Below are 57,671 nucleotides of genomic sequence, written 5' to 3' on the forward strand. Positions count from 1 at the left end.
TTAGGTATCCTTGGATTGGGTAATGAAGCTTTTAGCTTTTTCTCAAATTTCTTTTCAAATATTGTAACAGCTTTTACAGCTAATGGTAATGTGTGGGAAGTAGTAAAAATGATACCTGATTTTGCGTTTATGCTTGTAAGCTTTGTTCCTGCAGTAAAAGTCGTATCTCAAGCTTATAATCTTGTAATGTTAGCATAGAACTTGTATTGAGACAAAATAAATATTTTTAAGGGGGAAATTGTATATGTTAGTAGAATATGTAAATGGGTCAATATCATGGTATGGTGCCATTAATAGAGGATTAGGTATCCTTGGATTGGGTAATGAAGCTTTTAGCTTTTTCTCAAATTTCTTTTCAAATATTGTAACAGCTTTTACAGCTAATGGTAATGTGTGGGAAGTAGTAAAAATGATACCTGATTTTGCGTTTATGCTTGTAAGCTTTGTTCCTGCAGTAAAAGTTGTATCTCAAGCTTATAATCTTGTAATGTTAGCATAGAACTGTAATGTTAGGATAGAATTAAATTGTTTCAATCTCCTATTTTAAATAAAAACAAATGGAGGGTTTATAATTTTGCAGACATTGAAAAAACTGTTAAGGATAGTATTGATTGTATTTTTTGGAATTATAGCTATTATAAATTCTTTTATGACCAAGGTATATTTTTCGGTTATTGTTGGAAATTATGATTTTATAAAAAAGATGAATATACAGGATAGTACAAAAGATAATCTTATTGCCTCTTGGAAACCTATATGTGGTTTTATTGGATTGCTAATTATTTTAACTGGGATAACCATAGTAATTCAATTGATTAGAAAAAAAAGAAATTCATTTTTATTGATTTCTTTATATGGAGTATTAGACTTACTATTAATTTTCCTAAGAAAATTAGAATTTTCTAAGGGAAATATAATTCCTGATATTATTTTAATAGTCATTGGAATAGTTTTTTATTTAGTATATAAGGAGTGGAAAGACGATGAAAAACAAGAATAAAGCTATTATGATAATATTATCGCTTTTAATGCCAGGTTTAGGAAATCTTTATATTGGAGATAAAAAGAAGGGGTCAATCTTACTGGCTGTATCTTTGATAACTACAGCGGTTTCAGATAAATATAAAATTATAACAGGTTTGTTTATTATTTACTATATATATGCAATATTAACTTGCTTATCAACTTACAATAATCAATTAGAATCGTAAGATTTAAAATTTCGATTTGACTTGTGATGTAAAGGTGTTTATAAAATGAATGGGACTGTTTCGCTAAGTGAAAATTAGTACGCAGTCCCTTTTTTATGTAAAAAAACAAATTCTAATTCTAAGATCTAAAGAGAATGGATTTTGTGGTAAGATATATTTATACAAGAAAATAATATTTTGCAGAAAGATTATACTTTAAATCGAAAATTTTTCAATTAGAGGGATAATGATATACATGTAAAAACAAGTAGTTTTCATATCTTCAAATGTAAATAAAACTCCATCTTTAGGTAGCTGATCAATAGAATTTTTTACATCCATTACATTATGAAGTATAACAGCATTAGATAAACGCTCATTATATTTTATAATTTTATTTTGTTCTTAAGAATCATGCTTGCAAACAAATCCCTCACTACTATATAAAAGCCATTACTTTTGTATAAAATTGTTTTAGAATAAAAATTTTGATATTATTAAGTGTAAAATGAGGTGAATTTATGAAGATAGAAGAATTATTAAAATTATTAACAACTGAAGAAGGCAGAAAAAAATATGACGAGATAATTGCAGTTGAAAGTGAAAAAGAATTAAAAAGAACTAAAGAATTAATAGAAAAGGAAAGGGAAAGAAAAAATGATGAATGCAAAAAATGATTTCCCTACATATACAATTTTAGCTGGCTCTAATGGTGCGGGTAAAAGTACATATAGAGCCTTTATGCATATAACAGATACGACTATAGATCCAGATTTAATAGCAAGAGTTAATAAAATAAATGAATTTGAAGCTGGGAGATTAGCTGTAAATGAAATAAGAAATTGCTTTAAGAATAAAGAAAGCTTTGTGCAAGAAACTACATTGTCTAGTAGTATGAATTCAAATATTGATTTGGCTAAATTGCAAGGATATAAAATAAATCTTATATATGTAGCAATAGATAATCCTGAAAGGGCAATATCTAATATAAAAATTAGAGTAAAAAAAGGTCTCCATGATATACCAGAAGAAACAGTAAAGAGAAGATTTCCTAAAACGTATAAAAATCTTATATCTGTATCAGAGAGAGTGGATAATGTAATTGTAGTAGATAATTCCAATAACTTATATAATAATATTTTACATATTAAAGATAGACAAGTTATATATAGAAATGAAAATACTCCAAGATGGCTTAATACTACAATTGATAAGGTTATAGAAAATGCAACTAAGCCTAAAGGAAAAGAAATTCTTAAAGTTAATAAAAAAGAATTAGGAATGTTAGAAGCTTTAAAAGCAGAAAATTCTAAAATTAAATTTAAGACAAATCCATATGAAGCTGATAAAGCGACAACATCTATAATTGCACAAAATAGTACTATTAAGTTATTTAATAATTTTTTGAATAAATACAGGGGTATGGAGCGCTAGTTTTAATTTTTAATTATATAGGAGGCAAGTAAATGGCATTAGAATGTGAAATAACAAAATCTTTTCAAAACGAAATTAAAAAATTAATTAAAGTATATGAAGAAACTGGAATTGTTACTAGAAATGATGTAAAAACAATGGAAAGTTATTCTAGTTCAAAAAGATTACATAAGGCCTTATTGGAATGTGATTACAATGAATCAATCTTAATAGAAGTATTTTCATCAAAGCACTTAGATTACTCAAATATAATATTTAATTCACAAAAGTATTCAGTTGAAGAAGCAAAAGAATACATGTTTAAATATATATTTAAGTAAATATATATTTATAAATAGATATACGGTATTTTTCTATATCATAATATAAATATCGGGTACAGCCGACATACGTGTAAAAACCGGCCTTATTATGGATGTTTGTTCCAATACATGGCCGGTTTGTTATTTAATCGTTATTAAAATACTAGTGTCTATTGCATAGTCCCAAAATCTTTTTATATGCCTTGTGATATATAAACTAAGAGCTTCTACATCTTTTCTTGAAAATTCAATTCCACTATAAGAAAACTCTCTAAGTATATATGGCATGTCTACTACATTTTATAGAATTAAAACATTAGCTATTAAATCAGCTTATAATTCTTTTGAACATTCAACATATGTGTCAAAATGATTCATAGCGTTTGTAAAATGTTCTTTTATTTTATCACCGTGTATATCTTTTATATTATCATTATCAATTCTAGCATTAAGCTCCTTAGCAGCACCACCTAATTCCTCAATTGATTTTCTTAAATAATCTAATGTTTCATATGCAGCTGAATCTTTTTCACAATCTTTCAGACATTTTTTTAAATCTTTGTTTGCTTCAGTACTTACATTAATTGCAGTTTCAAAATTTTCTACCACTTCTTCTTTATTATTGCTCTCCAGTCCTGCTTTAATTTGACGTGCAAGAAACTCCTGTTTTAAATGATATATTTCCATTACATCTCGTACCGTGAATGTTTCATCATCTAATGTTAATTCATCTGTCCCCATAGTTACTTTTTCTTTATTGCAACCTATACAAACAAACATTGTAAGTATTAATAATACAATAATCTTTATAAATTTTTTCATACCCATTTAAACCCCTTACATTATTTTGTCAATATTATTATAATATATTTTGAACCTTATAACAATATTGACCATTAATGTATGAAATTTCTTATATTTAATGTAGTACTACTATTAAATAACTACCTTTTAATTCCTATTGAATCTTTTTTATCTATATGTGCAATAGGAGTTATGTTATCACTCTAATACATAGCAACCACCATTCGTAAACCACGTATATAATAAGTATATATAAAGCTGTAAAAACTATTTTCAATGATTTCACAAACCATTGAAAATACTATAAAGCAGCCTGGAAAAGTATAGTTTTGAGGTTGTAAAATTGTATAATCTAAGCAATTGCCCCCAATTATGTAATTGATTTTCATACGTATGTAGACTATACCTGAATTAGGCAAACATATTCAATAAGGTTCTAGAACGTGTAGCATTAATTAATTAAAAAGTTACTAAAGTTAACAATAAAGTAAGTTTACATAATTTAAATTATGTGCATTATGGATTATGTAAACTTAAGCTAAACACTCTAAAATACCAAATAAAACTATGTTATAATATCATTATACTTATGAAATTTTATTTATATAAATGTTATATTAAAGTATAAATATTTATTATATGGAGGGATACTAGTGGATATAAATTCTTTAGATATTAACGACTTAGTTAAATTTATAAATTTAGAGTTAAATAAAAATAAAAACTTAAGCTTAAATAAACTAGCTGATAAATGTGGTATAAAGAGGTCAACTTTGAAAAGTAGATTGCATAGAGAAAATTATATGTATAACGCTGCAGATAGATCATATAAGAAAACAATAAAAAAGCAATTAAATGATAAAAAAACTAAAACTTCAGAACCTAAAAATACTAAAGTTAATATTATCCCTAAAGAAAAAAATATATCTTCAAATAGTACTCTTGATATAAGCCCTTTTACAGCAGAAGATTTAAAAGAATTGTTAAAAATGAAAAAGGATTTAAAGAATATTATAGAAAACTATAATATTAGTATAAATGATAATAAGAGTAATAACTTAGAAATAGATATTTCTAAATTTAGTAAGGAAGTTAGCAGTAGACTTGTAAAAGTTTATTCTAATGTAAATTCTCAGTGGATTGAATTTTGCAAAAAACATAATCAATATAAAATGCAAGACTTATATAGTTTGGCCTTAATAGAGTTTATAGAAAAGTATAACTAAATTTATACTTTTCTACTTATACAAAAATAAAACAAGCTAACCAATTAGCTTGTTTTATTTTTAAAAGTTTTTATCTTTCTAAGCACTTATTATAAAGAAAATCGCATATATTATCTGCATTTAATGTATTGTAAAATTCTATCATTAACTTATTAAACTCTAATTTATCTTTAGCCTTGATATTTAATACACCTTGACCATATGATAATAAAATTCCGTTAGCCATTAATCTTCCTGTCCTTTTATTTCCATCATAAAAAAACTGATTTAATGCTACAAATAAAAATACTTCAAATGCAAGTTCTGTTTTACTTTCACATCTCTCAATTATTTGTGGAAGTTCATTGTTATATATATCTTCTAGATTTTCAGCTTTAGGTGGCATATACTCAGTTCCATTTATTCTAACTTGAGAATCCCTAAATTGACCACTTACTAATGCTTCATTTATAGCTACTTTATAATTTATATTATTAAGAACTTCTTTGTTTATTTCAAATTCATTCTTTTGAACTAACTCAAATAAGTATAGCCAACTATTTCTTAAATCAAATATCTGTTGCTCATCTGAAACTCTATGTCCACCAACAGTTATACCATCTAATAATGTTTGCACTTCTGGGAATGTATAAGGGTTATTTTCTAAATTTCCCATGTTAAATACTACATCTGGTAGTAATTTTTTCACTAAAAATATAAGCTTTTTTATCTCTAGTGGAGGTATTCTATCTTTATATTTGTTATCTCTCACGAATAACATTTATTTTTCACCACCTATCTTTATATATTAATCTGGCATATCATTATAACAACTATCTATTCCAATTTCTAAGTTGTCATTTATCATTACTTCTTCTTTGTTTTCTTTAATGTTATTATTATTATTTAATAAGCTTTTTATTATATCTTCTATATTTTCATTTTTATTTTTCATAGAAAGTATCATTCTCTCTAATGCAGCTGATTTACTACTTAACTTATTTTGTTTTTGATAATTTTCTATAGCTTCTATTATATCTTCTTCTAAGCTGAAGCTAACCGTTTTTTTCATAGTATTTTCACCTACTATTTAAATTTTTTAGTTCCCACTAAGTACAAGCCTTTAGCTGTTGCCATTTGGGGTTCTTCTACAATCTTAAAATTTTTATCAAAATTCATATTTAAAGCAGTACCACCTGCTATATATACGTCCATTTCATCGAGGTTTATCCAATTGTCTTCTACATCTTGTGCAACTCTTTCAGATAATACTCTATATGCATTTTGTTTTAAATCTTCATAATCTGTAGAAGTATCTATTTCATTTAAATCTTTTATTATATTTTCATTTTCAAGTACATTTTGAACATATTCTAAAGCACTTCTATTGCCTTGTTCTATTGTTTTTGATCTCTTATCATTAAATTTAAGGTTTTTATCAAAGTAACTTAATTCAGTTGTTCTAAATCCTACACTAACCATACCTATAGGATTATTATTATTAGGATTATTTCTAGCCTCCCATAACAGAGCTGCATCCCCTTCCCTAAAAATAGATATATCAGCTATTGTTATGTTTTTGTATCCACCTTTTATCTTGTCTTTTATTTTTACTTCTTTATCTTTATATTTTGAAATAACTTCTTCTAATGTAGTTTTCTTAAATAGCTTATAAGGTACACCTAACATAATTTTAACATTATCTGCTACTGCTATTTCATTTAATGCTGCATACATTAATTTTTCAACTGTTGCAGTTGTTTTACTATCTCTACTATTTCTTGTAGGCGTATAGCCTTCTTTCTCAGCTAGCATACCTGCAAAGTACTCTTCATTGTCTACTTCAACATATATTGGATTTTCATAATTACTAAAGTCTAAAGCTCTTCCTAATCCAATAACGCTTTTAAATAAGCATTCTTTCTTCATACTATTAAATTCAGAATATGCTTTGACATATCCCCTACCTAAATCCATTCCTATTATTTGTATATCATCTTTCATCTTCTCCACCTCACACCTATTGAATTTATAATAGCATTCTATTGACTTATTATATTGTACACTTTCGCCAATATATTTTCAATAGTTTTCTAATATATTTCTAATATATAGCTTTATTTTTAAATTTATTCAATATTAAACCAATGTATTTCTAATATGTTTCTATTGGTTGAAATTATATTTTTAAATTCAATAGATTCTCAATACTTTTCTATTATTATAATCATAAATAGTTAAGTAATATATGTTTACAGATTTTAATCCCTATAATATGCCATTATTTAAAGTTTACATTAATTGTCAATTTCCGTAAACTTGAATTTACTGGGAAATAATTCAAGTTATTTTTCTTCTTTCGTTTCTTCTTTTAAAAACTTATATCTATCATTTAATAAACTTTGAAGTTCTTCTAAATCTTCTAGTGTAGATTTTTTTCTTATGAAACTACGTGCTCTACTTCTATCCTTCAAATAATTAGAATACTCTTTGTTCTTTTCTTGCCATTTTTTATTGGCTTCTGTTTGTGCATTTACCATTTCTACTTCCTCCTTTTTTTATCTAAGAAATATATTATTACTAGTATTAGTGTTGTAATTACTTTTAAATAAATATTTTTACTTATAACAAGAAAAAATAAAGTAAATACTGCAAATGCAAGAATGAAATCAAACTTATTACTTTTCGTTTTTTTCAAAAGATGTTAGAATACCTTTAAGAGTGTAGAGAGAAAGACTAGGTCTAAGCCCTAATCCTCATCAAAATATCTTGCAACTGTAATTGTTGTGGTGACAATTACAATTGTAAGGTATTTCAATTATTATTTTTATTATTTCCAACATCCTTCTCTCACCGTTACAGAAAACTTATAAAAAGTTATAAAAATAAACTTTTAAGTTTCATTCCTTATTCAACATGTTCGCTTTCAAATAAAATTCTACTAACGTGGTCTTAACACTTCCAAGGCTTAAATTCCCGATTAACGTATCGGTACATATTAGCAATATCATACTATTGATTAATTGCTAATTGACCATATTTCATAAGATTAATACTAGCATTTTTATCTCTATCAATTACAAGCCCACATTCAGGACAAATATAAGTCCTATCTGAAAGTTTTAAATCTTTCTTAATTGCACTACAGCGACTACAAGTTTTACTTGAAGGATAAAACCTATCTGCGATTATGAATTTTATATTATTCCATAAGCATTTATATTCTATTTGTCTATAAAATTCATAGAAACTCTGCTCTTGAATTGATTTTGCTAGATGCTTATTTTTAATCATGCCTTTTACATTCAAATTCTCCAAAACAATAAACATTGGTTTTCTGTTTACTATTTCAGATGTTGTTTGATGTAAGTAATTATGACGTATACCATTAAGCCTCAAGTTTATTTTTCTTAATTTATTTTCTAACTTTTTCATGTTGCAACTTTTCTTGTAACTGCTCCCTTCTCTATTCATTTCATATTTTTTTGAAATTCTACGTTGCAACCTGCATAATCTCTTTTTTATTTTTTTAACTTTTTTATTTTTATTAATATTTTTATAAGGTTTATCTATATCAGAACATATTGCTAAGTCTTTTACTCCTAAATCCACACCTATGCCTTCATTACTTGGAAATTCATCATTTTCACTACATTCAACACCTACAGAAATCCACCAGTTAACACCATCAAAGCTAATTCTAGGATTAACATATTTAATATCTTCACCATAAGGTATTCTTATATGCTCTGCTAACCTAATCCAATTAAATTTTTGTCTATTTTTTTTTCTGCTCACAGTAAGTTTTTCTAATTTTACATGTGTATCAGTAAATTGTATTTTATCAGTATCTTGATAAAACTTAGGTGATGATTTTTTTCTGCTTTTAAATCGTGGAAATTGACTATATCCTTTGAAAAATTTATTATAAGCATCACATGCATCTTTAATAGCTTGTTTAGTGATGTTATTAGAATATTGATTTAACCACTTAAATTCTTCAATTTTTTTTAATTGTGTAAATTCCTTCCTCAAATTTTTATCTTTAATAAATTTACCTCCATTTTTATAATTATATTTTTGTTTTTCAAGTGTCCAATTATAAGCAAACCTTGACACCCCTGCACATTGAAACAAATTACTTCTTTGCTTGTTATTTGGGATAAGCATAACTTTAATACCTTTAATCATCTTCTTCAATTAACTCCTTCACCATTTTTCTAGCTTTATTTGCTCTTTCACCCTGCACTCCACAACCAAATACAGTTATTATTTGAACTAAATCTTCAATAAGTTCTTGTTGCTGTGTTTTTTCAGTAGAATCAATTATTTCTATTTCACAATTATTAAGGTATGCAATATATTCAACCAATTCAAAACCAAATCTTAATAATCGGTCTTTATATAAAACAACTACCTTTTTAACTTCATTATTTATTATTTTTTGTATTAATTTTTTCAATCCTTTTTTCTTATAATTAATCCCACTACCTATATCAGTTATTATTTCAAATGGTTCTCCTTGTGCTAAAAGATAAGTTTGCATATTTTCTACTTGTTGTTTTAAATCATCTTTTTGCTTATTTGAAGATACCCTACAATAACCTACAACTTTTCTATTTTTATCATCATTTAAATTTAAAACTTGTTTTAATTGTTCATTTGAATAATATCTGTATCCATTTGAGCCAGTATGATGAGGCTTTAATTTTCCACTCTTATCCCAATTTCTTAATGTTTGAGTTGTTCTTCCAATTAATTTAGCAAATTCATGTATAGTATAATATTTCAAATGCATCACCTCTAACAATATTATACCATATAACATTATAAAAATAAGCCAAATTTTATAACTTTTTATAATTTTTTATAACTTATTTCTGATTTTTGTTAACCTACCTATACTTGAAATATTTAGAAAATACTTTTGTATATTATCCATTTAATGTAAACAAGTTATATTTGTGATAACCTATGAATTATAATATGTTTACATTAATTGTTAATTTCCGTAAACATAAAATGGAGGCTATTATGACTAGAAGGTTTATTATTTATATATTATGATATTTACAATATATTTACTTTAATAAAACGTGACTTTAGTCGTGGGAGGTTCAGGTTAATTAAAGATATTAATAAAGAAAATCTTTAAATCTTATAATACATTCTTTCTAGTTTATAGCCTTTTATTGTAAACTAATTATAATTATGGTAATATATGGATTATAAAGTGTTTACATTAATTGTTAATTTCCGTAAACATAAAATGGAGGATGTTATGGCTAGGGGGAGAAAAAGAGAAAAAGATTCTAAAAGAGAAGTAATTTCAATTCGAATTACTGAAGAACAAAAAGAAGTTCTAAATAGGAATATCTGGATTAAAAAAGATATAGATAAGTTAGTACGTGATTATATTAATGTTTTTTTACAATAAAAACGACAAAGAATAAGAAGTGTTACTTCAACACTTCTTATTCTTTGTCGTTTAATATAAACATCATAGAGTTATAATGGTATTAAAATTTACAAATTTCATGATATCATCAATTATATTTTTTGTAAACATTTACTAAATCGAGGTTTTTTTTAAATCTCTATCCCCTTTGATTTTAAGTATTCTACAGCATCTGATTTATATATTATCCATCTACTGCTATCTTTATTTCCTTTAAGCCTTCCAGCTTTAATTTCTTGAATTATATATTGTTTGCTATATCCATCTGGTTTTTCTTTAGTTTTAGTTAAATCTATGAATTCGGTCACAGTATAATATTCATTCTGAGAATAACTCATACTATTTAATATTATTTTACCTATCTCAGTCTTATAGAAGCTTATAGGGATAGTTATTTGTTCATTTTCAATAAGACCATAAGGGTTAAATAATTTTCCTAAAATATCATCTAATATACTATAACAAGAATCATTTGATTGTTCTTGTGTCTGATTATATAACATTATTAATTTTTCTTTTACAGAATCATTATCTATATTTTTAAGTTCTTCATTAAATTTTTCAAAATTTATCATTATAATAATCACCTCATTTTTAATTTAGTTATATTCTATCATTTTATTTAAAAAAGTAAACAAATCTATTTCATTATTTTAGTTATACAAAAGTATAATATTTCTATAATATTGTACTTAGCTTGAAATTAAGCCATTCTAAGAATAAATTAATTATATTTTAATAAAAATTATTTAAGAAACTATTTAAAAATTTAAATAAAACTATTGACATTTTTAAATAAATATGGTATTATATAACTATAGGGAGGTGATATTTATGAAAAAAAATAAGAAAAAAAATAAGGGTAAAAAAACAAACATTCAACTAATTGAATTAATAACAGGTCTGACCAATCTGCTAATAGCTTTAGTAAATCTAATAATGTTATTATTAAAAATAAAATAATAATTAGATTTATAGTGGAAGGGGTGCAACCCTTCCTTACCCTTAAAATTTTTCTTATTTAGTAGTATTATATCATAAAGGGGTGATAAAAGTGAAAAAAAATATCATAACTTTCTTAAATATTGCAACTTTAACTATAAATTTAACTATAACTATAATTTTACTTAGCCTATAATGCCCTTATTGCTAATAAATGGTTCTGATATAGTTCTAGGTGCTCTAAGCGAGAAATGCTGTCTGAGGTGATTTAATGAACTTTTAGAAAGATGCATTATACAATCGTAAAATTTGTATATAACGAGTAATGTAAAATGAGAGTTTGAGATAATATTTTCAACAGTGGAATGGAAAAAAGACTATGTAGCATTAGTGTATCTAATACAACTCACCAACTGGAGCAATGGAAGTGGTCAATGAAATGTAATGGAATTGACAAGGTGTCCATTGTGGAAGGCGGTAGCAACTATCTAAAGATAAGTTAGGCAACTTTTGTCTTTCTTATCTTTTTTGTTGTCTATGTGTTTACAAAAAACTCTTTTAGAGGTAAAATTAAAACAAGTTTTAACAATTTTTTAGGAAAATATTAGTAAGACTATTGTATATAAATGTAAAATTGCATAGCAAAAAAGAGCTGACTTTTTAGTTTGGCGACTAACAGCTCTTTTAACCTTAAATACTTCATAAGAAGAATTTTTATATCTTTTTTTAAGTATATTCATATTTTAATACAAATATACTTGATTGTAAAGAGTTTAAATAAAAAATCCTCCTTATGATTGTATTTGCTATAAGTTTATTTTGCAATGCAATTGAATTAAGGAGGATTTTTTGTCATGGAGAATACTATAGAAAATAAAACAACATTAGAAAAATTTGCTTATCTTATGGATAAAGATAATTACATTATAGAAAACAAGATATTTATAGATATGATGTGGAATATCGCCAAAACCACTTCGAGTAAAGCTAAGAGCAGTACAATTAGAAATGCATCAATAATGATTCAACAAATATTCTATTGGCATTTTAATGCTGTTAAAAAAGGTTTAACTACAACTTATCAGTATAAAGGTAAAAATACTATAAAAATGGATTTTGAGGATTGGTGGAATAGTTGTAGGCTAACAGACAGAGAAGTTACTACTGCAAATAAATTCCTAAAAGAAAGCAATTTAGTAGAAATAGTTAAAATGAGAATTAAACAAAAAGATACAGATGTATTCAAGCCTAGTAATTGTTATATATTAAATGTATCTAAAATTGAAGAATACTTAAATAAGATAGTTGAAATAAATAAAGAATTATACTTTGAAAAAGTAACTGAAATTAGAAAAAAGAATAATGATAGTTCTAAAAAAAGCAGGGGGAAAGTCAAATTATCAACAGAAAATGACGTTACAACGCAAAGCGAGGTAACCAGTAATTTAAACACCGTAGATAATGTTTATAATGAGTTATCAACATTATCCACAGAAACCACATGTGGAAAACCTGTGGATAATATTCCCGTTACAACGCAAAGCGAGGTAACTGTAGTTACAACGCAAAGCGGGGTAACTAATAAAGTTACAACGCAAAGCGAGGTAACTAATAAATCTAATACTTCTTCTAATACTTCATATACAGATAGAAGTAGAGCTGTCCGTTCCAACTCTATTACTAAACTGGAGTTATTGAATGTAATAGAACGTAGAATTACTAATGTCGCATATAATACTTGGTTTATATCTGGTATTGATAAAATAGAAATAACTAAAGATATAATGACTTTAGTTGCTACAAGTGAATTTGTTAAACAAATATTAGAAACAAAGTTTTTAGAAATCATAAAAGATTGTGTTAAGGATATAAGTTCTAAAAAATATAAGGTGGTGATACGATGATGATGGAAATATAATTAACATAAGAGAATTTTCAGATGATGTTTTATTTGACTTTATTAATCAACAAACCAATAGTAATAAAGCTTTAAATAGATATGATAACTAACTCAGAGGTTGAAAAAGTGGTTGTTCTATATAAAGATAGGTTAATAAGATTTGGCTATGAACTTATAGAAAATCTATGTGAGAAATATGGAACAGTTATTGAGATTATAGATAATACTAAAAAAACAGAAGAACAAGAGTTAGTAGAAGATTTAATTCAAATTGTTACAGTTTTTAGTTGCAAACTTCAAGGTAAAAGAGCAAATAAAGCTAAGAAAATGATTAAGGAGTTGGTTGAAGATGATACTGGCGAAGAAGATTAGAATTAAGCCAACAAAAGAACAAGAGCAACAACTTTGGAAATCTGTTGGTACTGCAAGGTTTATTTATAATTGGACTTTAAATAGACAAGAAGAAAACTATAAAAATGGTGGTAAATTTATTTCTAATAATGATTTAAGAAAAGAAATCACACAACTTAAAAAGTGTGAACTACCTTGGCTTAAAGAAATATCTAATAATGTAGCAAAACAGGCTGTTAAAGATGGCTGTGATGCCTACAGGAGATTTTTCAAAAGTTTATCAGATAAGCCAAGATTTAAAAGTCGCAAAAAGGCTAGACCTTCATTTTATAATGATACATCAAAGCTAAAAGTTAAATCTAAAATGGTTCTTATTGAAAAAGTAGGTTGGATTAAAACATCAGAACAAGTGCCTATAAATGTTAAATATACTAATCCAAGAGTAAGTTTTGATGGGAAGTATTGGTACTTATCTGTAGGTATTGAAAAAGAAAATCCAATAGTAGAGTTGACAAATGAAAGCATAGGTATAGATGTAGGTGTTAAAGACCTTGCTATATGTTCCAATGGAATGATATTTAAAAATATTAATAAAACAAGATTAGTTAAAAAATTAGAAAAAAGATTACGTAGGTTACAACGTAAAATATCAAGAAAATATGAATTAAATAGAGAAGGGAGGAAGTTCGTCAAAACAAGTAACATTATAAAACTTGAAAAGCATATTAGGTTAATTCATAGAAGATTATCTAATATTAGGAACAATCATTTACACCAAGCAACTACTAAGATAGTGAAAACCAAGCCATTTAGAGTAGTTATGGAAACACTTAATATTAAAGGAATGATGAAAAATCGCCATTTATCAAAATCTATAGCACAGCAAGGATTATATGAGTTTAAAAGACAACTTCAATATAAATGTGAATTTTATGGAATTGAATTTGTTGAAGCTGATAAATGGTATCCATCATCAAAAATATGCAGTGAGTGTGGACATAAAAAGACAAAATTATCATTATCAGAAAGAACTTATATCTGTGAAGAATGTGGAGCAGTAATTGATAGGGATTTTAATGCTTCAATCAATTTAAGCAGATATTCAGCATAACTACCTAAACAGTTATGTTTGAGGTGTAGGATTCGTTGTATCCTAAGTTAAGCCCTTGGAGTACTATACAAACCAAAATAGCTTAGGCAAAATGGAGTACATTGAACAGGGAATTAAACAAGCTTTATAGAGTTTTATAAGGTTTTGGCAACGGTTAGATGCTATGCAATTCATTATGACTGCATTAAATGATAAAAGAGCGGATAATATAACAGATCTAATAAACTTGTATGAAGAACATTTAGATTCTAAGAAAAAAGAAAATTTATTGAGAGAAATACGTGATGAAAATCAAAAGATGAATCGTCAATTAAGTGGAATAAACAGAGAAGCAAGAAGAATTAGAAGAAAAATTTAAAAGTTAATAAATTTAGATATAAATGTTTTAGAAAAAAGAACGATAATTCGCGTTCTTTTTTATTTTGAAAAATGTGTTGACATAAAAAGGTTTTTTATGTTAATATTGCTATGAATATAAAGGTTATTTCGAAAAAGGAGATTTGTCCCCGTTTTCAAAAAAATTTGCATAATTATATTCAAATTTAATAGTTGTTATATAAACATCTAAGTAATTACTTAGGTGTTTTTTTAATATAAAGTAATATGGGAGGTATCTATGGTAAATAAGTTGAGAGATTTAAGATTAAGCATGAATTTATCACAGATTGATGCAGCTGCTAAAATAGGTTCTAACGATATATTCATTTCAAAGGCTGAAATGGGTAAAACGGAGATTAAACTCAAGGAAGCGGTGAGGTTAGCGTATATATATGGTGTTACACTAGATGATATATATATTGCAACTAAATCTCAAAGTGAATTGTGTAGATAAAAAGAACATCTAAAACTTTAGATGTTCTTTTTATCTATTTTTTTAATTTAATTTGACTAATTATATTATCTAATTCTTCTATTTTATCTGGAATTGAGTTTTGGATTGAGTTTAATTCTTCTTTTTTAGTTTCAAGAAAACGAATTATATTCTCACTAAAATCATCTAACTCTTTTGATTCCGAACATTTATATAATTTAGTTATATTGGTAGTAGTATTATTAAATACAAGAAAATCAATAGAGCAGTTAAAAAATTTAGCTATTTTAGTAATGGTGAATATATCAGGATCACGAGTGCCTTTTTCGTAGTTAGATAGTGCTTGACGAGATATACCCAGTGAATGTGCCAATTCACTTTGTGTTAAGTTGTTTTTATTTCTTAAAGCTTTTAAATTTTGAGATATGTTGTTAAACATAAAAAAGTTCCTCCTATTTCTTTAAATACATCTATTAGAATAAATAACTATACGAATATAAAATACAAAAATAAACATATTGATACATAAATATGTTTCAAATGTAAACGAATATTGACATAATAATTACTTTTATGTTAAAATGTGTTTAAATTTGTAAGATATATGATAAATTATAAATTATGTAATATATTTTACAGGTAAAAAATAAGAATACCTAAATATTCAGGTATTCTTTCAAAGTAATTATTACTTTTCCTTGTATTAGTATTGAATTTTTTTTCAAATCATATTCTTTAATTTTGTAAGATGGATCATTACTTTGAGGAATAAGTAGTATAGAATTGTTTTTATATTTGATTTTTTTTACTGTTGCTTCAGAGTTATTAATGAGTACGACGGCAATATCACAATCATCTACAACAGAAGTATGTTCGACTATCAAGGTTTCGCTATCATTGAATAGATTATTCATACTATTTCCTTTAACTTTTAAAGCGTAATAGTCCTTTGAATGGCATAAAGGTTTTTTAAATTCAATAGGTATGTAATCTTCAATGTTGCTTTGAGCAAGTATAGGAGTTCCAGCTGCGATAGTACCTATCAATGGAATAGAATAAATTTTGTTTTCTAAAGTACATGCGTGAGGTAGGTTATCATCCGGCAAGGCACTTTCTAAAAGCTTTATTAAATTATCAATTTCATTAATTTTTTTAGGAATTTCTACTTCTAACTTTTTAAATGAATTAATGTAATATTGTTTAGTATTTTTTAATTTATTAATAAATTCTTTTGTAAATTTGTCATGAGAAAATTTATCTATATTAAATTCATCAAGAAATGAAATTTTATTTGCAGTAATGGTTTTATCTTTATCTAGAATGACATCAGAGAATACTAAAGAATCTATGGAGCAATCAAAAAAATTACTTATTTTCATTAGAATATATAAATCGGGTTCGTTTACTCCGTTCTCGTAATATGAAATAGTGGAGCGAGCAATGCCTAACTCTTTTGCTAAATCACTTTGACTTAAATTATTAATTTTTCGTAGGGACTTTAAATTATTACTAAAATTATTTTTCATTTAGTTCACCTCACTTTTAATTATTATAAAAATAATTAGTTATATTAACTAGTATAACTATGTTGTTTACAAATATAAATTATAGAGTAAGAAAAAAAGAAATACACATTATGTGATTACTTACTACAATGTTTTAATTAATGAATAATGTAAATTTAGGTCAAATATTTGACATAAATATAAAAGTTGTGATATTATATGATTAATGAAAAGTCGCCAAACATCAATTATATGTGGGATTGTTGTCCCTAAATTAAAAGAATTAATAAAGTATAATTAAAAATAAAAACGCTTAATTTAAAATTAAGTATTTTTATATATAAATTTTGAAATAATTAAAATTATATTAAATAAAAGTTCTATGGGATATGAAAATGTCCCCAAATTAAAAAAAATTTGTATAACTATACCCATTTTTAAAAATAGTTTTCAATATAAAAGCGAAAGCTTTTTTTTTTCTGTAAATTTAAATATATAGTTAAGGGAGAGAATTTTGTGTTAGATAAAAAAAGGGTTAAAGAATTCTACGGTTTAGGTTATAATGCATCTGAAATTGCTAATTTTCTTGCTGTTAAAAGGGAAACAGTAAAGAAATGCATTCAAAGAAATTTTAGAAATGACATAAGTTTATTTGAACAACACATAAAAAATAGGGAAGAAATAAAATTAAAAAGAGAAGTGTGGAAAGTTAGGGAGTGTAAGAGAGCTATAGATTCTACCAATAACAAATACATAGGGAATGCTCAGTTAATCAATTGGAATAGACAGAGCTATAAGACTAACAAAAGTGGACGACTTGTATTTGATACGAGCCGGGGTGCAATACCTGGAGATTTGCCCAAAAGTTATAGGCAAGTCTGTTATTAAGAATTTATAAGTATAAGTTTTGGAAGTAACTAAAATATAGTTAGTTCTTTTTTTTATCTGTAAAAAGAAAGGAGGGGTAATTTTTGAAGGATTTTTCTAAAAAAACTTAAAATTTTATAAAGGAGGAACAGTTTATGTTTAAAAACAAAGAAGAGTATTTAACAAAGCAACAGCAAATGAAGCGAAGTTTCCTAAAGGGAATAGCTATAGGAACTATTGCTGTTATTTGTGTTGCAGGAACATATCAATTTATTGTTATACCTAAAGCAGTATCGTCTAAAACACAAATAGCTACAACTGCTAAAAAAGAAAACCAAGTTCAAGCATGGGTATTATCAAAAGATGTAAAACAAGGTGATGGCATAACAAAGGATATGCTAAAGAAGGTTACTGTAGATAAGGCTATTTCACCATCTGATGCAATATTAGATGATAAAATAGAAAATAAAGTTTTTAAGATGAATCTAAAATCAAATAGCATATTAACGGATTCAATGCTATTACTAAGTGAGGATAAGTTAACTACAGATTTAAGAAAGCAAGATTATTCTCATATAACTCTAAATGTTAATTTAGAGCCAAATATGTATGTTGATATACGTTTTAAGAAAAAAGATGGAACAGATTTTATCGTTGCTTCTAAAAAGAAAGTAATTGATAGAAGAGATGAGATTTTAATTATCAATATAACAGAAAAAGAAAGACAATACATTAATAATGCTACTGTTTTAGCAGCGTTAACGGAAGCCACAATGTATACAACCATTTATGTTGATGGTGAGAATCAACCTGCTGCTAAAGTTACTTATGAAATAAATGAAGAAGTAAAAAGCATGATAGATAATGATCCAAACATAGTTAAAGCTTCAGAGATTCAGATTAAAGATAGAAATGAATCTTTAAAGGCAAATAGTCATTCAGAAGAAAATAAAGATAAAAAAGTAGAAGAAAAAAAAGATGATTCTAAAAAAGAAAAAGATGGTGATAAAAAACCTGTATTTGTAGAGTAGGGGTGATTTTTATGACTAAAAGGATTTTATTTTTAGGTGCAGATGGTGTAGGTAAAACACATTTAATGCTTTCAATTGGAAAAATATTAAGTGGGCTTAATAATGAAGTTCTACTATTAGATAGTAGTAAAAGAATTTATAATTATTTTACTTATAATTCAGATGTTGAAAATGAGATTGCAGCAACTAAAGATGGGACCGTTAGAGAAGATATGTATATTGCTTCAGATATTAATTTAATTGAAGAAAATAAATATGATTATATCTTAATAGAAGATAATGTAGGAAAAAATTTAAATTTACAAGAATTTTTCAAAGTGTTTGTTGTTCAAAATTTTGATAAGGATGCATTAATGGAAAATAAGAAAATTATACAAAAGTATAACAATGGCGTAAATGATTTTAATAATGTTCATTTCATATTTAATCAGATGCTAGATACTACATCAGGTAAAGATTTTCTTCTTCAAGAATTATTAAGTGTTTTAAAAAATAAAACACAAATTATGAATAATGAAGATATAGAGATTGAATTCAATGAATCTGATCTTGTAACAGCTTCAATTAATAAATGGAATGGTAATGTAAGATTTAAGAAATATTCGCCTGAATTTAAACAAGCACTTTATCAGATAACTAACATTATTAATGAGTTTGACAACAAACAATTTAAAAAGATAATTGAAAGGAGATTTTAAAATGCAAGTAGCGTTTTGGTCTAATTATCATGGACAACCAGGAACTACAAGTAGTGCTATAGCAACAGCATTATCACTAACTACAAATTTTAATTTAAAAGTTTTGTTATGTAGTATGCAATATAATAAAAATAATATGGATAGTGCATTTTTAAATGGTCAAGAGTTAAGTGAATTAGAAAGTGGTGTTGATGCTATAGAGCGTGTGGCTAGGGCTAAGGATTTAAATGAAGAAAACTTTAAATTCTATACTACTACACTAATAAAAGATAGGTTAGATTTTCTAACTAGTAGTTCAAAAGTTAGCTATGATTTGTTTAGTAAGATTAATGAATCAGTTAAGGATATATTCTATACAGCAAATAAATTATATGATTTTGTAATTGTAGATGTAAATGCAGGTATGGAAAACGAAGTAACTCAAAAAGTATTAAAGGAAAGCGATATCGTTATAGTGAACCTGTCACAAAATGAAAAAGTGATAGGTGATTTTTTTTATAAAGATAAAAAGCAATTAGAAAAAAGTATAAGTGAAAATAGGATGTTAATAAACATAGGTAATTACGATAGTAAAATAAAATGTTCTAGAAAATATATAAATAAGTTTTATAAAAATAAAATTGATATATTCTATACTCCGTATAATAGTAGTTTTAAAGATTCTATAAATAATCATAAAGTGATTGATTATTTTAAAATCAACGTAAATAAAGAAAATGAAAATGAATTTTTCTTTGAAGAAGTTGAGAAAATGGCAAATAAATTAATGACTATAAATGATAAAAAAGCAGAAATTTTAAAAGAGCCTGTAAAGAAAGTAACTTTTGCTCAAAGGTTTAAAAGCATATTAGATATTTAAATCTTGAAAAGGTGGTGATTTAGTGTTTTCTAGAAGAAAGATATCAGAGAGAGAATTACTTGATTTAAATAACTTAAAAGAAATAGTTAAAGCTCTTATAAATGCAACATTAGAAAATGAAATAGAAGACGTAGGTATATCAGCAGAAGAACTTGAAAAAAGAGATGAAAGAAAAGCATTATTAGAAGAATATTTAAGACTTTGTGGTACTGGAAGTCCAGGGGTTAAAGAATACTTAAAGAACTATATAGAAGATTTATTATCAAGAGATTGTGAAATAGATGAAGATAGAATAAATTATATTATTCCATTTGATAATCATGATAAATTAAGTATTCAAGACAAATTCGAAATTCTTATACTAAAGTATAAAAAGAAATATAAAGATGATGCTTTTAAGATGCTTATAAAAAAGTATAAATTTGATAAGCTTCGTGATTCTGAAGAACAAAAGAAATTTTTTATATCAAAAGAAGATGTAAATAAGATTTTTGAAGAAGAATGTCCGAAGCTTGATTATGAAGATAAACTAGAAATTTTGGCACAAAGAATTTATCAAGAAAACTATGGTTTAGGTGTAATTGATGATATCAGAGATTTAAATATAAGTGGTTTAAGTTGTGGTGTTTCAGGTATTCCTGAAAGTTATTTACCAGGACTAAAACGTACTGGTATGACGCAAGAGCAAATAGATAGTATTCCTAAATCATATGATAGTGTTTGGCTTTATTTCGAGGGAAAAGAAATTCATTTATCTTTCATGACTTTTGGAAGTTATGAAGAACTGGAAAGAGTATGCAAACTTGCATATAAGTACAATGATCCAGGGCAACTTTCAGAAGCAGAACCTTATAAATTTAATACAACGGCTGACCATTATAGAGTAGTTGTTTTTAGACCTCCATTTTCAGAAACTTGGATTTTAATCTATAGAAAATTCAACGTAAATGGCGATTTGAAAAAAATGATAGTTGGTGATAATGCAAAAGAAATATTAGCATTAAATGACTTCATTCTTAAAGGTGAGCAAAATGTATTTATTTTAGGTGGACAAGGTGCAGGTAAAACAACTTATTTAAAAGGACTTCAAAATCTACTAGGTATGTTTTACACAAGTAGGGGGTCTGAGTTATTCTTTGAAATGCATAGTAGAATGTTAAATCCTAATAGAAATACTTTATTTTTACAAGATGTTAAAGATGTTCCTAGAGAAGAAGCACTTGATTCATTAAAGAAAACGAATGGTCATGTAGTAATAATAGGGGAGGCAGCCGAAGCTAAGGATTTAGGATATGTTTCTCAAGTTTCTCCAACATCTAAACTTGTTATGGGAACCCATCACGCAAAATCAATGCAAGATTTTATTAGAGCAGAGAGAAACGCATTATTAAACATTGGTCTTTTTAATGATGCAAGGTTAGCTGAAGAAGAAGCAATTTCTATGACACACTTTACTATAAGTTTACGTTCACCACTTGAAGGTGGCCAAGGGATACTTTCCATAGATGAGTGTATTCCAATTGAAGAAGAAGATTATAACATGGACTTTGAGAATATAGATAAGTTAGATGAAAAAGTTAATGCGTTCATGAAGACTACTGTTCAGTTTTTTGAAAAAATGACTAATAGAAAAAGATATAGGGTAAATACAATACTTAAATATGATATAGATATTGGGAGATTTTACTTTCCAAATAAAATTTCTGAAAAGAGAAGAAAAGCTATGGAAGAAAGTATGTTAAAAGAAGATAGAAAGTCATTTAGAAAGTTTTGTGATGAAGTTCTAGGAAGAGACAGGTGTATGCTTGATGAATAAGTTGATATTAGTAATATTAGTCTGGACTTTCATAGGATTTTTAGCCTTTGGAAGAAATACTAAAACTTCTATCAAAGTTAAAAAGAATAGTAGTTCAATTTACAAAAAATTACCTAAAGTTTACGAGAAACTAACTAAAATACCTTTAGTTGGAACTTCACTTATTAATATAAAAAGAAGATTATATATTAATCAATATGATAGTGAGAGAGTTTTAAGAGCAAAATCTGTTTTGTATTATGGTATATCATGGTGCATATCATTAGTATTATTTGCCTTTTTATTTTTCATATATAGAAAAGATTTATATATAGTTTGTGTACTAGCATTAGTATGTATATATTTACGTGTAATTGTAGTAGATATTTTAGTTGGTGATGATACAAAGCTTTTAAAGGAAATGGTTGATTTCATTAAAGATTTAAAACATCAATTTAATTTAAAAGGATCAACTGAAACAGCACTATATGAAGCAAGTAAGCTTGCAGGTGAAGTAATGCAAGTTCATGCTAAAAATATGTGTGAAGCAATTAAAAGTAAAAGAGCATTAAATACTTACTGTAGACAAGCTCCAAATAAATATATAAAACTTTTAACTGTATATATATACTTAACAGCGGAGATGGGTGACGCAAGTATTGATGGCAGATCAGCGTTCATTACTAATATGAACTATCTAATGAAGCAAATTAAAATGGAAGTGGATAAAAGAGATAAATTAAAATATTGGCTTAAAGGTATAAATATTTTAACTATATTACCACTTGCATTTACTGATTATATAAAGAATTGGTCATTACCTAAATTTCCACAAGCTACATTCTTTTACAATAGCTCATTAGATATAATGGCAAAAGTAATATTACTAATAATTTCAATGATTTGCTTTATTACCATAAGAGAAATTGAAAGAAATTCAGATCAACAAGCAAAAATTAATCTGAAGAAAAACAATTGGGAAGCCAATCTATTAAAAATTAAGCCTATCAGAAAAGTTGTAAGTTTCATAACACCTAAAAAAGATACAAAAGAGTATATAAAAATGAAAAATCTTATAATAGATTCAGGAAGTCAATTAAAGATTGATTGGATTTATTTACGAAAGTTAGTTATAGCTCTAGTTGCTTTTATTGTAGTTATTTTTTCAATAATAGGTCTTAAAAGCTTAAATGTAAAAAATGTTATGAATAATACATCACATATGTTTGTTACATCAGAAGATTATATAACTGTAGGAAAAGAACAATTAGAATTAACACAAATTGATAGACAGATTTTAGAAGAAAACTTAGATAGAAATTATACTAAAGAAGATTTAGTTCAAAGTGCTAAATCTAAAGGTATAACGGATGAAAAAGAGTTAAATAAGTTGGTAACTAGAGTAGATAATAAGTTAAGGTATATAGAAAATGAACATTTTAAAATATATGATTTACTTTTGACTATACTTTTGTCAATATTAGCAACGTATATTCCAAATGTAAAATTGTATTTTGAAAAGAAACTAAGAAAAATAGATATGGATAGTGAAGTATTTGAGTTTTATATTATAATACTTCTTTTAATGTATCATAAGAGAGCGTCTATTGAGATGATATTGGATTGGATGGAAAAATTCTCTTATACATTTAAAGATCCAATTAGAGTTTGTAGAAATAACTTAGGAAAGGGAGTTTTTAAAGCTTTAAATGGTTTAAAAGAAACTTGTAAATATAAGCCGTTCCAAAGGCTTGTAGATAACTTAATTATTTCAGAGAAAATAAGAATAAAAGATGCTTTTGAATCTCTTGAATCAGAACGTAGTTTCTTTGAAACAGAGCAAAAGGAACTGAATGAAAGAATTGTTGCTGAAAAGAGAGAATTAGGAGATTTATTAGGTGTTGTTCCAGCGTTGGCATTAATAACAATTTACTTATTAATACCACTTGGATGGGCGTCTCGACTTCAATTCAATAGCATTTATGAAAACTTGGAGTAAAAAGAAGTTAACAAATAGTTAGCTTCTTTTTATTATACAAAAATATAAAAGGAGTATAAGGAGGGATATAAAATTTATGAAATTAACAATTATAACATTTTAAGTGGGAGGATACTATATGAATTCTATAAAAAACCAGTAATACTTGTTACTGGAAGCGTAGTATTATTAACTCTTGTTTTAAAACTTCATCAAAAAACAAAAATAAAAAAATAGGTATACAAATTAGGAGGAAAAAAGATGGGAACTATAAAGAAAGTAATTTTATTCATAATCGGTTTAATTTTCACAATGGCATTTATTGCAGAAGGCTCTGGTTACTTCAATAAATCAATGGCGTTATCTAAAACTACTAAAGGCTCATATGATTCATCGGTGGATAGAATATCAAGTTCAAAATACGGAGAATTTGATGGAACTATAGTGTCAGGTGCAGATGCTATTAGTGCAATAAGATTATATGCAGATGAAAATTTCACTGTATCTGTACAAACTAATAGAAATACAACAGTATATAATAAAGCACAATATAGTGTAAGTGATATAAGTGCTAGTAACTATATTGAACCGACAGCTAAATTTAGTGCTAAATTAGAAACAAATGATAATGGTAGTGTTAATGGAATAACATTAACTCAAAAGAAATAGAAGTATATAGAATTGAAATAGAAGTATCTAGAATTACCCCCTTGTAAAATCAAGGGGGTTAAAAACTCTGTTTAGAAAGGGGTGTAATCTTGTGCCTAATATACTATCTAAACTTGCAAGTCTTATAATGGCTGTATTACTTATAGTAATAATGATGTACGATAGAACTAATTATGTTGAAAGATATGTATCAAATCAAGTTAATGTAAGTGTTAATAGGTTTCAAAAAGAAGCTAGAAGAAAAGGTTATGTTGATAAAGAGCTTTATGATAATCTTTTGAAAGAACTTAATAATACAGGAAGACTTTACGACGTAAAGATACTCCATAGAGATATTAAATATTATCCAGTGGCTAATGTAGATGAAAATGGCTATAAAGTAGAAATGTTTAGACATAATGAAAAAGAAATTTTAGATAGAATTTATAACAAAAATAAAATATATCTTATGAGATATGGTGATGACTTTCAAATCACGGTAAATGAAAAAGGCGAATCCGCAAACAATATTTTGTGGTCAGTTTTATCAGGTGATAAAGCAGACTATAGTATATTTGCTTCATTTGGGGGGGCTGTGGAAAATGAAATTAACTGATTATTTAATATTTGCAGTTATTATAATATCCTCCATAGCGTTACCTGTTAAGATAAGGCAAGACAAAATGCTAAAAGCTGAAGAATTAAAGATAATCTACAATGAAGTAGTTGATAATTCAGTAAAAGATGCAGCTAGTATGCTTTTAGAAGCAGATGATAATGATTCATTAGAAACATTATCTGAAGGTAGGAAAATTAATTTTAAACAATCAAATTTAAATTTAGATAAATCATTATGGCGATTTTATCAAACACTGTATTTAAATTTGAATATAGAAGATAATTTCGCAGGACAAGAAGCTATAAAGAGTAAGATACCAATAAAACTTGCGGTAGGTTATGACGGCTATTATATTAATTCATGGCAAGAAATTAAAGTAGGTAAAGAGATTAAGGAAGTATGGCACCCTAAAAGTTCATTCATGTATTTTGATAAGAAAAATAATTTAAACATAAACCTTACATTAGATGATACAGTTTATTTATTAGATAATCAAGGAAATAAAGAAGAATTTGAAGCTGAAGACTTAATTGGAAAATACGATAATATTTTATTTTCAAAGGATATAGATAATTTTAATAAAATAAGAAAGCAAATTATTATTGAAAAGATACAAAAGGACTTAGAACTTTATAGTAGTGTAAATAATAAAATTGCAGTTACAAATGGTTTAGAATATACATTTCAATTACCAACAATTGATGAAAGAGCAATAAATGATATAACTTTTATTGCATTTTTTCAGGGCAACATGCTAAATGGAATAGATATGTATAATACTTATGGACTAGGCGTAGCAAGGATAGTCAGACAAAAGTATATATATGGATGTACAGATGGAAATGGAAAAAAATATTATCATAATAATACATGCACAAAAAATTATAATTTTGATTTAATATTTGATAATGAACGAGATGCAGCGAGTAATGGATACTACCCTCATGAGTGTATTTTCCAAAATAAATAATAATAATTTTGTGTATGTATATTATTTACAACATACACAAAATATGTTATAATAAATATATGGAAAAAGAGTATAGAAAAGTAAATGGAAATGTAAGTTTTATAAAATATCATTTTGTTTTTTGCACTAGATATAAAAGAAAAATTTTTAATATTCAAGGTGTTAAAGAAAGGACTATTGAATTAATTAAAAATGAATGTGAATTATTACAAATTAATTTATGTTATATAAAATGTGATATAAATCATGTTTATTTAATTTTGGAGGCACTTCCAACTATATCTGCAAGTGAAATGATGCAGAAGATAAAGAATAATACAAGTGGGAAAATAAGAGAAGAGTTTGAAGAATTAAGTAAGATTCCGAGTTTATGGACTAGAAAATTCTTTGTTTCTACCGAAATTAATAATGAAGAAGAAATTCAAAAATTTATAAATGAGCAAAAAACAAGATAATAGGGGGAATTATTTATGAGAAGTAAAAAAATATTAAAAACTATAGCAATAGCTTGTGCATTTGTAATATTATCAAGTGGGTCAATGATTAAAAATGTATATGCAGATGAAAATGGAAACTGGACTAAAGATAGATTATGCGGTTCAGATAGATTTGAAACTGCTAATAAAATAGCAGATGAATTTTGTAAAACTAATGAGGAACTTGGATTAACCTTAGAATATGGAGAATATTTTTATCCTGATTGTGCAACTACATCAGTAGATACAGTAATTCTAGCTAATGGATTTAATTATCCTGATGCTTTATGTGCAACTCCGTTAAGTAGGACATTAAATGCACCAATATTATTAACTCATCAAGATAATTTAACAGATTCAACTAAGAAACAAATAGAAAAAATGAAAATTAAAAATGTAACAATAGTAGGTGGAGAAACTGCTGTAGGTGAAAGTGTTGCGAATCAGTTAAAGTCTATGGGGATAAATGTTATAAGGCTTGGCGGAATAGATAGATATGAAACTTCATATGTAATAGCGGAAAAGGTTGCAGAAGGAAAAAAACTAAAAGGCGCAACAATTGTAAGTGGAATGGATTGGCATGATGCTATGATAGCTTCACCAACAGCGGCTATAAAGGATATACCAATGCTTTTAGTTCCAATGTCAGATAATCCAGTACTTCCTAAATATAAAGATTTATTAGAAAGAAATAATTTAAATCTTGACCGTGTATACTCCTATGGTGAATATAAAAAAGAAACAACTCCAGAAATACTTAGGAAAATTATACCACAACCAATTGGAAATGATGGAGGTTATAAAAATTCAACTGGAACTTTTGAAAATAAGTATGTAAATTGCTTTGCTATACTTAATCATCAATATCAGAGAATTCTCCCATATAGTGTTGGAGAAAATGTATTTTTAACCCGTGGAGATGATTTTGCTGACAGTTTAACTGTTGCACCATTAGCAGCTAAAATGAGTTCACCAATAGTTTTTGGAACAACTGTGCATAAAGGATGGAGTAAATGGGACGAATTTAAAAATGATGCAGAATTAGAAACTATAAAAATAGATTATCCGATAACACCAGAAGATGGAAAAATATTTTGTAATAAAGTAACAACAAAAATTCTTCACACAATGAGGAGTACAACATTAATAGGTGGGCCATCTGTTATGCCTGAAAATGCTGATGATATATTTAAAGGTATATGGAAATAAAAAATAAAAATTAATATAAAAAGGAGGAGAATTTTTTCTTCTTCTTTTTTTATTGGGAGGTTTGAATTTTGTATAAATTTAAGAAGGTGATTTCTTTTTTTATATGTTTTATATTTCTTACAGTTCTTCTTCCAACAAAAATATTGGCACAAGAGGATACTGGGTGGGTAATTGTAGATTATAAAATGGAAGATGGAAGCGATTACCCTTGGGGGGATGATGTTACAGGGAGTCAAACTAAATTTATAAAGTTAGAAAATGGTCAAGGATTATATTACCCTGAACAACCAGATAACGCACGTGTTGAAATTGTCTCAGTTAAAAGTGACAATATGTCAATAGATGAGAAGACTGGAAAATTCATTGTAACTTCTGTTAATAACAATGCAGAGAATGCTGGAATAATTACAGTAAAATGTAAATGGAGAGAACAGTTAATAGCTCAGATTGTTAATAAATGCTACGATAAAGACGGAAATTTGCTATATGAGTCAGGAATCGAAACAAGAAATATAAAACAGGGGGATGTATTTACTGATGAACCTAGAATAAAATATTATGAAGAAAGGGGTTATAAATATAAGGAAAGTATTGTATATCAAATAGCTTATGATGGTTATACAGAAGGTGTTCAAGGGAAATTTAATGGTAATGTATCTTTTAAAGTTGAAAATACAGCAGGTGGAAAAGGATACTTAATTGAACATAAATATGTTTTAGATAAATTAAAACAAGGAAATATAAGAGTTTCTGTATCAGACCAAGCTATAATTGATGGAGAAGTTTACAGATTGCATGGAACTGATTATTTTAAAAGAACTATAGAAACCTATAAAAGTGATACAGATGGTAAGTTACATCTAACTGTAAAATCTCCTAGTGGTGGAGTTTATAAGGGAAAAGAACTAGACTTTATGAAAATAGTTCTTACTAATGGAGCAGGGGAATTTTATCCTGCATGGACAGAATCTAATGTTATAAAAAAAGTTGATAAAGATGATAATCCTAATGGATATCAATCTTTTACTATAGATGTAGATACGTCTAAGGAAACATGGTATGTTCATTGTTTCTGGGATGCTACAAAGATAAAAGATGAACTTGAAAAACCAGATCCAGATCCTGACCCACCAGTTGGCGAGGGGGATGGAGTAATTAAATTTGACCCAAATGAAACCGATTGGACTAATAAAGGAAAAATTAGTGAGGGTGTAGGTAAATACCCAGTTAAGGTTTATTATGAGGGGCAATATCCACGTGGACAAGAAGCTACTTGTAAATGGAAGCAACATTACACAGTGAAAAAATGTTCAGGTAAAGGAAAAGATAAAAGTTGTTGGCGAGAAGATAAATGGCGTAGCAAAACTTCTAAATATATAACTTATTGGCTATTAGATAAAATAAGAGTTACTGCTCATAATACTGATATAAGTCCTACTTATGTTAATGGCAATTCTGGGTACATTGATATTTTAAAAGAAAATGAAGGTATTTCATTAGACGCCGTTGGTGATTGGCAAAATACGAAAAAAAGCAGTACTCATAAAGAAGTAACTGGACAAGACATTCATGTTAGTGATAGTGAACCTCAGCCAAAAAAGCCAATTGGGAAAAGTGGTAAGTATAATATTGACTGGACTAAACCAGATATTAAAATTGATGATCCAAATTCTAAGTGGGTTAATAATCCAAAGCCTTATGTTGTGAATTTAGGAATAGATGAAAATTTATCAGGGTTTAAAATAGGAAATATTAATGTAACGGATTCATCTCATTATAAACGTAATTCTTCTGATTCAGTGCAATATGCAGCTAAAGTTTATAATAAAAAAGTAAAATTATACGATGGAATATATGCAATTAAAGCAGATGTTACTGACAGAGCAGGAAATAGTAATACTATTACTAAAAAGACATATTACGTTGATTTTGAAAAGCCTGAGTTTGATTTTAATATAAAACCAGGAATATTTTCAGAAGAAAATGGAGCTATCAGAAAGCCTAGTAAAAAAGGGATTGATGATGGCTTTTATGGAAAGCTTACAGCTTCCGATAATTTGTCAGGAGTAAATAAAATCGAATTCGGTTGGACTTTTGGCAATGAGAAAAATAAAGTTGAATACGAAACATTATATTCTAGTCCTTATACTTATAATGATAGATACAAAGAAAAAATAGAAAAAGAAATAGAAAAACCAGTTGGAGATAATCTTTACTTACACGTAAAGATAGTTGACACTGCAGGTAATAAAGATTATAAAGTGTTTGGACCCTACGAAGATCCTATTAAGCTTCGTGATTTTGAGATATCAGATGTAAGGGATCCTAAATGGAAAAATGTTTTTTGGGACAAGAATGGAGATCCAACGAATGTTAAATTTGGAGCAAATAAGTTACCACTTGATAATACAAGCAACCCAATTTTTAAAAACGCAGACATAAAAAAAGGGTATGCTTTTTACTTTAATTTAACTAGTGAATATCTTTATAGAGATGAAGATAGGATAACGCTTAGACCAACTTTCTATTATGTAAATGGAAAGGAACGATTTGAGGTGGATATGTACTATCAGCTTAATAACAATCCATTTATAAAATGTGGAAGTGATGATGATACTGTAAAGTTAAAATTGAAAGTTAAAGATAAGCTTATGAAAGTGGACGTAGGGAAATTTTCTCAACTAACTCTGACTAAAGATGTTAGAATTTGCAAAGGTAAAGAGTGGTTAGGTCTATTTGGTTGGAAGCATAAATATCCTGCTGATGTTCAGTATAAGGACGGTAAAGAACAATATTGGTATGGAAAGTATTACGTTCCACAAACAGCAATATTTGTTAAAAAAGGTGAGGAGCCACGACCTGAAAATCTACTTGAAGATGGAGAAATACTAATAAACTTTGAGATATTAGGATACAAAAATGGTGAGGAAACACTTAGTACTGACCAAATATTTGTGTATGTACCAAAACAATGGCAAAAGGAGGGAGGTCCTAAAAGCAATAAGTTCGAACCAGGAGATATAATAAAATATAATAATAAGAAAAACGTTTTAAATGATTTTAAAACGCAAATAACTTATTAGTTGTTAAAAAGCTAACTCAATAGTTAAGCTTTATTTTTTTGGGTTTCATTACTGATTCCCATTTTTTTATTGTAAAAATTTAATTTAGGAGGTGAAATTGTGTCTGATTTATATGCTTTTGAGTTAGATAAGAAATATATACCTAAAAAACGCATATGTGTGTACGCTCCAATAGAATTGAGTAAAAAAATTGATAAATGTGCAAAAATGGAAAGTGAAAAATCAAACAAGAAAGTTTCTGCAAATAAGCTTATTTTGAAAGTATTACAGGATTTTATTAGAGAGTATGACATAAATGCATAAGGGAGGAATGGTTTATGGCTAAGAAAAAAGTAAATAACGAAAGTAAAGAGCTAGCTAAAACAATACTTAATGTTAAAGGTATTGACTATGATGAGTGGCTTGAAGAAAAACATAAAGAAATAATTAACGAGAATGTTAGTCTTTTAATTGAAAGTCTACAAGTTAAAGCGAATTAAAAGGAGGAATTTGTATGAATGGAATAATAGGTTTATTAGGTGGAGGTGCAGTTGATGAATTAAATGCAGTATTAGTAGCACTTGTAAAGGGAATTCAGTCAGTAGGAGTTCCTGCAGTTGCAATTGCATTTTCAATAGGTGGTATATATCATATTTTTGGAGGACCTGAAGGCACTAGGAAAGCAAAACCTTGGTATATAGGAGCAGTAGTAGGATTATTAGTATTATTAGGTGCAGGTTCATTTTCAACATACTTAGAAGAAAAAATGGAATTTTCAGAGCCTACAACAGGAACTAAGACAAGTAGTATTATACAAATGCAAAAGAATGTTTAGAACTTAGAAATAAAAGTTATAGAGTTAAAAATATTAACTCTATAGCTTTTAAATATTAGGTGGTGATTATTTGAAGGAAGCTAATAAAGAAATTAAAGCAGTTTCAAAACTTGCAGATAAAAGAATAATGATAGGATTTTGTGTATGTATTTTTTTATTTATAACTTTTATAGTAAATTTAACATTGGAATCACTAGGATGGGCATCCAATGAATTAAACGGTATTGAATATGATAGAAGTGTAATATTAGCATTATTTAAATTTAAAATTATAAGTTTTCCTATTGTATATATAATTGCATATATAATGACTTCTATAGTATTATTTAAATTTTTATTTAATATTAAGGCGTCATTTAAAGATATTAAGGAAGGACAAAAGGGTACTAGTAGATTTACTACAATAAATGAATTAAAGGAACAATATAAAGCTGTTCCTGAAAAAGGAGAAAATTTTGAAGGCAAAGCAGGTGTTCCAATATCAAGGTATAAAGATAAGATTTTCATAGATGATAGTCCTGTAAATAATTTAATTATAGGTACAACTAGAAGTGGTAAAGGCGAAATGTTTATTTTCCCAACAATTGATATATATTCAAGAGCTGAGAAAAAAGCTTCATTAATAATAAATGACCCTAAGGGCGAACTTATTGCTGCTAGCAAAGAAACATTAGAAAGAAGGGGGTATGAGGTAGTTTTACTTAATCTTTTAAACCCACTAAATTCTATGAGTTACAATCCAATGCAACTTATTATAGATGCATATGAGAAAAAGAATTATAGTGAAGCACAAAGTTTATGTAAAACATTAAGTTATACCCTTTATTATAAGCCAGGAGCTAAGGATCCATTTTGGCAAAATTCAGCTATGGGTCTAGTGAATGCTTTAATTTTGGCAGTTATAGATGATTGTTTAAAAAGATGTGAGCCTTTGGAAGAAGAAATAGAAAAATTAAAAGAAAAGAAAAAAGAATTACTAGAAAATAGTGAAGATAATAAGCTTGAGGTTAGTAAAATTGATGAAAAGATAAATAAATTAAAATCAAAAATAGAAAAAATAAAAGCTAAAAGAACTTTATACACGGTTGCGAATATGCTTTCAGAACTTGGAAGTAGAGAAGATGCTTTTGGAAATAATGAATTAGATAATTATTTCTCAAAGCTAGAACCTCAATCAGCAGCCAAAATGCAATATGCAACATCAAACTTTGCTAAAGGACAAACTAGGGGTGGTATATTTGCAACGGCTATGTCAGAGCTTCAAATTTTTACTATGGATGAAATAGCAAAAATGACAGCTAAAAATTCAATGAATTTAAAAGATATAGCATTTAATAAAGAAAATAAAGTTAATAAGCCTGTAGCATTGTTTATGGTTACACCTGATTATGATGTTTCTAACCATGTAATAGCTAGTATTTTTATACGTCAGTTATATTATGTTTTAGCAAAAGAAGCTTCATTAAGTGCAACTGGAAAATGTGATAAAGAAGTAATATTTCTTTTAGATGAATACGGAAATATGCCACCAATTGAGGGCATGAGTAACATAATTACTGTATGTTTAGGTCGTGGAATAAGATTTAATATGGTAATTCAAGCTTATTCTCAACTTAAAAAACTATATGGTGATGACTATAAAACTATAGTTGGTAACTGTGGTAACCAAATCTATATACTTACTAACGAAAATGAAACTGCTGAAGAGTTTTCAAAATTAATAGGTGAAAAAACAATAGTTAATTATTCAAGAAGTGGTGAGATTTTTGATATAACTAAACATCAAACTGAAAGCGTTGATTCAAGAAGATTAATGAAGGCAGAAGAATTAAGAGCTTTAAAAGAAGGCGAAAGTGTTGTAGTGAGAGTTATAAAAAGACAAGATTTAAACAGAGAGAAAATAATACCGTATCCAATTTTTAATACTGAAGAAACGAGAATGAAATATAGATATGAATATTTATCAGATGATTTTAATAATAGTAAATCTTTGTTATCTGTTAATGTAGATTCAATTCATAAAGATGTTGATTTATCAGAATTATTATTTGTAAATCAAGAAGAAATGGAAGAAATAGAAGAAGATGATGATATGGAGAAAAATATCCAGGATGAAAAGGTAGAGCCTAAAGAAATTGAAAATATAAATAAAGATTTTCTTCTTTCAGAATTATTTACGATTGATGAAATTTTTAAAATAAAAGATATAATTGATAAATATTTTGATAAAAAAATGGATGGAGAAACAAAATGGTCAGCGTTTAGAGAGTTTGCAGAAGAAGAAGATAATAAGTATTTAAATGAGTATTTAGAGATTGGTTATGAAGAATTTAATAAGAGAATTGAGGTGAGTTAATACTTGGATGTTAAGGAAATTCTAATAAATTTAAACAAACAAAATATTATTAAGCTAACGGATTTTGTAGATGGTGTTATTAGATATATGCAATGGGCTTTTTTAAAATTCTTAGCAACTTTGTGTAACGGATTGGAAAACTCGGTAACAAAAATATATACTTTGAATGGATTTTTTGAGAGTGCTGAAGTAACAAAATTTATAGATGGTTATAAGCCATTAATATGGAGTATATTAGCTATATCTTTAGCTATAATAGGACTAAGGATAATTTTAAATAGAAAGCAAAATAGGGATCAATTACCTACAAATATTTTATTTTCTATTTTTGTTATAATTTTATTACCGTTTGCTATGATGACCTTAAATGATATTACTAAAATTATTGTTAAGGATTCAGCAAGTAAGTATGAAACGTCAGCAAATGAGATAATTAAGAATAATTTAAGTGATTTATATTATTTAGATAAAATAGATTTTGAAACAAATGGAGCACTAAATAACATACCTTCAAAAAACATATTAAACATACGAATAAATGACGAAATAGATATAAGTAAAATTAGTAGTAAAAATAAAGATATATTAGAAAAAAAGTTATCTGTATTAGATAATGGGGAGTTTGAAGTCGTAGATTTAGAAAAGCATTGGTTTGGATTTGATGAGAATTATAATAGGTTTAATATTAAATCATTTCCAGTCGTTATTATATCCTTATTAACCACGTGCATAACATTTGTATCAGTAGCACTTAAAGTTGCTAGACTTGAATTTGAACTTGCTTTTAATAAGCTTTTTGCAACAATATTTGCTTTTGCAGATATTAATGATGGAAAGAAAATAAGAGAAATAGTAAAACATATAGGCTCAATATTTGCGGTATTAATTACTATGTCAATATTGATCAAACTATATGTTATTTTTAATGCTTGGATTTCAACTTCACCCAGTGCCAATAGCTTAGATGAGATAACAAAATTAATAGTTCTAATAGGTGTTTCATTAGGTGTTGTTGATGGACCTAATATAGTAGAAAAAATAATTGGAATCGATGCAGGACTTAAAAATGGTTGGCATGCAATGATGGGTGCTTATGGTGCAGCTCAAACGGCAGTAGGTTTAGCTAAAGGTGCAAAAGGTGCTGCAAAAGGTCTTGCTAAGGGTTATAAAAAGGCAGAAGGTTTAGCTGACAAAGCTGCAACAGGAGTAGCAGGTGGTATAGCAGGAATAGCAGGTGCAGCTATTGGTGCAGCAAGTGGATTTAAAAATGGTAATGGTAAGGTTAGTGATGAAATGGCTAAGAAAAAAAATAATGGAGCTAATGGCGACAAGAAAACTCCATCTTTATCAGAGCAAATGAAAAATCAAAATAAAGATCAAAATACAAATTCAGATAGTAATTCAGGAGGTAGCTCAAGTAAGAGTAATACAAGTAATGATATGGGTAATAAAGTTAATACACCAAAAGAATCATTACAAGACCAAATGAGTAGTGGTAAAGATTCTAACAAAGAAAATAGTAATGGATTAATAAATTCATTAAATAATGGAGCTGAATCTCAATCTAATGGAACAGGCTCAAATGAAAATAGTAATCCTTTAGATAATAACTTTGGTGCAAATGGAGGAGATAATGGCAAAGATGAAAACTCATTATCAGATAAGATGCAAGAAGGCTTAAATTCTTCAGGACAAGCAGAAGCAGCAAGTACATTACAAGATGAGATGAATAACTCAAATAGTAATGCAAGCTCTAATGATGGAACAGCTTCTAAACCAAATATGCAAAATGAATTATCACGAGATACAGGCAGTAAAGCAGTAGATACTCCGAAAATTCAAACTAATAATATGGATAGTAACAGCAATGGTGCTAGTCAAAATGGTGGAAGTTCTCCAAATGAAGCTGATAAAGTTTCAATGGCCAATAATGGAAATATCGATAAGTCAAAAACTTTAGATGGAGATATGAAAAATATATCAGGTACCGATACAAATTTAAGTGGGGTAAGTGAAAGTGATGCAACACAAGTCCGAAACAATGGTGAGGAAGCACCATCTTTAGATAGCGAAATGAAAGATAAAGAAAATACTGGTGATAAGAATAAAGAAGTTAAGGAAACTAAAGAAAATAGAACTATAGGTGAATATTATAAAGAAAAACTTGATAATAGACTAAATAATTCAAAGTCTTTAAATACGGTTGAGAAAGCTTATAACTTAGGAAAAAACACAGGGAATAGATGGGCTGTTAAGCATAAAGAAAAAAAGAAAGGAGATAAGAACTAATGAGGTACAATATTCCAAAGGAAATTTCATCAGAAATGAAATTTACAAAATCATTATATCTTTTCGATATAATATGCGTATTAAGTGCTATGGTATTTGCGTATATAACAAGCCCTTTAGTTTATGCAAAATTAGTGTTTCTTTATTATATATTTATTGCTTTATCAGCTATTTTTTTAGTTAGTAAGAGTTTATCAAATCCAGGAAAAAGAAATTTTCAAAGTATTTATTACGCTATAAAAAGAAATAAATGTACTTATTATAGGGAGTAACTAATAAATGACCACATAGTAAAAACTATGTGGTTATTTAAATACCAAAATAATTAACAACTTGAACAATGGAAGTGGTCAATGAAGTGTAACGGAATTGACAAGGTGTCCATTGAGAAAGGCGTTAGGAGGGAGGAAATTTATGAAAAAATTCAAGCATGTTGATATAAATTTAGATAAACCTAAAGTTACAAAAGAAGATAAAATTAAATTAAAAGAAGAAAAGAAGAGATTAAAACAAGAAAAAAAAGATTTAAAAAAAGAAAATAAAAAAGTTTTAAAAACTACAAAGGATTTCCTACCATTTTTAGATATAGATGATGACGATGTATTTATAACTAAGTATGGATATATGGAAATATATCAGATTGAAACAAAAGATATATATTCTTTAAATGATTATGAAATGGAATTGCACAAGTTTAGTCTTATTACATTTTTAAGAAATTGTGTTTCGGATTTTAAAATAGTTTCAATGAACTTTCCTGTTAATACTAGGACACAACAAGAATATATAAATAATAAACTAGAAAAAGCTAATAATCCAATTGCTATAAAATTTTTAGAAGAAAAGAAAAGTCAATTTGAATTTCTTGAAAGTAATAGAACAAATCAAGAATACTTTTTATTAGTTTTTTCAAAAGATAAAAAAGAAGTTACTAGAAATATAATGCAACATCAAAATAGAGCTATGACATTTAATCAAATAGATATTGAAAAAAAGTTAAAGATTCTTTTTAAATTAAATAATCTTAATACTAAATTAATGTAATAAATGAGGGTAATTGTATGGAATGGTTAGTAAGTCATCAAAAAAATGTAGCTAAATATAGTTATAACTTAGGAAAAAAAGTAAAATTAACAGAAGATGAGTTGCTTAATTTAAAGATAGCAGCATTACTACATGATATCGGAAAAAGTAAAATAAGTAATGAGGTATTATGTAAAAGTGGTAGATTAACTTTAGAAGATATATATACACTAAGAAAGCATCCTCAGTTAGGTGCAAAAATACTTGAAGATGGAAGATATAATAAAAATATAGTAGAAGCTGTTTTATGCCATCATGAGAGAATAGATGGAAGTGGATATTATGGATTAAAAGGTAATGAAATATGCTTGTTCTCAAGAATAATAGCAATAGCAGATTCATTCGATGCAATGATAAGTGAAAGACCATATAGAAAACCTAAAACTAAATATGAAGCTTTAAAAGAAATAAAAAGTAACTTAGGTACTCAATTTGATAAGAAATTGGGTACTATTTTTATTGATTTAATTAATGAAGATTATCGTAAAGTTTTAGATATATCAATAAGTTAGCGAGGTGATTTAGTGGATTTTAATAATATATTTGGATTATTACTACCTAGTATTTTAATCTGTACATTCTTTTTCTTAAAATATCAGATTATAAAGTACAAATATAATAAATCAGCATATAAAAAAGAAACTAAAATTAAATTTAAAAAGATATTTAAAGATAAAGGGATGTTTGGTGAATATCTGTCCTTCGAAAAATTGGCATCTTTACCAGGATATAAAAAAATAGTAGCTAATAGCTATATTCCTAAAAGAAATGGACAAACAACGGAAATAGACTTAATTTTAATACACGAAACGGGAATTTATGTTATAGAATCTAAAAATTTTAGTGGATGGATATTCGGAAATAGTAAAAATAGATATTGGACACAAACATTAGGTAAAGGTAGAAAAAATAAATTTTATAGTCCCATTTTTCAGAATCAAAACCATATAAAACATCTAAGAGAATATTTAAAAGATTATAATGGTGTTTATTATTCCATCATTGCATTTAGTGAAAGATGTGAACTGAAAAAAATAGATAATTCAAGTAATTCAAAGGTAATAAAGAGAAATGAAATGGAAAATACATTAGAATCTATGATTAAAAAGAATGATAATTGCTTAAGCAAGGAAGAAATAGATAAAATTTATGAATATCTAAAAAAAAGTACGGATATATCGGAGCAAAAGAAACAAGAACATATAGAAAATATAAAAGAGTGGAGTGTGTAATAATATGAAAAAATTAATTATAGCTGAAAAGCCTAGTTTAGCCATGAATATAGTAAAGGCAATAAATGAAAAGTTTGAAAAGAATGATGGCTACTTTGAAAGTGATAACTATATAGTTAGTTTTGCTTTTGGACATCTATTTGAACTATATAATATTGAAGATTACACAGGTAGTGAAGATAAGAAATGGACTTTAGATATACTTCCTTTTATACCTGAAGAATTTAAGTTTAACCTTAAAGATGATTCAGGTATAAAAAAACAATATAAAATTTTAAGAGATTTAATAGGTTCAGATGAAGTTGACGAAATAGTATCCTGTGGTGATGCAGATCGTGAAGGTGAAGTTATTATTAGACTTATAATAGATAATGCTTTTAAAGAAAAAAGTATAAATAAAAAAGTAACTAGACTATGGCTGCCTGAACAAACGGAAGTTTCCATAAGAAAAGGATTAGAAAGTTTAAAACTAGCAAAAGAATATGACAATCTTGCAAATGAAGGCTTCGCAAGGACTTATATGGATTGGTTATTAGGAATAAACTTATCAAGGTATATAACACTTAAAGCCAATAGTAAATTGCCAGTAGGTAGAGTTCTAATACCAATAGTTAAAGCTGTCTATGACAGGGATATGAGCATTAAAAACTTTAAACCTGAAGATTACTATCAAGTTGAAAGTAATGAACAAACTAATAATGAAGCTATAAAATTGGTTATAAAAGAACCAATTTTCAAATCAAATGAGTTAGATAAAGCTGAAAAGTTAGCAGAAGAATTAAATAACTCTGAAGCAATAGTAACTAATATAGAAACTAAAGAAGTAAAAAAACAACCTAGCAAGTTGTTTTCGCTTAGTAAGCTTCAAGGATTATTAAGTAAGAAATATAAAATGACATTAAAGGAAAGTTTAGATATAATCCAAAAGCTTTATGAAAAAGGGTATGTAACATATCCTAGAACAAATACTGAGTATTTAGCAACAGGAGAAAAGGATAAGGTTAAATCCATAATAAATGCTTTAGAAAATGAAGGACATATTATTGAATTTAAAGATAAGAATACTATATTTGATGATACTAAAATTGAAAGTCATAGTGCTATAACTCCAACAACAAAATTACCAGGAGAAAATGAACTTTCAAATAAGGAATTAGAAGTTTACAATACTATTAAAAATAGATTTATATCAAATTTCTTAGTTGAGGAAACTTTAATAGATAGAACGATAATGACTATAAAGGTAGGAGAAAATAGCTTTGAGCTTAAAGGTGATGTTATAAAGCAAGAAGGATTCCTGAAATATGAACCTATGAGTAAAAGTAAAAATGATAATGAAATTACATTACCTAAATTAGCTGTAGGTGACAAAGTGAACATAGATTTTAAAGCTTTATCAAAGAAAACAAAAGCTCCTAGCAAACTAACAACTGAAATGTTAAGTAATTATCTAAAAAATCCTTATAAAAATGAATTAAGTGAGAACGAAGATGATGATTATAAAGCAATGCTTGAAGGTGTTGAAATTGGTACTGAAGCTACTAGAACTGGCATTATAGAGAATGCTAAAAAGTATAGTTATATTTCAGAAAACAAAAGCACTTTATCAATAGAACCATTAGGTATCAAGCTAATAGAGACACTGGATAAGCTTAGTATAAACTTATATAAAGACAAAACTATAGAACTTTCAAAGAGTTTAAAGAAAGTATATAAAAATGAAATAGAAATATCAAAAGCTGTAGAATTGGCAGCAATAGAATTAAAAGAAATAATAAGTAATGGCAAAAACATAGAAATAGAAAAAGTAAAAGTAGAAAAAGAAGTTATAGGCAAATGCCCACGTTGTGGTAAAAATATATATGAAAGTGATAAAAGTTTCTATTGTGAAGGTTTTAAAGATGATCCTAAATGTGGTTTTTCTATTTGGAAAGAAAATAAATTCTTTAAAGATAAAGGTAAAAAAGTAACTAAATCAATGGCTAAATCATTTTTACAAGGTAAAAGCGTTAAGGTTAAGGGATTAAAGAAAAAAGATGGAAGTGGAACTTATGATGCAAATATAAGCATAGATGATACTGGCAAATATGTTAATTTTAAAATGAGTTTTTAAATATAATTAGATAAATAAAAACCTAGATTATTTAGGTTTTTATTTTTTTACTCGAATTAAATAGAAGTGGAGTGATCTTGATTGGCAATTTTAAATAAAGAGATAGAGTATAATCCATACTTACTAACTAAAATTCAACCAGTAGGAGGTGTGAATTTTCGAGATAGATATGTAACTAAAGGTGATGGATATGAAGCTTGTATTCAAGTATATGAATATCCTACGTATGTAAATCTATTTTGGCTTGAAAAATTATTAAGTCTTGAAAATGTAGTTTGTACTTTAGATGTTACAACAGAAAATAAAAAAGTTGCATTAGAGCAAATAAATAAGTCTTTAACTGAACAGTTAACAAGAATAGCGGAAGTGAATAATAACATAGATAAAATAGAAGCTTCAACTACATTTGCTAATTTAAAAAACTTAGTTGAAGATATAACATCTCAAGATGAGATAATAAAACTTATAACTATAAGATATTATATTTCTTCAAAAACAAGAGAAGATTTAGATATTAAAATTAAAGATATTTTAGAAAAACTTGAGGGGTTAGGATATAGGGGTGCTGTTTTCTTAAATGAGCAAGAATATGAATTTAAATCACTGTTTTTAAGTTCAGAAGAGCAGTTTTCTTTACCAAATAAAAGAAAAGGAAAAGCTATTCCTTCAATTTCATTAGGTGCAGGGTATCCATTTCATTTCACTGAGCTTAATGATCCAACGGGAATGTTTCTTGGTACAAGTAGAACAGGTGGAAATATTATTTTTGATTTATTTACAAAAGATGATATTAGAAAATCTTACAATGCATTAGTTATAGGTCTTATGGGCTCGGGAAAAAGTACATTCTTAAAAAAGATTCTTACCAATAATGGAATAATAGATAATACAATAAGAATTCTAGATATAGCAGGTGAATTTAAAACATTAGTTAGGGAGTTAGGAGGAAAAGTTGTAGCGTTAGATGGTTCAGATGGAATAATAAATCCACTACAAATATTTGCAACTGTAATTGATGAAGAAACTAATATGGTACTTGAAGAACAAAGTTATATGCAACATCTATCTAAAGTATCTATGATTTATCAGTTCTTGTCACCACAAGCTACTCAGCCAGAATTAAGGGAATTCGAAAAAATTTTAAGTGAGTTTTATATCGAAAAGGGTATACAAAAAGATAGAGCAACTATATATAAAACAACTGAATATCCAATTATGGAGGAACTTTTAGAGTTTGCTAAAAATGAATTATATGAAGATGTTTTTAATCAAATAGTAAGAAAGAATATTACTCAAACTAGACAAGAAAGGCTAGAAAGTATAATACTAACAATCGGTGGTATAGTTAGGGATTATGGAACTTTATTTAACGGACATTCAACAATAAGGGATATAACTAAAGAACAAATTGTTTCATTTGAAGTTAGAAACCTAGTTCAATTTGATAAAAGAATATTCAATGCACAAACATTTAATATTTTAACAATGCTTTGGAATAATGCTCTAATACAAGGATTACAAGAGAAAAAAGCTTTTGATAATGGTGATAAATCAGCAGTAGATGCTAAAAAGTATTTATTACTTATAGATGAAGCTCATAAGTTCATCAATTCAAATAATATAATGGCAGTTGATTATTTAATTAACTTTGAACGTGAAGCAAGAAAATACTTTGCAGGGTTAATGTTTGCAACTCAAAGTATTAGAGATGTTGTTCCTGATAACTCAAGTAGTGAAGCATTATCTAAAATTAAAACATTGTTTGAATTAACACAATATAAATTTATTATGCAGCAAGATAACAACTCTAAAAAAGCATTATTAGATATATTTGATGGACAATTAACTGAAAGTGAAATTGAAGCTGTACCATTTATGGGAACTGGTGATTGTATTCTATCTATAAATGGTGGTAAAAATATTAGATTTTATATCGAGGCTTCAGATGAAGAATTAAAATTATTTAAGGGCGGTGCTTAAAAAATGGATAATATAAAAAACATTTCTAAAAAATATAAGTCAGCTATAACTATAGGTTTAGTATTTATACTTGGCTTTTCAAGTGGCTATGTATTAAAGGGAATGACTACACCAAATGAGGTGGATTCTGTGGCAGTAAATAAAGAAGTAGAACCTAAAAAAGATACTAATAATAATGAAGATGTGTTTTCAGAAGATAATGAAACAGATAAAAAAGAAGAAAAAAAAGATGAACAAAATACTGAGGATAAGGGTGATAAATTATCTACAAAAGTTGAAGAAGGATTTAAAACAACAATTGTTAGTGGAAGTTCTGATGAGGAAATAATAAAAAATAATAATTTTATAACTGATAGTAAAATTTCTATTCAAGATAGATTAGAAGCGAAGAGAGTTGCTGAAAATTTTGTACAAGCAATAACAGCCTTTGACATAAGTGATGTTGAAGGAACTGCAAAACGACCTGTTAAATATGTTTCAAAAGATAAGGTTAAAGAGATTGAAGGTTTGTATTTGTTTCTTGGAAAAAGTAAGGAGATTAAGAAAAGTATAATTGATGAGGTATATACTACTGAAAAAGAAAATAAAGATGGTAATGATTATATATACTTTAGAGTTACTGTTGAATGGCATTGCATAGATAAAAATGATCAAAAGATAAGTGGTGGAGATGAAAGTTATATGTGCCAATTATTAAAAGAAGATGGAGTGTATAAAGTATTTCAATACCATGTAGATTAAAAAAACTGGATTAATTTAATCCAGTTTTTTATTTTATAAAATTTAAGAAATAGGTGATGGAATGGGTGGTAGTAAGGAAAAAAAGTTGGTTAAAAAAGCTATAAAAATATTAGCTGGTTCTCAAATAATATTTTTTTTGATATTTATAATTATGATATGTAGTCTTGCTTTAGTATTGCAAAAAAACAAGAATTCAGATGGTGGATTTGGGGATTTTTCTGACATTGGTGCTTTAGGTGTACCTATTAAATTAGTACCTTATTTTAATGAAGCTTCTAAAATAACAGGCATACCTAATTGGGTTTTAGCAGCAGTAGCAAAAAAAGAAAGTGGATTTAGACCTGAAGCAGCAAGTTCAGATGGTGCATATGGACTTATGCAAATTCAAAAGATAGATCATGTAGGAAGTGGGGCAGATTTATGGCAGTACTTAATTGATATAGGACTTGGAGAAGAATATAAAAAAGCTGGATATAAATTTTCAGGTGCGTCAGATATGTGGTCAATATATTTAAAAGATGCTAGAGCACAAGCTATAGCAGGTGCTTATGAAATGAGATATTATGCAAATTATGTTTTATGGAGAAAAGATTTAGTATCAAATTTAGATTATAATAGCACAGAAAATATGAAGTTAATTAATTGGAAGGCAAATGAAAATGATAGTACTTTTAAAGAATTACTTAAAAGAACTTTTGCTTGTTATAATGGTGGACCAACCTATGGCATGAATGTAAATTTAGATACAGCTCAAAACAATTACCCTAATGATGTTTTTAAATTTGCTATGGAATTTAGAAGTGCAGGGTTAACTAGTGCAGGTGGAAGTGGAATTAAAGGTGATAATAAAACTATAGAAAAAGCAATTGAAGCAGGTATGAAATGGGTAGGAAAATCACCATATTGTTTTGGTGGGGGTAGAACACAATCACAAATTGATGCAGGTGTTTTTGATTGCTCATCACTAGTACATTATTGTTATAAAAGTGCAGGTATTGAACTTGGAGATGTAATAGGGGTAACCACATTTTCACTACTTAATTATGGCAAAAAAGTTAGTCCAAAAGATATGAAAAGAGGAGACCTTATATTCTTTGATACTTATGTAATTAATGGACATGTTGGAATATATCTTGGCGATGGAAAAATGTTAAATGACAATTCTACTCAAGGAGTTTGGATAGATGATTTAAATACTCCTTATCAACAAAGTACTATTAATGGAGAGGTAAGAAGAATAGTTAATTAAATCAAGATAGGAGGAAATATTATGACAGAAGCAAGAAAATCTAATACAAAAATAGATAAAATTTTAGAGAATTTTAGAAATAACAAGTCATTTTTTTACTATATTATATTTTTTATAATAGTAGGAGGATTAATATTTTTTCTAAATTCCAATGCAATTTTAAATAAAGAAAATAACTTAATGAGTTCAGAATTAAATAAAAGACAAAATATAAATGATTATGTTTTAGAGTTAAATGGAAGAGAATTTAATACTACTAATAATTTAGTAAAACTACATTTAAAGTTCAAAAACACAAATCCAGTTAGTAATAATTCACTTGAATTTAATTTAATTGAACGTTCAAGGTTAAATGATTCTATTCCAACTAACGTTATAGAAGTAGATGATTCTAATATTGTTGTATATGCAATAATTCCTAAAAAGTGGACAACATTAGCATTGCAAGTTACAGAAAAAAATACTAAATCAGCAACTAAATTTTTCACTGATTCAAGAGATATAACTATAAATAATAATCTTATTGAACAGAAAAAATTAGATTTATCCGTACAGATAGCTAATGAAGATATAAATAAAATAAAAAAGGAATTATCAGAATTCGATAAAGAAATATCTGATAAAAATTCACAAATTAAGAATTTAGAAATTGGTATTTTGGATTTACAAGAAAAACAAAAATACCAAACAGAAGATGAAATACTTGAAAGTAATTCAGAAATAGGAAGAGTTAAAGGTAATATTGAAGCCTTAAAAATAGATATTAGTAAAATAGAAGAAAAGAAAGTTGCAAGACAAGAAAAGATTAAAAAGATAGAAGAAAAAAGAGGAGATATTTTAAAAAGCAATAAGAAATAACCTATAAATATAGTGTGTGAAACCTGCGTAAAAGGTGTGAAAAAGGTGTGTTAAAGGTGTGCGAAACCTGCGTATTTGGAAGAAAGTCAGTACCCTTGTAAACACTAGGCTTTGCCTAGTCACACAATGAAATTGGGTGCAGTTTCCCCTTATGCTCTTAACTAAAACCTTAATGTAGAATTACCATTAGGGTTTTAGTTTAAAAAATAATTATAAAAGTTAAAGAAAGGATAATTAAAGATGAGTATTAAAGACACTACTAAAGAAATAAAAGTTCGTTATTTATCTCCATCAACAGTAGTAAAATTAGATGAATTAGCTACTAAAAGAGGTCTAAGTAGAAATGACTATTTAAAAAATCAGTTAGAGCTTTTGGCAAGTTCAAAGGAAATTTTTGAATTTCAAAATAAGTATAATATTCTAATAGAAAAAATACTTAAAGTTCTAGAATACAATACAGTAACATTAAAAACTTTTTTAGAAGAAAATTTAATTGATTTAGATGAAGCAATAGCAAAAGAATTTTTAAAGGATGGTGAAATTGATGAGTGAAAATAGAGAAAGAAAACACTATATGCTTTCCCCAAAAGCTATTAATTATATAGAAGAAACAAAAAATAAAAACCATTTAAAATATAATAGTGAAGCAATTGAATTAATAATAAGAGAACATGAAAGAAATTGTGAGATAACAACAGATTATTTAATAAAAATAATTTCAGATAAAGTATCAGAGAAAATAAAATCAGATATTATTGGAATAAAGCAAGGAGTAAACTCTAATGATAAAAATTCACAAGTATTAATTGAATTGGTTAATGCTATATTCTTTAAACAAAAGTATGGAAAAATAGTAACTACATCAGAAGATGTTTCGGAAGGTTTGAAAATGGCTATAGATGAAGTCGAAAAAAGAATTATAACTAAAAGAAATATTAAACTAGATAATAAGTTTTAGGTAGATAATAATGGTTGGTGTTGTTCATAAAGTTAGATTTATTTCTAGTAATAATAAAAAATTTAATAACTATATAAGTTATATAGGAAGAGATGAAGCAACAAGAAATCATAATTTTGAAGATTTTTCATTATACAATGATTATATGGGTAATCCTGAAAAGTCAGGAGTTTTATTTACAAGGAATAAAGACTTTTTAGATGAAAAAGACAGTGAAAAATTAAAAGAATTATTTTCAAAGGCTCAAGAAAATAAAAGTATAATGTGGCAAGATGTATTTAGTTTTGATAATAAATGGTTAGAAAATCAAGGATTATATGATAGTAAAACACATACAGTAGATGAAAAAAAAATAAGAGAATCTATTAGAAATACTATGAATGAATTGATAGAAAAAGAAAAACTACCTAGCCTTTTATGGAGTGCTTCACTTCATTACAATACAGATAATATACACGTGCATATAGCAAGTGTTGAATTAGATCCGAGTAGAGAACGTGGAAAAAGAAAACCTAAAACATTATTAAATATGAAAAGTAAATTCGTAAATAATATTATAGATAGACAAGATGAATATAAAAAAATAAATGATATTATAAGAAAAAATATTATAGAAACTGATAAAAATTTTGATTTAAAAAAAGATGTTCAAATCAAAACGATGGTTAAAGATATAATATTAAAATTACCCAAAGATAAAAGACAATGGCATTATAATTACAATACAATGAGCGAAGTTAGACCTATATTAAATAAATTAACAAGTTACTATTTAGAGAATTTTAAACAATATGAATTTAGAGATTTAAATAATAGACTTGATAAAGAAGAAAAAATATTAAAAGAAACTTATGGAGAAGGGGAGAGCTTTAGATATAAGGATTATAAAAAAAATAAAATTGATGATTTATATACTAGAATGGGAAATAACATTTTAAAAGAAATAAAAAAAAGTTTAGCAGATGAAAAGTTAAATAAAAAAGGTAAGAGCCATATAAGTGATAATTATATAATAAAAGATTCTAAAACATCTAAAGAAAATAATAAAAGTGAGTCAAAAAATATAGGGAATAAATCTAATATAAATATATCAAGTTTTTTAAATAAAAGTGGAATAAACAAATTAAAAAAATCGTTAAATAAGGATTTCGAAAGTATTAAGAACCAAAGATTTTATGAAAAGCTTGAAAATGAAATTGAATATGAACGTTACTAAAACAAGTATAAAACTTGTTTTTTTTTATATAAAGAAATTAAAATGGAGGTCACATTTTATGGATGTTTTTAATAACTTAGCTATAGTTAATAATATTATTAATGACAATAAAGTTAGTGTATTAGTAATTGGAGATACTGATAATGTTCATAGAAAAATATTATACGCAAGCAGTTTTTACATTGAAGGTCTAAAAGAATTATTAAAAAAAGAAGAATATGTATTCGTTAATTTTAACCCGGATGATGATACTATAATTGAGGATGGTGAGAATTAATGGCAGAAGAAAAATATATTAAAAAATCCATTGAAGAAAAGAAGAAAGAAATTGAAAATCTAATAAAAAATCTTGAAAAAAGAATAAATAAATATTTTGATACTCCTGAAAATATTAAAGAGTATCTTTTATTTATGTCTAAATTTCATAACTATAGTTTAAGTAATACAATTTTAATAGAAAGTCAATTCCCAGGTGCAAGAGCAGTAGGTTCATTTTCATTTTGGAAAGAAAATGGATTTAATATAAATAAAAGTGAGAAAGGTATAAAAATTATAGTACCTAAAGTTACCAAAGATAAATTTTTAAATAAAAATAATGAATGGATAAGTATAGATAAAGCTACAGATGAAGAAAAGAAACAAATTGCTAAAGGAAAGTTAGAATCTAGAAGAGGAAATGTTTATTTTTCACAAGGATATGTATTTGATGTTCTGCAAACAAATGCAACTCTAGAATATCTGCCTAAAATTTTTCCTGATAGATGGATAGATGGAGATGTAAGAAATTATGATTTAATGTATAAGGGGATGGAAAAAATAGCTGAAAAGATAGGTGTTAAAATAGTAAAACCTAAGCATGAACTTGGTGCAGCAAAAGGTGCTAGTTATCCAACATTAAAAGAAGTTGCATTAAATCCTAGAAACACGCAATTACAAAATGTAAAGACTTTATTGCATGAATTAACTCATGCAAAACTTCACTCTGATAAGAATAGAGATAACTATTCAGTGAATGAAAAAGAGTTTCAGGCTGAACTAACTGCATATACTATATGTTCATATTTAGGAATAGATACAAGCGAGTATTCTATAAGATATTTGAAGTCATGGACGAAAAATGCAACATTAAATGATAAAAAAAGTTTATTAAAAGAAGTACATCAAACTTCAACTGATTATATTAATATCTTAGAAGAAGTGCTAAATAAGGAGCTGTCTTTATCAAATAATGATAAGAGGAGCTCTTTAAATTTAAATAATAAAGGCTTAAAAAATTTAAATGTGAAAGGGGATTTAGAAGTGTCAAATTTGAAAAAGGATGAAAAGGAAATTAGAAAGATGATTGCTGAACATGAAGAATGGCTGAATACTAAAGGAACTAAGGGTAAAAGATTAAATTTAGAAAATGAAAATTTAAAAGGGATGAAACTTTTAAATTTAGATTTAAGAAATTCTAATTTTAAAAATGCAGATTTAAGAGATTGCATTATATATGCCAATCTCGAAGGAGCAAACTTACAAGGCATAAAATTAAATAATAAAACTAAATTCATAGGTTCTAATTTAAAAAATGTAATAATGACACCTAAGACATTGGCATTAATAGATCATCAAATAAAGTTTGAAGAAAATAAACATAAAAGTGGATTAAAATCACTTAAAACTTCAAAAATAAAACAAAAAGATATATCAAAATAGGTTATATAAATAATTTTATATAATCTATTTTTTTATAAAAATATTAAGGGGATGTGAAAAAAATGGCTGAATTAGCTATTGAGAAAGAAGATTTAAAGTCTGAAAAAATGTTACAGGATAAACCTAAGAGCTTAAAGTATAGGGTTTTGAGAGCAGATGAAGCAGAAAAGTTAATTAAGGAAACTAAGCAGCAACCTGTAGGTTATCCAAAAACATCTATGTTTGAAAAATTTAAAGATATTTTATTTACTAAGTTATTTAAAGCTAAAATAGAACAATACAAGAAATTAGAAGAAAAATTAAAAGAACAAGAAAAAATAATCAATGACAATAATAATAAATTTGAAGAAGAAAAAGAACAATTAAAAAAAATTATAGATGTACAAGAAGATGAAATTAAACTTTTTAAAAAAGAGTTTAATACCTCAAAAGAAACTATTAGAGAAAATTTAAAAGAAAAATTATCTGATTTGAATAAAAATAAAAGTAGTTCACCTTTATCTACTTCAAATAAGTCTGAGAAAGATAATATTAAGGTAGATGTTCAGCAAAATAATGTAGTTAATACAAAAACTAAAGAAGAAAAGTTAAATAAAGATAAAGCTCCAATTCAAAATTCACAAGCTGAAAAAGCTAGTGAAAAGGTAGAAAACAATTCAAAACAAGAGAAAAAAACTTCAAAAGAACAGGTAGAAGAGATAAATTTTTTCAATGGTGAAAATCCAGTTATTAATAATAATGAGCCTAAAATAGGATTAGTTGAACGCTTAAAGGAATCTATTTATGTAAAATATTTCGAAGGAAAAGCCAATGAATTCATTAAGTTACAAGAAAAAGTAGTATTGCAAGGACAAAGTATAACTGAGAATAATATTAAGCATGAAAGAGAGTTGCAGGAACTAAAAAAACGTGTGGAGTTACAAAGAAAAGAATTAGAAAATCTAAAAAAAGAATTAAAGAATAGAAAAGAAAATGAAAAGAAAAAAGAAGAGTTGGATAAACCTTTGGAAAATGGTAATAAATCAATTAACCAAAAAGATTTAAATAAAATGATAAAAGAACATGAGGAATGGATTAAAACTAGTGGAAAGAAAGGGAAACAATTAAATTTAGAAAACATGAATTTGCAAGGTACAAAGCTCTTAAATGTGGATTTAAGGACTGCTAACTTGAAAAATGCAAATTTAAATAATTGTAGTATTTATGCGGATTTAAGAGGATCAAATTTAAAGGGAATTAAAATAAATGATAAGACTAGTTTTACAGGCTCTAACTTAAAAAATGCAACTATGGATAAGAACAAAGAGAAGATTATAAAGAATAAGCTTAATAAAGATATAAATAAGCATAATTATGCTTTAAAAGACTTAAAAACAAATTCAAATAATAAGCAATATGATAGATAAATAATTCAAGTTTATATTTTATAACTAAAATGGAAAATATATATAAATTTAATATTGACAAAATTTAGAATTTAGAATATAATAACCTTATTTAAAAGAGGTGTACCCTACCAGCAAGTGGGACGTTATAAAGAGGTGTACCCTACCAATAAGTGGGACGTTATAAAGAGGTGTACCCTACCGGTAAGTGGGAACTTTATAAAGAGGTGTACCCTACCAGTAAGTGGGGATTTTAAAAGCGGTGAACTCCTACCAGTAAGTGGAGAGTTAAAAAAGCGGTGAACTTCTACCAGTAAGTGAAGAGTTAAAAAAGTGGTGACGCTCTACCATTAAGTGAGTAACTAAAAAAGTTTTAAAGCTAGTTATTAAATTTTAATAACTAGCTTTTGTTTTGAAATTAATTTTAATAAGTCCTATTGGGGCTTATTTTTTATTTGGGGGGATTTAATTGAAGAAAGAAGATATATTTAATAGAAAAATAATAAAATATAATTTTAGTGTTAAGAGGTTAATATGAAAGATGTAAATATATTTAGAGTTAATAGTAATTATATAAGGTATTTAAATAAATTTGATGCAAAGGTAATGTACAATAAAGATAATCTCCATACTCGACCATATGTTGGTATTGTATTGGATATAAATAATTTAAATTATTTTGCTCCCTTAACCTCGCCTAAACCTAAACATGAAAAAATGAAGAACAATTTAGGGTTTATGAAAATAAGATTAAAAGATAATGAATATGGAGCAGTAAATATAAATAATATGATACCTATAAAAGAAGACCAATTAATAAAATTTAATATAAATGATGAAAAAGATAACAAATATAAAAAATTATTAAAAAATCAATTTAAATTCTTATATAGGAATGCTGATAATATACATCATAGTGCTCTAAAGCTTTATGAAAAAGTAGTAATTCAAAAGGATATAAATTTTATTAATATGTGTTGTGATTTTAAAGTTTTAGAAAATAAATGTTTAGAATATGATTATAAAAAAACAAAAGAAAAAGAATTCTCTAATATGGTGAATGAACATCAAATATGGATTAATACGAATGGCGAGAGTGGAAAACAAATTAACTTAGAAAATAAAGATTTAAAAGGATTAAAACTTTTAAATCTGAATCTAAGAAATATAAATTTACAAAATGCTGATTTAAGAGATTGTATTATATTTGCAGATTTACAATCAGCGAATCTTAAAGGAATAAAAGTAAATGAGAATACAAAATGGGTAGGATCAAACCTAAAGAACGCTGAAATTGATAAAAATGTATTAAAATTAATAAAGAAACAAATAGATAGTGATAGCAAAAAACATCAATATGGGCTAAGCTGTTTAAAGACAGCATCAAAAGAATGCGCTATAACTAAAGAATAGTTTTAAATTATATTGACAATATGCTTCTAAAATAGTAAAATAATAGGTATTAAAAGTGGTGACGCTCTACCATTAAGTGAGTAACTAAAAAAGTGGTGACGCTCTACCATTAAGTGAGTAACTAAAAAAGTGGTGACGCTCTACCATTAAGTGAGTAACTAAAAAAGTTTTAAAGCTAGTTATTAAATTTTAATAACTAGCTTTTGTTTTGAAATTAATTTTAATAAGTCCTATTGGGGCTTATTTTTTATTTGGGGGGATTTAATTGAAGAAAGAAGAAGTATTTAATTTTACAAATAAAGTTAATCTTTTGTTGAAATCACTTGAAGGAACTAATATAATTGGTGATAAATATAAAGTTAATCAAATAAATAAATTGATAAATGAAATTAATAATACAATAAAAAGTGTTTCACCAACGCCATATGAGCAATATTCTATTAAAACAAAATATTTATATTATGGAATGATTAATGCAAAAAATAAATATGAAAGTGCTAAGCTAGGTGGAAATGAAGAAATTATTAAAGATGCATTAGATGATTATAATAAACTAGTTAGTAAATATAATTTAGCGAAACAAGTAAGAGATACATTTAAAATTGCAGATATAGGATAAATTTTAATGTTGTATAATTTTGGGAAATATGATACAATGCTTATTGAAAAGCAAGTAAGCTTTTGAGGAGTTAATGGATAACGCTTTTTTCCGCAGTGGGGGACGCTAAAAATATACCATGAATGCTTGACTATTGGGCAACACATAGTCTGTTATCCAGTAAAAGTTGAGGGCTTTATCGGAATACCTGGCTAATAAAAAACCGAAGAAAGTTGAGGGTTTTATCGGAATACCTAGCTAATAAAAAACCGAAGAATGTGATATTAAAGAACATCTAAGAGGTGTTCTTTTTTATGTGTAAAATTTAAAGTTTTGTTGACAAAATATAAAATTAGTGATAATTTGATGATAAGAAGTAATTCTTCAGGGCGTACGAAACAACCGCACTGTTCCGAGCTGTCGGAGGTTAAATTATTACAGCGTTTGACCTGGTTAGGGTAGGGAAACTAACCTGTTGTTTCAATTAATTGTTAGATAAACCTTAACGTATTTTTACGTTAAGGTTTTTTGTTTTATATTAGGGGTAGATTTATATAAACAAAAGAACTTTAGGAGTGATAACTTTTAAGTTATTAGGAGTAATGAATTTAGGTAGGTATTATTTTCTTGTCTTTATAAAGTTTGAATATTTTAAACATATATGATACAATTCAAATGAAAGATAAATTTATCTTTAAGGAGTAAATGGATAACACTTCTTTCCCAAGTGGGGGACATAAAATATACCATAAATGCTTGGCTATCGGGCAATGCATAGTCTGTTATCCAATAAAATTGCGAGGCGTTTGTCAGAAGAGCCTGGCTAATAAAAAACTGAAGAAATTGATAGGTGTTTGTCGGAAGAACCTGGGTAATAAAAAACCGAAGAAATTGATATTAAAAGGCATCTAACTAGATGCTTTTTTATTTTTTATAAATTAAATGTTTATTTTAAAATTTTTGCGGTATAATACAGGTATAAAGAAGACTTGGAGATTTAACACTCTAGCTTTCTTGGTCGGTTAAATTAGTAGATGCAACGTCTTTGGTCGGGTGTTGCATCTTTTCGTTTTTTGGAATTAAAGTTTCTTTTGAATTATTCTTAGAAGCTAATTCCATATTTAGTTGAACAGATTTAACACAGATATTATTAGATATACACCTATAAAAATAACTAAAACTAAACATCACATATAATTTATTAGGATTTAATTTCTACTTTTTGAGTTATTTCTGAGTCATCTCAAAAACACTCTCCTACAATATGAAATTATATCAATGTTACTTTTACAACATTATAATAATATTAAATTTACTTGTAGACACTATTACTTGATATATATGGTCTTTAGATAAAGATTATCTTAATTTAGTTTAAAGGGGTTAAAAACAGTTAAAAGAGAAGTATAGCCAACAGAAGAAAAATAAATATATAATTTTATAACTAAGTATTATATAAAAGTAGAGAAATTCTAATATAAATAATTATAATGAATTATGCTGAATTTACTATAAATATGACAGAAAGCAATATAAGTAAATTACAATAAATTGTATATTATTTATATTATTTATGTTAAACTATAATAAGATAAATTTTAAGGAGGTAATATTATGTTAAAGAAAAAAATTGTATCATCTTTAATAATGTTAGGAATATTATCAGTTAATATATTAGGAACACCCAGTATAGCTATGGCAGCATCAATAGAAAATAATCAAAATAATAATATTGAAATGGAAAGTTCAAGTATACAACCAAGAGAATTAGGATCATTTATAGTAACAGCTGATATTGGTGCTAATATCAGAAGAGGAGCATCAACAAGTTACAGTATAATAACTTCAGTACCAAAAGGAACAATTTTATGGAGATTGCAACCCGATTTTGTAAATGGATGGTATAGAGTAAGAACAATAGATAATAAATATGTTGGTTGGATACATCAAAGTACAGGATATGCAAATAAATAATATAAATTTATAAAATTTTTATGAGTTTGTAAAGGGTTACAAGTATAAGTTTGTCTTATTAATTGTAGCTCTTTAATACTATTAGGAAGGGATTATATAATTAAGGATTATAAATTAATTTTAGAGATAATATAAAATTGGATTAGCGAAATTAAACTTGATTAGTGTAAAATAGATAAAAATACATTAAATCTAATTAACAATCAATTTAAAAATAATATAAATAGACATAATTATGGATTAAGTAATTTAAAAATTGATGAAAAAGAGGTTATTGTAATAAAAAATACATAAGTAAAACTAAATGTTAAATGTCTAGAGCTCTTTTAGTTGGTTAAATTATTATGTGTAACATCTTTGCCCAGTGTTACATTTTTGTCTAAGTAATTATACATTTTGTGTGATTTTATAGAAATGCAAAAACAAGTAGAAATAGCTTATCTGCTATTTCTACTTGTTTTTATTCCTAAAAATATTTTTTAATTATACTTATTATATAATTAAAAAATATTTTTAAGATATAAGTACCTTTACTTGTCTTTATTAGTTACTTGTTAGAAGCGAGCGTAGATATAGTTACTATTACTAGTAGATTCATATCTACATTAGATGATAAAACACCTATAATAAAATCAACCCCCTTTTTAAAAATATAGGTATTTGTTATACTCTTAGGCATTTAACCCTTTACTGTACATATATGGGCAAAAAATGAAAATTGTACAAGTTATTCTCAAAAAACATAAAAATGTTAAAAATTTTAAAATTAATAAAAGTGTTCCAAAAGGTGTACCTTTACGGAATAAAACTTTCCTACAAGTTTTGAATCTGTAAAGGTGCATTTTTTTATGTGAACATATTCGTAAAATAAGTTGTATGTTTACGGATGATTTTATATAATTATTATATAAATTTAAAAATGGAGTAGATAGATATGAAAAAAAATTATGGCTATGCAAGAGTTTCCTCAAAAGAGCAAAATTTAGATAGGCAAATTGAAGCCTTAACAAATTATGGGATAAATGAAAGAGATATTATCACAGACAAACAAAGTGGTAAGGATTTTAATAGAACTGGATATGTAACATTAAAAAATCAATTGCTACGTTCTGGTGATACTTTAGTGATTAAAGAATTAGATAGACTTGGAAGAAATATGGATATGATAAAAAAAGAATGGCAAGAGCTTCAGGAAAATCGAATAAATATAATAGTATTGGATACCCCATTACTTAATACTGAAGGTAAGAGTGATTTAGAAAAAAAACTAATATCAAATATAGTTTTTGAATTGTTATCGTATATGGCAGAGAAAGAAAGAATAAAAATAAAAGAACGTCAAGCTGAAGGGATTAAAAAAGCTAAAGAGAAGGGTAAACACTTAGGTAGACCAAAAGCTAAATATCCTAAGTTGTGGGAGATGTACTATTTCCAATGGAAAAGTGGACAAATAACAGCTAAGGAGTGTATGGAACAATTAGATTTAAAAAGAACAACATTTTATAAATTAGCTAAAGATTATGAATCAAAACTTATAAAATAGTTATACTTTTGTATAATGATATAAAGTTTTTGAAATATTACTTACTTGGTATTATAATTGATAAAATTTAACTTTTAAAGTAAGAATAAAGGAATCAAACATTTTTAGTAAATAAAAGGCTAAGAAGTTTACTCAATAAAATTTTTATATTGATCTTAGTTGATACTGAAAATTCAATATTACCTCAAGTTAATAAAAAATAGGTATAGATGTTGGACTTAAAGAATTTGCAATATGCAGTGATGGATATATGATTAAAAATCCTAAACATCTTAGAAAACTACAAAGAGATTTATCAAGAAAACGAAAAGGAAGTAATAATAGATATAAATCTAGAGTGAAAATTGTAAAATCACAGCGAATGTTCTTTAAATATAGTATATACAACACAAGAATTATGGTTTATATTGTTATGTTTAGAAGAATAATGTAATATATTTAGTGGTAGTTTATGATTTTAATAAAACTCCAACACCCTTTATTAAAATCATAAACTTTAGTGAGATTTTCCAATAAGTTATGGGGGGGATTTTTTTGAAAGAAAAATTTTATGAGAACAAAAAAGATATTATAGCAAGAGTAATTATAGTTAAGGAAAAAATCTGTAAAAACAAAAAAATTATTATAGCAGGAGTAATTACGGTTATAGTACTATTAATAGGAATTGGAGTAGTAAAGTTAAGACCGGCTAAAGAGAAAACTGTGGTGAAACCTGAGGACTCATATGAAATTCAGGGAGTAGAACGTTTAAAATTCAATGCAGTTAGTGTTATAAGTGATGAACAAAGGGTTATAGTAGATAAGAGTTTAGGGGAAGTAAAAGATATCAAGATTAATGATGGAGAAGAAGTCAAATCTGGAGATATACTATTTTCTTATCACAATACTGCGATAGAAGATCAAATAGCACAAATTGACAGACAGA

At 26.6% G+C, this 57,671-nt stretch carries 61 protein-coding genes and 2 pseudogenes (1 of these 63 running past the window's edge); 53 read left to right on the plus strand and 10 right to left on the minus strand.

Annotated elements, in window-relative coordinates:
• The 7 genes from KQI36_RS15800 to KQI36_RS15830 form a co-directional block, all read left to right on the plus strand.
• Nucleotides 1–198, plus strand: a 198-nt coding sequence (locus KQI36_RS15800; RefSeq protein WP_216451739.1) for a hypothetical protein, incomplete at its 5' end; no start/stop codon positions are given.
• 46 nt (nt 199–244) lie between these two features.
• Nucleotides 245–499, plus strand: a complete 255-nt coding sequence (locus KQI36_RS15805; RefSeq protein ID WP_216451740.1) for a hypothetical protein — start codon at nt 245–247, stop codon at nt 497–499.
• 75 nt (nt 500–574) lie between these two features.
• On the plus strand, nt 575–1,000 hold the full coding sequence (locus KQI36_RS15810) for a hypothetical protein (protein ID WP_216451741.1): 426 nt from the start codon (nt 575–577) through the stop codon (nt 998–1,000).
• A complete protein-coding gene (locus tag KQI36_RS15815; RefSeq protein WP_216451742.1) occupies nt 984–1,211 on the plus strand; it encodes a hypothetical protein in 228 nt (75 codons plus the stop codon). Before KQI36_RS15810 ends, KQI36_RS15815 begins: the two co-directional genes overlap by 17 nt.
• Before the next feature lie 500 nt (nt 1,212–1,711).
• On the plus strand, nt 1,712–1,867 hold the full coding sequence (locus KQI36_RS15820) for a hypothetical protein (RefSeq protein WP_216451743.1): 156 nt from the start codon (nt 1,712–1,714) through the stop codon (nt 1,865–1,867).
• Nucleotides 1,848–2,624 (plus strand): ATPase, encoded by a 777-nt coding sequence (locus KQI36_RS15825; RefSeq protein WP_216451744.1) that lies wholly within the window; start codon nt 1,848–1,850, stop codon nt 2,622–2,624. The genes KQI36_RS15820 and KQI36_RS15825 overlap by 20 nt, the downstream gene beginning before the upstream one ends.
• Before the next feature lie 32 nt (nt 2,625–2,656).
• Entirely contained in the window at nt 2,657–2,944 is a 288-nt protein-coding gene (locus KQI36_RS15830; protein ID WP_216451745.1) for a hypothetical protein, read from the plus strand.
• A gap of 315 nt (nt 2,945–3,259) precedes the next feature.
• On the opposite strand, the gene KQI36_RS15835 is transcribed toward KQI36_RS15830, so the two are convergent.
• On the minus strand, nt 3,260–3,748 hold the full coding sequence (locus tag KQI36_RS15835) for a hypothetical protein (RefSeq protein WP_216451746.1): 489 nt from the start codon (nt 3,746–3,748) through the stop codon (nt 3,260–3,262).
• Nucleotides 3,749–4,383: 635 nt separating this feature from the next.
• Here KQI36_RS15835 and KQI36_RS15840 point away from each other — a divergent pair.
• Entirely contained in the window at nt 4,384–4,956 is a 573-nt protein-coding gene (locus tag KQI36_RS15840) for a hypothetical protein (RefSeq protein ID WP_216451747.1), read from the plus strand.
• Between the two features lie 70 nt (nt 4,957–5,026).
• Here KQI36_RS15840 and KQI36_RS15845 read toward each other — a convergent pair whose 3' ends face one another.
• The 6 genes from KQI36_RS15845 to KQI36_RS15870 all read right to left on the minus strand — a co-directional run bounded on the left by KQI36_RS15845 (nt 5,027) and on the right by KQI36_RS15870 (nt 9,727).
• Complete coding sequence (locus tag KQI36_RS15845) at nt 5,027–5,716, minus strand: Fic family protein (protein ID WP_216451748.1); 690 nt, start codon at nt 5,714–5,716, stop codon at nt 5,027–5,029.
• 27 nt (nt 5,717–5,743) lie between these two features.
• Entirely contained in the window at nt 5,744–6,007 is a 264-nt protein-coding gene (locus KQI36_RS15850; RefSeq protein ID WP_216451749.1) for a hypothetical protein, read from the minus strand.
• A 14-nt stretch (nt 6,008–6,021) separates the two neighbouring features.
• Nucleotides 6,022–6,939: a ParM/StbA family protein gene (locus KQI36_RS15855; protein ID WP_216451750.1), complete on the minus strand. Its 918-nt coding sequence runs from the start codon at nt 6,937–6,939 to the stop codon at nt 6,022–6,024.
• Between the two features lie 341 nt (nt 6,940–7,280).
• Nucleotides 7,281–7,475 carry a hypothetical protein gene (locus KQI36_RS15860; protein WP_216451751.1) on the minus strand — a complete coding sequence of 65 codons (195 nt, stop codon included), beginning with the start codon at nt 7,473–7,475 and terminating at the stop codon, nt 7,281–7,283.
• A 472-nt stretch (nt 7,476–7,947) separates the two neighbouring features.
• Complete coding sequence (locus KQI36_RS15865) at nt 7,948–9,126, minus strand: RNA-guided endonuclease InsQ/TnpB family protein (protein ID WP_216451792.1); 1,179 nt, start codon at nt 9,124–9,126, stop codon at nt 7,948–7,950.
• Nucleotides 9,119–9,727 carry an IS607 family transposase gene (locus tag KQI36_RS15870; protein ID WP_216451752.1) on the minus strand — a complete coding sequence of 203 codons (609 nt, stop codon included), beginning with the start codon at nt 9,725–9,727 and terminating at the stop codon, nt 9,119–9,121. Before KQI36_RS15870 ends, KQI36_RS15865 begins: the two co-directional genes overlap by 8 nt.
• Before the next feature lie 489 nt (nt 9,728–10,216).
• On the opposite strand from KQI36_RS15870, the gene KQI36_RS15875 reads away from it, so the two are divergent.
• On the plus strand, nt 10,217–10,372 hold the full coding sequence (locus tag KQI36_RS15875) for a hypothetical protein (RefSeq protein WP_216451753.1): 156 nt from the start codon (nt 10,217–10,219) through the stop codon (nt 10,370–10,372).
• A 152-nt stretch (nt 10,373–10,524) separates the two neighbouring features.
• On the opposite strand, the gene KQI36_RS15880 is transcribed toward KQI36_RS15875, so the two are convergent.
• Nucleotides 10,525–10,968 (minus strand): hypothetical protein, encoded by a 444-nt coding sequence (locus KQI36_RS15880; RefSeq protein WP_216451754.1) that lies wholly within the window; start codon nt 10,966–10,968, stop codon nt 10,525–10,527.
• 259 nt (nt 10,969–11,227) lie between these two features.
• On the opposite strand from KQI36_RS15880, the gene KQI36_RS17885 reads away from it, so the two are divergent.
• The 6 genes and pseudogenes from KQI36_RS17885 (at nt 11,228) to KQI36_RS15905 (ending at nt 15,529) form a co-directional block, all read left to right on the plus strand.
• A complete protein-coding gene (locus tag KQI36_RS17885; RefSeq protein ID WP_280527042.1) occupies nt 11,228–11,356 on the plus strand; it encodes a hypothetical protein in 129 nt (42 codons plus the stop codon).
• Nucleotides 11,357–12,189: 833 nt separating this feature from the next.
• A complete protein-coding gene (locus tag KQI36_RS15885) occupies nt 12,190–13,239 on the plus strand; it encodes a hypothetical protein (RefSeq protein WP_216451755.1) in 1,050 nt (349 codons plus the stop codon).
• 89 nt (nt 13,240–13,328) lie between these two features.
• A pseudogene (locus KQI36_RS15890) lies at nt 13,329–13,607 on the plus strand (IS607 family transposase); the annotation flags it as partial.
• Entirely contained in the window at nt 13,585–14,697 is a 1,113-nt protein-coding gene (locus KQI36_RS15895) for an RNA-guided endonuclease InsQ/TnpB family protein (protein WP_216451756.1), read from the plus strand. The pseudogene KQI36_RS15890 and the gene KQI36_RS15895, both read left to right, overlap by 23 nt.
• Before the next feature lie 163 nt (nt 14,698–14,860).
• Nucleotides 14,861–15,055 (plus strand): hypothetical protein, encoded by a 195-nt coding sequence (locus KQI36_RS15900; RefSeq protein WP_216451757.1) that lies wholly within the window; start codon nt 14,861–14,863, stop codon nt 15,053–15,055.
• Between the two features lie 258 nt (nt 15,056–15,313).
• Complete coding sequence (locus KQI36_RS15905) at nt 15,314–15,529, plus strand: helix-turn-helix transcriptional regulator (protein ID WP_216451758.1); 216 nt, start codon at nt 15,314–15,316, stop codon at nt 15,527–15,529.
• A gap of 34 nt (nt 15,530–15,563) precedes the next feature.
• On the opposite strand, the gene KQI36_RS15910 is transcribed toward KQI36_RS15905, so the two are convergent.
• Both KQI36_RS15910 and KQI36_RS15915 read right to left on the minus strand, forming a co-directional pair.
• Nucleotides 15,564–15,947: a helix-turn-helix domain-containing protein gene (locus tag KQI36_RS15910; protein WP_216451759.1), complete on the minus strand. Its 384-nt coding sequence runs from the start codon at nt 15,945–15,947 to the stop codon at nt 15,564–15,566.
• A gap of 217 nt (nt 15,948–16,164) precedes the next feature.
• On the minus strand, nt 16,165–17,034 hold the full coding sequence (locus tag KQI36_RS15915; protein WP_216451760.1) for an XRE family transcriptional regulator: 870 nt from the start codon (nt 17,032–17,034) through the stop codon (nt 16,165–16,167).
• A gap of 495 nt (nt 17,035–17,529) precedes the next feature.
• On the opposite strand from KQI36_RS15915, the gene KQI36_RS15920 reads away from it, so the two are divergent.
• From KQI36_RS15920 to KQI36_RS16105, 38 genes and pseudogenes are all read left to right on the plus strand, one after another.
• Nucleotides 17,530–17,901, plus strand: a complete 372-nt coding sequence (locus KQI36_RS15920; RefSeq protein WP_153474278.1) for a hypothetical protein — start codon at nt 17,530–17,532, stop codon at nt 17,899–17,901.
• 134 nt (nt 17,902–18,035) lie between these two features.
• Nucleotides 18,036–18,911, plus strand: a complete 876-nt coding sequence (locus KQI36_RS15925) for an SAF domain-containing protein (protein WP_216451761.1) — start codon at nt 18,036–18,038, stop codon at nt 18,909–18,911.
• A gap of 11 nt (nt 18,912–18,922) precedes the next feature.
• Nucleotides 18,923–19,609 (plus strand): ATP-binding protein, encoded by a 687-nt coding sequence (locus KQI36_RS15930; RefSeq protein WP_216451762.1) that lies wholly within the window; start codon nt 18,923–18,925, stop codon nt 19,607–19,609.
• Nucleotide 19,610: 1 nt separating this feature from the next.
• Nucleotides 19,611–20,468, plus strand: coding sequence for an AAA family ATPase (locus KQI36_RS15935; protein WP_216451763.1), 858 nt, complete (start codon nt 19,611–19,613; stop codon nt 20,466–20,468).
• 22 nt (nt 20,469–20,490) lie between these two features.
• Nucleotides 20,491–22,284, plus strand: coding sequence for a hypothetical protein (locus tag KQI36_RS15940; RefSeq protein WP_216451764.1), 1,794 nt, complete (start codon nt 20,491–20,493; stop codon nt 22,282–22,284).
• Nucleotides 22,277–24,262 (plus strand): hypothetical protein, encoded by a 1,986-nt coding sequence (locus tag KQI36_RS15945; RefSeq protein ID WP_216451765.1) that lies wholly within the window; start codon nt 22,277–22,279, stop codon nt 24,260–24,262. The genes KQI36_RS15940 and KQI36_RS15945 overlap by 8 nt, the downstream gene beginning before the upstream one ends.
• A 240-nt stretch (nt 24,263–24,502) precedes the next feature.
• Nucleotides 24,503–24,910 carry a hypothetical protein gene (locus KQI36_RS15950; RefSeq protein WP_153474152.1) on the plus strand — a complete coding sequence of 136 codons (408 nt, stop codon included), beginning with the start codon at nt 24,503–24,505 and terminating at the stop codon, nt 24,908–24,910.
• Nucleotides 24,911–25,001: 91 nt separating this feature from the next.
• Nucleotides 25,002–25,505: a hypothetical protein gene (locus tag KQI36_RS15955; RefSeq protein WP_153474151.1), complete on the plus strand. Its 504-nt coding sequence runs from the start codon at nt 25,002–25,004 to the stop codon at nt 25,503–25,505.
• Entirely contained in the window at nt 25,492–26,478 is a 987-nt protein-coding gene (locus KQI36_RS15960; protein ID WP_216451766.1) for a hypothetical protein, read from the plus strand. Before KQI36_RS15955 ends, KQI36_RS15960 begins: the two co-directional genes overlap by 14 nt.
• Nucleotides 26,479–26,537: 59 nt before the next feature.
• Complete coding sequence (gene tnpA, locus KQI36_RS15965) at nt 26,538–26,933, plus strand: IS200/IS605 family transposase (RefSeq protein ID WP_216451767.1); 396 nt, start codon at nt 26,538–26,540, stop codon at nt 26,931–26,933.
• A 15-nt stretch (nt 26,934–26,948) separates the two neighbouring features.
• A complete protein-coding gene (locus KQI36_RS15970) occupies nt 26,949–28,163 on the plus strand; it encodes a cell wall-binding repeat-containing protein (protein ID WP_216451768.1) in 1,215 nt (404 codons plus the stop codon).
• A gap of 68 nt (nt 28,164–28,231) precedes the next feature.
• The gene (locus KQI36_RS15975) at nt 28,232–31,246 is read left to right on the plus strand and encodes a hypothetical protein (protein WP_216451769.1); all 3,015 of its coding nucleotides are present in this window, start codon (nt 28,232–28,234) and stop codon (nt 31,244–31,246) included.
• A 99-nt stretch (nt 31,247–31,345) separates the two neighbouring features.
• Nucleotides 31,346–31,549 carry a hypothetical protein gene (locus KQI36_RS15980; RefSeq protein WP_153474228.1) on the plus strand — a complete coding sequence of 68 codons (204 nt, stop codon included), beginning with the start codon at nt 31,346–31,348 and terminating at the stop codon, nt 31,547–31,549.
• A 14-nt stretch (nt 31,550–31,563) separates the two neighbouring features.
• Nucleotides 31,564–31,725 carry a hypothetical protein gene (locus KQI36_RS15985; RefSeq protein WP_167738276.1) on the plus strand — a complete coding sequence of 54 codons (162 nt, stop codon included), beginning with the start codon at nt 31,564–31,566 and terminating at the stop codon, nt 31,723–31,725.
• Between the two features lie 14 nt (nt 31,726–31,739).
• Entirely contained in the window at nt 31,740–32,060 is a 321-nt protein-coding gene (locus tag KQI36_RS15990; RefSeq protein ID WP_244991627.1) for a hypothetical protein, read from the plus strand.
• A gap of 127 nt (nt 32,061–32,187) precedes the next feature.
• Entirely contained in the window at nt 32,188–34,416 is a 2,229-nt protein-coding gene (locus tag KQI36_RS15995) for a VirD4-like conjugal transfer protein, CD1115 family (RefSeq protein ID WP_216451794.1), read from the plus strand.
• Nucleotides 34,417–34,419: 3 nt separating this feature from the next.
• Nucleotides 34,420–36,705 (plus strand): pLS20_p028 family conjugation system transmembrane protein, encoded by a 2,286-nt coding sequence (locus KQI36_RS16000; RefSeq protein ID WP_216451770.1) that lies wholly within the window; start codon nt 34,420–34,422, stop codon nt 36,703–36,705.
• Nucleotides 36,705–36,977, plus strand: a complete 273-nt coding sequence (locus KQI36_RS16005; RefSeq protein WP_167738242.1) for a DUF5592 family protein — start codon at nt 36,705–36,707, stop codon at nt 36,975–36,977. Before KQI36_RS16000 ends, KQI36_RS16005 begins: the two co-directional genes overlap by 1 nt.
• 142 nt (nt 36,978–37,119) lie before the next feature.
• The gene (locus KQI36_RS16010) at nt 37,120–37,749 is read left to right on the plus strand and encodes a hypothetical protein (RefSeq protein ID WP_216451771.1); all 630 of its coding nucleotides are present in this window, start codon (nt 37,120–37,122) and stop codon (nt 37,747–37,749) included.
• Between the two features lie 17 nt (nt 37,750–37,766).
• Nucleotides 37,767–38,300, plus strand: coding sequence for an HD-GYP domain-containing protein (locus tag KQI36_RS16015; protein WP_216451772.1), 534 nt, complete (start codon nt 37,767–37,769; stop codon nt 38,298–38,300).
• A gap of 12 nt (nt 38,301–38,312) precedes the next feature.
• Nucleotides 38,313–39,020: a nuclease-related domain-containing protein gene (locus tag KQI36_RS16020; RefSeq protein WP_342357404.1), complete on the plus strand. Its 708-nt coding sequence runs from the start codon at nt 38,313–38,315 to the stop codon at nt 39,018–39,020.
• A gap of 4 nt (nt 39,021–39,024) precedes the next feature.
• Entirely contained in the window at nt 39,025–41,133 is a 2,109-nt protein-coding gene (locus KQI36_RS16025; RefSeq protein WP_216451773.1) for a DNA topoisomerase, read from the plus strand.
• A gap of 81 nt (nt 41,134–41,214) precedes the next feature.
• Entirely contained in the window at nt 41,215–43,113 is a 1,899-nt protein-coding gene (locus KQI36_RS16030) for a VirB4 family type IV secretion system protein (RefSeq protein WP_216451774.1), read from the plus strand.
• Between the two features lie 3 nt (nt 43,114–43,116).
• On the plus strand, nt 43,117–43,854 hold the full coding sequence (locus KQI36_RS16035; RefSeq protein ID WP_216451775.1) for a hypothetical protein: 738 nt from the start codon (nt 43,117–43,119) through the stop codon (nt 43,852–43,854).
• 61 nt (nt 43,855–43,915) lie between these two features.
• Nucleotides 43,916–45,103, plus strand: a complete 1,188-nt coding sequence (locus KQI36_RS16040) for a C40 family peptidase (protein WP_216451776.1) — start codon at nt 43,916–43,918, stop codon at nt 45,101–45,103.
• Nucleotides 45,104–45,124: 21 nt separating this feature from the next.
• Complete coding sequence (locus KQI36_RS16045) at nt 45,125–45,961, plus strand: hypothetical protein (protein ID WP_216451777.1); 837 nt, start codon at nt 45,125–45,127, stop codon at nt 45,959–45,961.
• A 240-nt stretch (nt 45,962–46,201) separates the two neighbouring features.
• On the plus strand, nt 46,202–46,513 hold the full coding sequence (locus tag KQI36_RS16050) for a hypothetical protein (RefSeq protein ID WP_216451778.1): 312 nt from the start codon (nt 46,202–46,204) through the stop codon (nt 46,511–46,513).
• Nucleotides 46,506–46,919 (plus strand): hypothetical protein, encoded by a 414-nt coding sequence (locus KQI36_RS16055; RefSeq protein WP_216451779.1) that lies wholly within the window; start codon nt 46,506–46,508, stop codon nt 46,917–46,919. Before KQI36_RS16050 ends, KQI36_RS16055 begins: the two co-directional genes overlap by 8 nt.
• Before the next feature lie 10 nt (nt 46,920–46,929).
• Nucleotides 46,930–48,135 carry a MobP2 family relaxase gene (gene mobP2 / locus KQI36_RS16060; RefSeq protein WP_216451780.1) on the plus strand — a complete coding sequence of 402 codons (1,206 nt, stop codon included), beginning with the start codon at nt 46,930–46,932 and terminating at the stop codon, nt 48,133–48,135.
• Between the two features lie 58 nt (nt 48,136–48,193).
• Nucleotides 48,194–48,412, plus strand: coding sequence for a BTB/POZ domain-containing protein (locus KQI36_RS16065; RefSeq protein ID WP_153474122.1), 219 nt, complete (start codon nt 48,194–48,196; stop codon nt 48,410–48,412).
• Nucleotides 48,412–49,833 carry an ArdC-like ssDNA-binding domain-containing protein gene (locus tag KQI36_RS16070; RefSeq protein WP_153474123.1) on the plus strand — a complete coding sequence of 474 codons (1,422 nt, stop codon included), beginning with the start codon at nt 48,412–48,414 and terminating at the stop codon, nt 49,831–49,833. Before KQI36_RS16065 ends, KQI36_RS16070 begins: the two co-directional genes overlap by 1 nt.
• Nucleotides 49,834–49,895: 62 nt before the next feature.
• Nucleotides 49,896–51,239, plus strand: coding sequence for a pentapeptide repeat-containing protein (locus KQI36_RS16075; protein ID WP_216451781.1), 1,344 nt, complete (start codon nt 49,896–49,898; stop codon nt 51,237–51,239).
• Between the two features lie 513 nt (nt 51,240–51,752).
• The gene (locus tag KQI36_RS16080) at nt 51,753–52,631 is read left to right on the plus strand and encodes a type III toxin-antitoxin system ToxN/AbiQ family toxin (protein ID WP_216451782.1); all 879 of its coding nucleotides are present in this window, start codon (nt 51,753–51,755) and stop codon (nt 52,629–52,631) included.
• Nucleotides 52,632–52,896: 265 nt separating this feature from the next.
• Nucleotides 52,897–53,250, plus strand: a complete 354-nt coding sequence (locus KQI36_RS16085) for an IPT/TIG domain containing protein (protein WP_216451783.1) — start codon at nt 52,897–52,899, stop codon at nt 53,248–53,250.
• A gap of 1,593 nt (nt 53,251–54,843) precedes the next feature.
• Nucleotides 54,844–55,203, plus strand: coding sequence for an SH3 domain-containing protein (locus tag KQI36_RS16090; protein WP_216451784.1), 360 nt, complete (start codon nt 54,844–54,846; stop codon nt 55,201–55,203).
• A gap of 934 nt (nt 55,204–56,137) precedes the next feature.
• Nucleotides 56,138–56,746, plus strand: coding sequence for a recombinase family protein (locus tag KQI36_RS16095; protein ID WP_216451785.1), 609 nt, complete (start codon nt 56,138–56,140; stop codon nt 56,744–56,746).
• A 137-nt stretch (nt 56,747–56,883) separates the two neighbouring features.
• Nucleotides 56,884–57,098: pseudogene (locus tag KQI36_RS17960) on the plus strand (transposase); the annotation flags it as partial.
• A 182-nt stretch (nt 57,099–57,280) separates the two neighbouring features.
• Nucleotides 57,281–57,671, plus strand: partial view of an HlyD family secretion protein gene (locus KQI36_RS16105; RefSeq protein ID WP_216451787.1) — the beginning only. The gene runs 869 nt beyond the window's last position; only the first 391 of its 1,260 coding nucleotides appear in the window; the start codon lies at nt 57,281–57,283; its stop codon lies beyond the right edge, outside the window.

The sequence above is a fragment of the Clostridium senegalense genome, from assembly GCF_018916625.1.
In the GTDB taxonomy this organism is placed as follows: Bacteria; Bacillota; Clostridia; order Clostridiales; family Clostridiaceae; genus Clostridium_J; species Clostridium_J senegalense.

Bases quoted from the DNA above. Each gene is read 5' to 3' on its own strand.
- KQI36_RS15805 (WP_216451740.1), top strand. From the start codon at position 245: ATGTTAGTAGAATATGTAAATGGGTCAATATCATGGTATGGTGCCATT.
- KQI36_RS15815 (WP_216451742.1), top strand. From the start codon at position 984: ATGAAAAACAAGAATAAAGCTATTATGATAATATTATCGCTTTTAATG.
- KQI36_RS15820 (WP_216451743.1), top strand. From the start codon at position 1,712: ATGAAGATAGAAGAATTATTAAAATTATTAACAACTGAAGAAGGCAGA.
- KQI36_RS15825 (WP_216451744.1), top strand. From the start codon at position 1,848: ATGATGAATGCAAAAAATGATTTCCCTACATATACAATTTTAGCTGGC.
- KQI36_RS15830 (WP_216451745.1), top strand. From the start codon at position 2,657: ATGGCATTAGAATGTGAAATAACAAAATCTTTTCAAAACGAAATTAAA.
- KQI36_RS15835 (WP_216451746.1), bottom strand. From the start codon at position 3,748: ATGAAAAAATTTATAAAGATTATTGTATTATTAATACTTACAATGTTT.
- KQI36_RS15845 (WP_216451748.1), bottom strand. From the start codon at position 5,716: ATGTTATTCGTGAGAGATAACAAATATAAAGATAGAATACCTCCACTA.
- KQI36_RS15850 (WP_216451749.1), bottom strand. From the start codon at position 6,007: ATGAAAAAAACGGTTAGCTTCAGCTTAGAAGAAGATATAATAGAAGCT.
- KQI36_RS15855 (WP_216451750.1), bottom strand. From the start codon at position 6,939: ATGAAAGATGATATACAAATAATAGGAATGGATTTAGGTAGGGGATAT.
- KQI36_RS15860 (WP_216451751.1), bottom strand. From the start codon at position 7,475: ATGGTAAATGCACAAACAGAAGCCAATAAAAAATGGCAAGAAAAGAAC.
- KQI36_RS15865 (WP_216451792.1), bottom strand. From the start codon at position 9,126: ATGATTAAAGGTATTAAAGTTATGCTTATCCCAAATAACAAGCAAAGA.
- KQI36_RS15875 (WP_216451753.1), top strand. From the start codon at position 10,217: ATGGCTAGGGGGAGAAAAAGAGAAAAAGATTCTAAAAGAGAAGTAATT.
- KQI36_RS15880 (WP_216451754.1), bottom strand. From the start codon at position 10,968: ATGATAAATTTTGAAAAATTTAATGAAGAACTTAAAAATATAGATAAT.
- KQI36_RS17885 (WP_280527042.1), top strand. From the start codon at position 11,228: ATGAAAAAAAATAAGAAAAAAAATAAGGGTAAAAAAACAAACATTCAA.
- KQI36_RS15885 (WP_216451755.1), top strand. From the start codon at position 12,190: ATGGAGAATACTATAGAAAATAAAACAACATTAGAAAAATTTGCTTAT.
- KQI36_RS15895 (WP_216451756.1), top strand. From the start codon at position 13,585: ATGATACTGGCGAAGAAGATTAGAATTAAGCCAACAAAAGAACAAGAG.
- KQI36_RS15900 (WP_216451757.1), top strand. From the start codon at position 14,861: ATGCAATTCATTATGACTGCATTAAATGATAAAAGAGCGGATAATATA.
- KQI36_RS15905 (WP_216451758.1), top strand. From the start codon at position 15,314: ATGGTAAATAAGTTGAGAGATTTAAGATTAAGCATGAATTTATCACAG.
- KQI36_RS15910 (WP_216451759.1), bottom strand. From the start codon at position 15,947: ATGTTTAACAACATATCTCAAAATTTAAAAGCTTTAAGAAATAAAAAC.
- KQI36_RS15915 (WP_216451760.1), bottom strand. From the start codon at position 17,034: ATGAAAAATAATTTTAGTAATAATTTAAAGTCCCTACGAAAAATTAAT.
- KQI36_RS15925 (WP_216451761.1), top strand. From the start codon at position 18,036: ATGTTTAAAAACAAAGAAGAGTATTTAACAAAGCAACAGCAAATGAAG.
- KQI36_RS15930 (WP_216451762.1), top strand. From the start codon at position 18,923: ATGACTAAAAGGATTTTATTTTTAGGTGCAGATGGTGTAGGTAAAACA.
- KQI36_RS15935 (WP_216451763.1), top strand. From the start codon at position 19,611: ATGCAAGTAGCGTTTTGGTCTAATTATCATGGACAACCAGGAACTACA.
- KQI36_RS15945 (WP_216451765.1), top strand. From the start codon at position 22,277: ATGAATAAGTTGATATTAGTAATATTAGTCTGGACTTTCATAGGATTT.
- KQI36_RS15950 (WP_153474152.1), top strand. From the start codon at position 24,503: ATGGGAACTATAAAGAAAGTAATTTTATTCATAATCGGTTTAATTTTC.
- KQI36_RS15960 (WP_216451766.1), top strand. From the start codon at position 25,492: ATGAAATTAACTGATTATTTAATATTTGCAGTTATTATAATATCCTCC.
- tnpA (WP_216451767.1), top strand. From the start codon at position 26,538: ATGGAAAAAGAGTATAGAAAAGTAAATGGAAATGTAAGTTTTATAAAA.
- KQI36_RS15970 (WP_216451768.1), top strand. From the start codon at position 26,949: ATGAGAAGTAAAAAAATATTAAAAACTATAGCAATAGCTTGTGCATTT.
- KQI36_RS15985 (WP_167738276.1), top strand. From the start codon at position 31,564: ATGGCTAAGAAAAAAGTAAATAACGAAAGTAAAGAGCTAGCTAAAACA.
- KQI36_RS15990 (WP_244991627.1), top strand. From the start codon at position 31,740: ATGAATGGAATAATAGGTTTATTAGGTGGAGGTGCAGTTGATGAATTA.
- KQI36_RS15995 (WP_216451794.1), top strand. From the start codon at position 32,188: ATGATAGGATTTTGTGTATGTATTTTTTTATTTATAACTTTTATAGTA.
- KQI36_RS16005 (WP_167738242.1), top strand. From the start codon at position 36,705: ATGAGGTACAATATTCCAAAGGAAATTTCATCAGAAATGAAATTTACA.
- KQI36_RS16010 (WP_216451771.1), top strand. From the start codon at position 37,120: ATGAAAAAATTCAAGCATGTTGATATAAATTTAGATAAACCTAAAGTT.
- KQI36_RS16015 (WP_216451772.1), top strand. From the start codon at position 37,767: ATGGAATGGTTAGTAAGTCATCAAAAAAATGTAGCTAAATATAGTTAT.
- KQI36_RS16025 (WP_216451773.1), top strand. From the start codon at position 39,025: ATGAAAAAATTAATTATAGCTGAAAAGCCTAGTTTAGCCATGAATATA.
- KQI36_RS16035 (WP_216451775.1), top strand. From the start codon at position 43,117: ATGGATAATATAAAAAACATTTCTAAAAAATATAAGTCAGCTATAACT.
- KQI36_RS16040 (WP_216451776.1), top strand. From the start codon at position 43,916: ATGGGTGGTAGTAAGGAAAAAAAGTTGGTTAAAAAAGCTATAAAAATA.
- KQI36_RS16045 (WP_216451777.1), top strand. From the start codon at position 45,125: ATGACAGAAGCAAGAAAATCTAATACAAAAATAGATAAAATTTTAGAG.
- KQI36_RS16050 (WP_216451778.1), top strand. From the start codon at position 46,202: ATGAGTATTAAAGACACTACTAAAGAAATAAAAGTTCGTTATTTATCT.
- KQI36_RS16055 (WP_216451779.1), top strand. From the start codon at position 46,506: ATGAGTGAAAATAGAGAAAGAAAACACTATATGCTTTCCCCAAAAGCT.
- mobP2 (WP_216451780.1), top strand. From the start codon at position 46,930: ATGGTTGGTGTTGTTCATAAAGTTAGATTTATTTCTAGTAATAATAAA.
- KQI36_RS16065 (WP_153474122.1), top strand. From the start codon at position 48,194: ATGGATGTTTTTAATAACTTAGCTATAGTTAATAATATTATTAATGAC.
- KQI36_RS16070 (WP_153474123.1), top strand. From the start codon at position 48,412: ATGGCAGAAGAAAAATATATTAAAAAATCCATTGAAGAAAAGAAGAAA.
- KQI36_RS16075 (WP_216451781.1), top strand. From the start codon at position 49,896: ATGGCTGAATTAGCTATTGAGAAAGAAGATTTAAAGTCTGAAAAAATG.
- KQI36_RS16080 (WP_216451782.1), top strand. From the start codon at position 51,753: ATGAAAGATGTAAATATATTTAGAGTTAATAGTAATTATATAAGGTAT.
- KQI36_RS16090 (WP_216451784.1), top strand. From the start codon at position 54,844: ATGTTAAAGAAAAAAATTGTATCATCTTTAATAATGTTAGGAATATTA.
- KQI36_RS16095 (WP_216451785.1), top strand. From the start codon at position 56,138: ATGAAAAAAAATTATGGCTATGCAAGAGTTTCCTCAAAAGAGCAAAAT.